Source organism: Desulfovibrio sp. Fe33, from assembly GCF_028532725.1.
In the GTDB taxonomy this organism is placed as follows: Bacteria; Desulfobacterota; Desulfovibrionia; order Desulfovibrionales; family Desulfovibrionaceae; genus Pseudodesulfovibrio.
Window position 1 is genome coordinate 1 of the sequence record NZ_JAQKGU010000014.1, and the last position, 47,751, is coordinate 47,751.

At 59.9% G+C, this 47,751-nt stretch carries 34 protein-coding genes and 1 pseudogene; 20 read left to right on the plus strand and 15 right to left on the minus strand.

Annotated features, from left to right (window positions below):
• Nucleotides 1–1,554 (minus strand): VCBS domain-containing protein (locus PSN43_RS15105; RefSeq protein WP_272701570.1); only part of this gene is annotated, 1,554 nt, incomplete at its 3' end.
• 724 nt (nt 1,555–2,278) lie between these two features.
• On the opposite strand from PSN43_RS15105, the gene PSN43_RS15110 reads away from it, so the two are divergent.
• From PSN43_RS15110 to PSN43_RS15125, 4 genes are all read left to right on the plus strand, one after another.
• A complete protein-coding gene (locus PSN43_RS15110) occupies nt 2,279–4,276 on the plus strand; it encodes a GNAT family N-acetyltransferase (RefSeq protein ID WP_272701571.1) in 1,998 nt (665 codons plus the stop codon).
• Between the two features lie 10 nt (nt 4,277–4,286).
• Nucleotides 4,287–4,898, plus strand: coding sequence for an SET domain-containing protein (locus PSN43_RS15115; protein ID WP_272701572.1), 612 nt, complete (start codon nt 4,287–4,289; stop codon nt 4,896–4,898).
• Between the two features lie 148 nt (nt 4,899–5,046).
• On the plus strand, nt 5,047–6,405 hold the full coding sequence (locus PSN43_RS15120; RefSeq protein WP_272701573.1) for a dihydrolipoyl dehydrogenase family protein: 1,359 nt from the start codon (nt 5,047–5,049) through the stop codon (nt 6,403–6,405).
• 11 nt (nt 6,406–6,416) lie between these two features.
• Nucleotides 6,417–7,304, plus strand: a complete 888-nt coding sequence (locus PSN43_RS15125; protein WP_272701574.1) for an Lcl C-terminal domain-containing protein — start codon at nt 6,417–6,419, stop codon at nt 7,302–7,304.
• A 7-nt stretch (nt 7,305–7,311) separates the two neighbouring features.
• On the opposite strand, the gene PSN43_RS15130 is transcribed toward PSN43_RS15125, so the two are convergent.
• The gene (locus PSN43_RS15130; protein ID WP_272701575.1) at nt 7,312–10,662 is read right to left on the minus strand and encodes a hybrid sensor histidine kinase/response regulator; all 3,351 of its coding nucleotides are present in this window, start codon (nt 10,660–10,662) and stop codon (nt 7,312–7,314) included.
• Between the two features lie 227 nt (nt 10,663–10,889).
• On the opposite strand from PSN43_RS15130, the gene PSN43_RS15135 reads away from it, so the two are divergent.
• A complete protein-coding gene (locus PSN43_RS15135; protein WP_272701576.1) occupies nt 10,890–11,927 on the plus strand; it encodes an HD-GYP domain-containing protein in 1,038 nt (345 codons plus the stop codon).
• Between the two features lie 12 nt (nt 11,928–11,939).
• On the opposite strand, the gene PSN43_RS15140 is transcribed toward PSN43_RS15135, so the two are convergent.
• The 4 genes from PSN43_RS15140 to PSN43_RS15155 all read right to left on the minus strand — a co-directional run bounded on the left by PSN43_RS15140 (nt 11,940) and on the right by PSN43_RS15155 (nt 16,763).
• The gene (locus PSN43_RS15140) at nt 11,940–12,728 is read right to left on the minus strand and encodes a hypothetical protein (protein ID WP_272701577.1); all 789 of its coding nucleotides are present in this window, start codon (nt 12,726–12,728) and stop codon (nt 11,940–11,942) included.
• A 3-nt stretch (nt 12,729–12,731) separates the two neighbouring features.
• Nucleotides 12,732–14,474: a DEAD/DEAH box helicase gene (locus PSN43_RS15145; protein ID WP_272701578.1), complete on the minus strand. Its 1,743-nt coding sequence runs from the start codon at nt 14,472–14,474 to the stop codon at nt 12,732–12,734.
• A 137-nt stretch (nt 14,475–14,611) separates the two neighbouring features.
• Nucleotides 14,612–15,391: an NAD kinase gene (locus tag PSN43_RS15150; protein WP_272701579.1), complete on the minus strand. Its 780-nt coding sequence runs from the start codon at nt 15,389–15,391 to the stop codon at nt 14,612–14,614.
• A gap of 64 nt (nt 15,392–15,455) precedes the next feature.
• Complete coding sequence (locus tag PSN43_RS15155; protein ID WP_272701580.1) at nt 15,456–16,763, minus strand: citrate synthase; 1,308 nt, start codon at nt 16,761–16,763, stop codon at nt 15,456–15,458.
• Nucleotides 16,764–17,168: 405 nt separating this feature from the next.
• Here PSN43_RS15155 and PSN43_RS15160 point away from each other — a divergent pair, with 405 nt between their 5' ends.
• Nucleotides 17,169–18,248 (plus strand): 4Fe-4S dicluster domain-containing protein, encoded by a 1,080-nt coding sequence (locus PSN43_RS15160; protein ID WP_272701581.1) that lies wholly within the window; start codon nt 17,169–17,171, stop codon nt 18,246–18,248.
• Nucleotides 18,238–18,699, plus strand: coding sequence for a 4Fe-4S ferredoxin (locus tag PSN43_RS15165; protein WP_272701582.1), 462 nt, complete (start codon nt 18,238–18,240; stop codon nt 18,697–18,699). The genes PSN43_RS15160 and PSN43_RS15165 overlap by 11 nt, the downstream gene beginning before the upstream one ends.
• A 166-nt stretch (nt 18,700–18,865) precedes the next feature.
• On the opposite strand, the gene PSN43_RS15170 is transcribed toward PSN43_RS15165, so the two are convergent.
• Complete coding sequence (locus PSN43_RS15170; RefSeq protein ID WP_272701583.1) at nt 18,866–19,477, minus strand: nitroreductase family protein; 612 nt, start codon at nt 19,475–19,477, stop codon at nt 18,866–18,868.
• A 436-nt stretch (nt 19,478–19,913) separates the two neighbouring features.
• Here PSN43_RS15170 and PSN43_RS16015 point away from each other — a divergent pair.
• The 4 genes and pseudogenes from PSN43_RS16015 to PSN43_RS15190 all read left to right on the plus strand — a co-directional run.
• Nucleotides 19,914–20,078, plus strand: a pseudogene (locus PSN43_RS16015) (hypothetical protein); the annotation flags it as partial.
• A gap of 120 nt (nt 20,079–20,198) precedes the next feature.
• Nucleotides 20,199–21,449, plus strand: coding sequence for a hypothetical protein (locus tag PSN43_RS15180; protein WP_272701585.1), 1,251 nt, complete (start codon nt 20,199–20,201; stop codon nt 21,447–21,449).
• 143 nt (nt 21,450–21,592) lie between these two features.
• Nucleotides 21,593–23,491 (plus strand): Dam family site-specific DNA-(adenine-N6)-methyltransferase, encoded by a 1,899-nt coding sequence (locus PSN43_RS15185; protein WP_272701586.1) that lies wholly within the window; start codon nt 21,593–21,595, stop codon nt 23,489–23,491.
• 2 nt (nt 23,492–23,493) lie between these two features.
• Nucleotides 23,494–25,212, plus strand: a complete 1,719-nt coding sequence (locus PSN43_RS15190; protein ID WP_272701587.1) for an AlwI family type II restriction endonuclease — start codon at nt 23,494–23,496, stop codon at nt 25,210–25,212.
• A gap of 121 nt (nt 25,213–25,333) precedes the next feature.
• Here the strand turns inward: PSN43_RS15190 and argC are convergent, their stop codons facing one another.
• The gene (gene argC / locus PSN43_RS15195; RefSeq protein ID WP_272701588.1) at nt 25,334–26,389 is read right to left on the minus strand and encodes an N-acetyl-gamma-glutamyl-phosphate reductase; all 1,056 of its coding nucleotides are present in this window, start codon (nt 26,387–26,389) and stop codon (nt 25,334–25,336) included.
• Between the two features lie 11 nt (nt 26,390–26,400).
• On the minus strand, nt 26,401–26,688 hold the full coding sequence (locus PSN43_RS15200; protein ID WP_272701589.1) for a DUF1844 domain-containing protein: 288 nt from the start codon (nt 26,686–26,688) through the stop codon (nt 26,401–26,403).
• A 249-nt stretch (nt 26,689–26,937) separates the two neighbouring features.
• Between PSN43_RS15200 and PSN43_RS15205 the strand changes: the two genes are divergently transcribed.
• The 4 genes from PSN43_RS15205 (at nt 26,938) to PSN43_RS15220 (ending at nt 32,588) form a co-directional block, all read left to right on the plus strand.
• The gene (locus PSN43_RS15205) at nt 26,938–28,149 is read left to right on the plus strand and encodes an efflux RND transporter periplasmic adaptor subunit (protein ID WP_272701590.1); all 1,212 of its coding nucleotides are present in this window, start codon (nt 26,938–26,940) and stop codon (nt 28,147–28,149) included.
• Nucleotides 28,150–28,151: 2 nt separating this feature from the next.
• On the plus strand, nt 28,152–31,304 hold the full coding sequence (locus PSN43_RS15210) for an efflux RND transporter permease subunit (RefSeq protein WP_272701591.1): 3,153 nt from the start codon (nt 28,152–28,154) through the stop codon (nt 31,302–31,304).
• A 125-nt stretch (nt 31,305–31,429) separates the two neighbouring features.
• Nucleotides 31,430–32,233 (plus strand): substrate-binding periplasmic protein, encoded by an 804-nt coding sequence (locus PSN43_RS15215; protein WP_272701592.1) that lies wholly within the window; start codon nt 31,430–31,432, stop codon nt 32,231–32,233.
• Nucleotides 32,234–32,381: 148 nt separating this feature from the next.
• Nucleotides 32,382–32,588: a hypothetical protein gene (locus tag PSN43_RS15220; protein WP_272701593.1), complete on the plus strand. Its 207-nt coding sequence runs from the start codon at nt 32,382–32,384 to the stop codon at nt 32,586–32,588.
• 195 nt (nt 32,589–32,783) lie between these two features.
• Here PSN43_RS15220 and polA read toward each other — a convergent pair whose 3' ends face one another.
• From polA to PSN43_RS15245, 5 genes are all read right to left on the minus strand, one after another.
• Entirely contained in the window at nt 32,784–35,462 is a 2,679-nt protein-coding gene (gene polA / locus PSN43_RS15225; RefSeq protein WP_272701594.1) for a DNA polymerase I, read from the minus strand.
• An 18-nt stretch (nt 35,463–35,480) separates the two neighbouring features.
• Nucleotides 35,481–36,476, minus strand: coding sequence for a DHH family phosphoesterase (locus PSN43_RS15230; protein WP_272701595.1), 996 nt, complete (start codon nt 36,474–36,476; stop codon nt 35,481–35,483).
• Nucleotides 36,477–36,479: 3 nt separating this feature from the next.
• A complete protein-coding gene (locus PSN43_RS15235) occupies nt 36,480–36,989 on the minus strand; it encodes a bifunctional adenosylcobinamide kinase/adenosylcobinamide-phosphate guanylyltransferase (protein WP_272701596.1) in 510 nt (169 codons plus the stop codon).
• Complete coding sequence (cbiR, locus tag PSN43_RS15240; RefSeq protein WP_272701597.1) at nt 36,986–37,834, minus strand: cobamide remodeling phosphodiesterase CbiR; 849 nt, start codon at nt 37,832–37,834, stop codon at nt 36,986–36,988. Before cbiR ends, PSN43_RS15235 begins: the two co-directional genes overlap by 4 nt.
• Before the next feature lie 190 nt (nt 37,835–38,024).
• Nucleotides 38,025–41,123 (minus strand): UvrD-helicase domain-containing protein, encoded by a 3,099-nt coding sequence (locus PSN43_RS15245; RefSeq protein WP_272701598.1) that lies wholly within the window; start codon nt 41,121–41,123, stop codon nt 38,025–38,027.
• 148 nt (nt 41,124–41,271) lie between these two features.
• Between PSN43_RS15245 and PSN43_RS15250 the strand changes: the two genes are divergently transcribed.
• The 4 genes from PSN43_RS15250 to PSN43_RS15265 are packed head-to-tail and all read left to right on the plus strand — an operon-like array spanning nt 41,272 to nt 46,447.
• Complete coding sequence (locus tag PSN43_RS15250; protein ID WP_272701599.1) at nt 41,272–41,691, plus strand: MarR family winged helix-turn-helix transcriptional regulator; 420 nt, start codon at nt 41,272–41,274, stop codon at nt 41,689–41,691.
• Nucleotides 41,685–42,200: a hypothetical protein gene (locus PSN43_RS15255; protein WP_272701600.1), complete on the plus strand. Its 516-nt coding sequence runs from the start codon at nt 41,685–41,687 to the stop codon at nt 42,198–42,200. The genes PSN43_RS15250 and PSN43_RS15255 overlap by 7 nt, the downstream gene beginning before the upstream one ends.
• On the plus strand, nt 42,197–43,267 hold the full coding sequence (locus PSN43_RS15260; RefSeq protein WP_272701601.1) for an efflux RND transporter periplasmic adaptor subunit: 1,071 nt from the start codon (nt 42,197–42,199) through the stop codon (nt 43,265–43,267). The genes PSN43_RS15255 and PSN43_RS15260 overlap by 4 nt, the downstream gene beginning before the upstream one ends.
• Before the next feature lie 9 nt (nt 43,268–43,276).
• Entirely contained in the window at nt 43,277–46,447 is a 3,171-nt protein-coding gene (locus PSN43_RS15265; protein WP_272701602.1) for an efflux RND transporter permease subunit, read from the plus strand.
• Between the two features lie 75 nt (nt 46,448–46,522).
• Here PSN43_RS15265 and PSN43_RS15270 read toward each other — a convergent pair whose 3' ends face one another.
• The gene (locus PSN43_RS15270) at nt 46,523–46,819 is read right to left on the minus strand and encodes a late competence development ComFB family protein (protein ID WP_272701603.1); all 297 of its coding nucleotides are present in this window, start codon (nt 46,817–46,819) and stop codon (nt 46,523–46,525) included.
• 158 nt (nt 46,820–46,977) lie between these two features.
• Between PSN43_RS15270 and PSN43_RS15275 the strand changes: the two genes are divergently transcribed.
• The gene (locus tag PSN43_RS15275) at nt 46,978–47,592 is read left to right on the plus strand and encodes a hypothetical protein (RefSeq protein WP_272701604.1); all 615 of its coding nucleotides are present in this window, start codon (nt 46,978–46,980) and stop codon (nt 47,590–47,592) included.
• The last annotated feature ends 159 nt before the right edge of the window (nt 47,593–47,751 follow it).

Consider the following 47,751-nt stretch of genomic DNA (forward strand, 5'->3'; position numbering starts at 1 on the left):
GGGCGGGCTTCCTTCGCCGGAGTAGACGATGGATTCCACGGACAGTTCGTCGGGCGCGTTGTCCACGTCGCTGTCGTTGTCGAGCACGTTGCCGGAGACGGCATGTGCGGTTCCGTCATCCACCGTCTCGGTGAAGGCGTTGGTGTCGGCTATGGCCACCGGGCTGTCGTTGGACCCTATCAGCGGGATATGCAGATTGGCGTATGCGTACTTTTCGCCGTCCCAGATGGAGTAGCCGAAGTATTCCACCGGCTCGTCGCCGATGTTCAGCGGATCGGCCTTGGTCTGGTCCAGGGTGTACTCGTAGGAGCCGTCGGCATTGATGTTCAGGGTGCCGTAAGCGCCTTCAATCGTGAAGTTGCCGTTGGCGTCAGGGGTGTCTTCGTACTGATGGGTCCCGTGGCTGTATATGCTGGTTACGTTCAGCTCAATGAGGCCGTCGGGATCGGTCGGGACCTGGTCGGCGTAGGAAGGGGCGAGATCCTCGTACCCCACGTTGTCCACATCCGAGTCGTTGTGCAGAACGTTGCCGGAAACCGAGGCTATGCCCGCGACTATGCCGCCCTGCTCGATGACCTCGCCAGAGGTGTCGTCAAAGGCGTCCGGGGCGTCGTTGGTCCCGGTAATGGTGATTGTCAGGGTGGCGGCGTTGCTCTGGTTGCCGTCGGGATCAACCGCGGTATAATTGAACTGCTCCTGGACGATCTGTCCCTGCCGCAGTGGATCGGCCAGAGTCTCGTCCAATACATATTCATATGAGCCGTCGCTGAAGACGGTCAATGTGCCGTACAGGCCGTGAATCTGCGTTCCGGCATCCGTTACCTCGGCCGGGCCGGGGTTGTTCCCGGTGAAGTCCTGGCCGAGGAAATCGATGGTGCTGATCGAAAGATCTGTTTGAGCGCCATTGGTCTCCGGGTAATCGATGTCGTCATCGTCGTAGTCGTTGAGGAGCAGATTGCCGGAAGCCGTTTCGGGGTGTCCCGGATCTTCGTTGTTCCTGTCTCGGTTCGAGCCGCTTTCCACTACTTCGTTGACGTCGGGGAGGGCGGCCGGGGAAGCCGGAACCGGGGACGCTTCCAGCAAATCGATGTTCGGCGGATCGATGACCGGGAAAAGGTGCGAATCATATGCGTCGCCCTGGGGGCCGAGGGCGTCCAGTCCGGCGAACAGATTGCCGGGATCGTCGTTGTATTCGCCCGCGCCCGAACCGGAAGCTGCATCGCCTGCGGCCGTTTCCATGTCGGTTTCCGTCAGGGGGCGGTCGCTCTCGAAGGCGAAAAGATACATTCCGCCTTCGAGTTGCCTGCCGTCGAACATTTCCATTATGGGCAGGGTGCCTGCCACGGCCAACGGCAGGTAATCCAGGAGGACCACCTTGCCGCCGCTTTCGACGGTTATTTCCAAATTGTCGCCGTTTCCGATGAACTCGGCCTCCGAGAGGTCAAAGTCGAACCGTACCAATGAGTTCGCCGTAAGCTGATACGACGAGGTTTGGCCGGCACCGGGGAGTGATAGTCGAATCACCTGGGTCTGAGTGATGCGGGTGTCGGTCATAATTTCTCCTTTAGAAGTATGGAATCCAGTTGGGTTGCCCCTTTTGTTCTGGGGGTACATACATCTACGGGTGCAATATTATTTCGGTTACATAATTATATATAATTATTTCAATTGATTATTTTGTGGATAAAAATGTTGTCAATCTCCCGTCCGGTTTGAACGGCGGGAAGACTGAAAAACAAAATCTAGACTAATGAAGTATGGAATTGCCCATGTTTTTAACAATATGTTGTGGAAAAGAAATTCCATCTGTGCTGGTTTTTATATGCTGGGAATCAATATGTGGTAATAATTATCATCTTGAAATGGCGTAATTTTTCTTGGGGCAAATAAAAAAACGATTTTTTTCATGTCATGGGGACGAGAGCTGAATAAAATCCGTATTTCGCTTAAAACCGCGATTTTCCGCCATCTTTCATTTTAGGGGGTCAATCGCCGTCGAATGCCGTAGGAAGCAGTGGGGCGCATCGGGGGGCGGAATGGGCCGAGAAGCCGAGGTCGGACACGTTCATGCGGCAACGGTCTTGCTGGCTTAATTGGCTGTATTTATGATGTATTTTGTTTACAGATCAACGCCTCTTTCGTACCGTGCGGCGAATGTGGAAAAAGCGTCGCGGAACCCTCGTTTTTTCTGTTTACCGGCCCCGAAACCAGGTATATTGGAGGAGCATTCTCGGGCGTGAGATCGCGGCCCGGGTGGCCTGCAACATCGGGAGGCTTCATGAGCCTTGCGTGCGAGACGCCAGCCGTCTCCTTTACCTCCTCGTCCGTTCGCCCCGCGACACTGGACGACCTTCCCTTATTTGAGGCCTGCGAGCGTACGGGGTTCAACGAGAACCGACGAAGTTCGCGGGCCAGTCTGCGCCGCAGCATCACAAGTCCATCACAACTGGCCCTGGTTATCGAGGGCAAGGCCAAGCGCAGGAAGCCGGTTCCGGCCGGATGCGCCGTGGTCTTTCAGTACAAGCGCTCCCTGCGCGTCTATTCCCTGGCCATTCTCAGGGAGTTCAGAATGCTCGGCCTGGGCGAGGCGCTCGTCCGGCATATCGTGGAGTTCGCCGCCAGCCACGGGTATGAGCGCGTTTCTCTCGAAGCGGACATGAACAATCCCAAGCTGGTCAACTGGTACCGCAAGTTCGGTTTCGAGCCGGTGCGCAGCCTGTCGGACTACTACGGGCCGGGAGAACCCGCCGTGCGCATGGTCCTTTCGCCCACGGGCAGGCAGGGATCGCCGGAGAGCGTGGTCATTGTCGTGGAGGAGCCCGGCAGGATGCGGGACTGTTGCCCTGGGGTGCAGTTCTGCTCGGCCACCGACTATCTTGTCGACACCAACTACGCCGATTCCAACAGGTTCCATGTCCTGAACCTGTGCTCCTCCTACAAGACGCATTCCATGGGCTATTACGTTTCCCTGCTGGCTTCGGCCCGCAACCATCGCGTAACCCCCTCGGTCATGACCGTGAAGGACGTGACCACGCCCCTGGTCGCCCAGAGCCTGCTCGATGAGCTCAAGGACGCCATCAATCCCAAGCAGCTCCCGGACAAAGGGGAAATCCTGGAACTGACCATTATCCTCGGGCGTACCCCTGACCCTTGCCGTGCCGAACTGGCCCGCAAGCTTTTTTCCCTGTTTGCCATCCCGTTTTTCACCATCACGATGGAGTGGAGAGAGGAAGGGTGGAAGTTCCGCAAGGTCAAGCTTCTGCATCTCCGCCAAGTGGCGAACAAGCATCCCGCGCTTCTGCGCAGCGCGCTCGACGCGTTCTGCCTGAAGAAGCGGTACAACAGGCCGAAGCTCAAGAGCTACCAGTACGACCTCGCCATTCTGGCCGACGCGGCGGAACCCACTCCTCCCTCCAACGCCATGGCCCTGGAAAAGTTCCGCAAGGCCGCCGAGCGGGTGGGATTTTTCGTGGAGTTCATCACCAAAGCCGATCATCGGCGTATTTGCGAATTCGACGCCCTGTTCATCCGCGAAACCACGGCCATGGACAACCACACCTACGCCATGTCCCGGCACGCCTATACCGAGGGACTGGTGGTAGTGGACGATCCCTGGTCCATCATGCTTTGCTCCAACAAGGTCTATCTCCAGGAGCGCCTGGCCCACGCGGGCGTCACCCAGCCGCGGGGCTGGCATTTGACCCACAAGGAATGCAAGCCTTCGTTCCTGCGCACCCTGCCGCTGCCCCTGGTCCTGAAGCTGCCCGAGAGCTCCTTTTCCCTGGGCGTGTTCCGGGTGTCCACCATGGAGGAACTGACCGAGAAGCTGGCCGAAATGTTCCGGCATACGGATCTGGTCATCGCCCAGGAGTTTTTGGTCTCGGCCTACGACTGGCGCGTGGGGCTCCTGGACAACAAGCCTCTCTTCGCCTGCAAGTACTTCATGGCCAACAACCACTGGCAGATCTACAACTGGCAGGAGCCGGAGCAGGGCGATGATTTCAGCGGCCGGTCCGAGGCCGTGCCCGTGGACCAGGTCCCGTCCCACATCCTCAAGGCGGCGGTCCAGGCTTCGTCCCTCATCGGCAACGGCCTGTATGGCGTCGATCTCAAGGACATGGGCGGGAAGGCCTGCGTCATCGAGGTCAACGACAACCCCAACGTGGACGCGGGCATTGAGGATATCATTCTGGGCGACGAGCTTTACGAGCGCATCATGCGCTCCATCTACAATCGCATCGAGGCCGAGCGGCATCAGGTGCGCTACATCTATTAAAGAGGAATACGTGATCCATCCCCATACCAGGGTCCGGTCCGGGGACCCGGCCATCGGCGTCGGCGTGTTCGCCACCCAGCCCATCCCCAGGGGAACCGTCGTGGTGGTCCGCGACAGGTTTGATATCTGTCTTGACCGAGAAGCGTTTTTCGCTATGCCCGCGTCCGTGCGCGAGGCCATGGAAACGTACATGTACCACGACAAGTGCGGCAATCTGGTCCTGAGCTGGGACCATGCCCGCTATATGAACCACAACTGCCACCCGACCACCATGATGACCGATTACGGTTTGGAGATCGCGGTGCGCGACATCGACGCGGGCGAGGAACTCACCACCGAATACGGCCTGCTCAATGTGCAGGAGCCCTACGCCATCTGCTGCGGTTGCGAGGACTGCCGCAAGCGGCTGCGCATGGACGACATCGACGTGTACTGCGGCTGTTGGGACGAGCGCATCCGCGAGAGTCTCGCCCGCATTCCATGTGTGGACCAACCCCTGCTTCCCCTGTTGTCGGGGGAGGCCCGTTCGCGGCTGGACGAGTTCCTGTCGGGCCGGGCGGCCTATTCTTCGGTGCGCAACCTCAAGTGGCGGGCCGAACCGGAGTGCGCTCAAGGCGATTAGCTCGCCGAGTTTCGTTTTTCGCTGCGGGCGGGACGCTTCCGGGTGGGAGCGTCCCGCTCTTTACTTTACCGCCGAATATGCGAGGATGAAGGAGAACGGGTTCGTCATGGACGGGCCTTTACCAAGGAAATCAACCTGGAGCAGACCAGTGACCAAGCAGACGTATGATGTGATAGTGATCGGTTCCGGCCCGGCTGGGGGCATTGTCGCCCGCAAGCTCGGCGAGGCCGGACTCGACGTGGCCGTGGTGGAGAAGAACGGTTGGGGAGGGGCGTGCCCGCTGCGCGGCTGCGAGCCCAAGAAGACCCTGGCCGACACGGCTCACGAGATTCTTCGGGTGCGGGAGAAGACCGCCCACGGCGTGATCGGGAACGTGCGTGTGGACTGGCCTTCGCTCATGCGCTTCAAGCATTCGGTCATCGATCCCATCTCCGGCATGGTTTTCGACTCCTTTCACGGGCGCGGCGTGACCACGGTCCACGGCGAGGCCCGGTTCACCGGCCCGGATTCCGTGGAGGTGGAGGGCCTGGGGCGGCTTTCGGCGCGGCACATTGTCGTGGCGACCGGAGCCGCGTCCCGCAAGCTCGGCGTTCCGGGAGAGGACCTGCTGTTGACAAGCGATCAGTTTCTGGACCTGGAGACGCTGCCCGAATCCATGCTTTTCATCGGGGGCGGGTTCATTTCCTTCGAATTTGCCTGCATCGCCGCCGCGGCCGGGGTCAAGGCGACCATTCTGCACCGCAGCGGCAGGGTGCTCAAAGGCTTCGACGAGGTGTTGAGCCGCAAACTCATCAAGGCGATGCGCGACCAGGGCGTGGCCGTGCACGTGGATCATCCCGTCAAGGCGGTTGAGCCTTTCGAGGACGGGGTGCGGGTGATCGTCGCAGGCCCGGACGACGTGGAGATGTCGTTCGTCGCGGCCTCGGCCGTGTCCGGCGCGGGCCGCGTGCCTGATCTGGACGGTCTCGACCTGGACAAGGCGGGCGTCGAGGCGGTCAGGGGCGGCATCGTGGTGGACGAGTACATGCGCAGTCCCTCCAACCCGCATGTTTACGCTGCGGGCGACTGCGTGGAGCCCGGTCATCCCCTTACTCCGGTGGCCGCATTGCAGGCCGAGACGGTTGTCGGCAACATCCTGAAGGAAGGCTCGGTCAAATCGGACCTTTCGGGAACGGCCGGGGCCGTCTTCACCCACCCGACTCTTGCCTGCGCCGGTTTGCTGGAGGAGCAGGCGCGTGAGCAGGGATTGGATTTCAAGGTATACGAGGGCGATGCGGCCAAGTGGTCCGAGCATCAACGGCTCGGCATGGCCCATGCGGGCTACCGCATCCTGGTGGAGCGGGGAACGGGCCGCATCCTTGGAGCCCATTATCTCGGCGCTCATGCCGAGGAGGTGGCCAATATTTTCGGCATGGCCATCCGCCACGGCCTGACTCGCGAAGACCTCCTGGCCCAGCCGTGGGCTTATCCCTCCTTCGGCTATGCGGTGAGGTACATGCTGGGATGAGGCGGGCCGGCATGCCGTCCGCGCGGTTCTCTTTGAAGGGTGACGTTGTCACCGATACTGCCACCGGCCTGGTTTGGCCCCTGAACGCCCAACCCGCCGAAACCGGGTTGTCCTGGGCCGAGGCGTTCGGGTTCATCGAAAGCATGAACCGCGAGAACCGTTTCGGCCACTCGGATTGGCGGCTGCCCAATCGGCGCGAACTGTATTCCCTCGTGGATCACGCCGAGCGCGAACCGGCCCTGCCGCAGGATCATCCCTTCGAACGGGTTTGGGCGGGCCGGTATTGGACCTCCACGACTTCCGCCAGGGATTATTCCTATGCCTGGTGGGTGCAGTTCAGCGGCGGGCGGATGTTCTTCGGACGCAAGGCCGACGATGCGGTCGTCTGGCCTGTGCGCGGGACGTCCGCAACCTTGTGGGCCACCGGACAAAAAGGTTGCCACGATGTGAACGGGGCCCCCATGGACTGCGCCGGAACCGGGCAGGACGGGGCCTTGCGCATGGGACTCGCCTGGCCCGAACCGAGGTTTCGTGAAATCGGAGGCGATATAGAGGACCGGTTGACCGGATTTGTCTGGCAAAGGCGGGCCGACCTGGCCGGAAGAATGGTGGATAGGGAAACGGCGGGCCGGATCGTGGCCGAGGAAGCCGAACGGACCGGACAACCCTGGCGGCTGCCCGCCATTATGGAACTCGAGTCCCTGGCCGATTGTTCGCGGGCCGACCCGGCCCTGCCTGCGGATCACCCTTTCGAGAACGTGCGCGAAGCCTACTGGTCGGCCACGGACAGCGGGTACGACCCGGAGTGGTCGTTCTGCTTCTACATGCACAAGGGGGCTGTGGGCGTGGGGTTCAAGACGCGCCCCGAGTTTCATGTCTGGGCCGTGCGCACGGCCTGATTCCGGCTTATTCCTCTCCGGGCGGTTCTTCAATCGGGTTCGCGCCGTCTCGGCAGTGCGCCATGAGATCGCGAAGCCGGTCGCCTGCCGTGGAAAAATCGAACTGGTCTATGAGTCGGGACAGTTCGCGGGCATAGGCAGGGGCGTGTCTCGTCAGCCGTTCCCGTAGGGTTCGGAATTGTTTTTGGGCTTCGATGTCGTGTCTGTCGAGCAGGACAAGCAGGTCGTCGAGTTCGGACATCATGCGCTGGATTCCGTTGGACTCGATTCTATCGAGGTCGCCGTCCGGCATTTCGGGCTCTTCCGGCGGCCGAAGCGTTTCGCGGATGCCACTCGTCACCTGACGCAGTTCACGCGTCGTTTCCTCCAGGAGGAATTCCAGGTTGTCCCCGCTGTGAGCCAGGGCCTGCTCAAGTCCCGCCAACAGATTGTGCAGCCGGTCGGCTCCGATGTTCCCCGTTACGCCCTTGAGATTGTGGGCCACCGCGCGGCATTCCTCGAATCTTTCGGTCTCGGCGTGATCCAGCAGTTGTCGGAGCAGCCCGTCGCCGTCCTGGGCGAAGTCCATGAGCAGCTTTCGGTAGAGCCTGGCGTTGCCCCGCAATCTGGATATGGCGCGGGACATGTTCAGGCCCGAAATTCGGGGCAGGTCATCCTGCGTGTAGGAGGACGGCGGCGTGTGATCGGCAGGCGGATGCTGGGCACCCTCGCGTTCCGGCAGCCATTGAGACAGGGTCCGCATCAGCTCGTCCGGGTCGATGGGTTTGGTTACATGGTCGTTCATACCCGCCTGGAGGCTCTTTTCCCGGTCTCCCACCAGGGCGTGGGCGGTCATGGCGATGATCGGCAGTGACGTCTTGCCCCCGTCACGGATGGCCTTGACGGCCTGGAAACCGTCCATGACCGGCATTTGGATATCCATGAGCACCGCGTCGTAGTCCTCGGCAAGGGCCATCTGCGCGGCCTCCTTGCCGTTGTTGGCGATGGATACCATGATGTTCGCGCTTTCGAGTATCTCCCGGGCCACCTGCTGGTTGATTTCGTTGTCCTCCACCAGCAGGACATGCGCTCCGAGGAGATTGGCGGGCACCCCGGTCTGGTCCGGGCGCGGCGGTCTCTTTGGCGTGCCTCCCTCCCGCTCGCTGAGGGCCTCCATGATGGTGTCGAACAGAATCGAGCGGTTGAATGGCTTGAGCATGAACCCGTCTATACCGGCCGTTTCGGCCCGGTGGCGGATGGACTCCTGGCCGTAGGCCGTGAGCATGATGATCTTGGGCTTGCGCGTGATGGTGGTGTTCAGGCGGATGTGCCGGGACAATTTGATGCCGTCCATGTCCGGCATATTCCAGTCCGTGATGACCAGCTTGATCGGGTCGATCTTGTCCCATTTCTCGATCGTGTTCAGGGCGTCGATCGCGCAGGACGCTTCGTTGACCTTGAAGGTGAACGATTCGAGAATCTTGCACAGGACCATGCGCGACATTTTGCTGTCGTCCACCACCAGGACACGCAGCCCCTTGATTTCCGATGGATATTCGAGGGATTCGCGCGCGTGGTCGGGTTGCAGTCTGAAGGGAATCGTAAAGGAGAATTCGCTGCCTTTGCCCGGTTCGCTGGCCACGACCATATCGCCGCCCATCATTTCCACCAGCCGCTTGCTGATGGACAGCCCGAGGCCGGTTCCGCCGAACTGTCTGGAAATGGAGCCGTCGGCCTGGCTGAATGGATGGAACAATCCCTCCATGTGTTCCTGGCTGATACCGATGCCCGTATCCCGGACGCTGAATCGGATGACGGCCTTGTGCCCGTCCTGCTCCAGTAGTTCCGCTTGCAGGATGACTTCGCCCTTCTCGGTGAACTTGATGGCGTTGTTGGTCAGGTTGAGCAGTACCTGTCCAAGCCTGAGGGCGTCTCCCCTGAGCCGGTTGGGCACTGTGCTGCGGACCATGAGCAGAAACTCGATACCCTTTTGTTCCGCCGACAGGCCGAGCATGTTGATGATGTTGTTGAGCACGTCGTCCAGGAGGAAGTCCGTGTCCTCCACAGTCAGCCTGCCCGCCTCTATCTTGGAGAAATCCAGGATGTCGTTGATGATCCCGAGCAGGGCGTTGGCCGACAGGGATATCTTGGACAGGTAGTCCGATTGCTTCGCCGTCAGGTCTGTTCGCAGGGCGAGATGGGTCAACCCGATGACGGCGTTCATGGGTGTGCGGATTTCGTGGCTCATGCGGGCGAGGAAGTCGCTTTTGGCCCGGTTGGCTTCCTCCGCGGCTTGTCTGGCGGCCTCAAGTTCCCTGGCGCTGCGTTCGCGGACCGCGATGAATCGGGCGCGGGTCAGGCCTATGAATATGGACATCAGCGAGATGACGCCGAATATGACAATGTAGTGGCGGCGAACCGGCTTGATGCTGCTGCGGATGACGTCGGCCGAGGTGAGGCAGACGACCTTCCACTCATGGGAGCGGGTCACTTTGACCTCTGCTGCATTTTGGGGGGCAACGCGGATGGTGCTCACCGTGAAGATTCCTTCCCGGGTCGAAAACTGGCCGTCATTCAAGGATTTTATCCTGTTCCATATCTCAGGGTGTTCCACACTGAAGCAGATATCCTTCCGTTCGTCGTACATGAAGGCCCAGTTCTTTTCCGGTTGCGGCGAGGCCAGCCGGTATCCGTCCTCGTTGAGGAGGACGGTCGTGCTGTCAAGGGACTCCTTGTCGTCCTCAAGACGGTCGATGATCCTCTGGCCAAGGTAGTTGAGGATGGCGACGCCGATGCGGCATCCCGTGTCGTCGTAAACAGGAGTGGATATACGGATCATGGGCTTCAACGGCAGCTCGATCTTTCCGTTTTCGACGTTCAGGTCGAACCGGGACACGTATATCTCGCCGTTTTTCAGAGGCAGCGATTCCTGGAAATAATAGCGGTGAGACTTGTTTTGAAGCGCGTTCTGAGGGACCGGCGCGGGAGATCCGTTGTTGTAGTTGACTCGGATCAGCTCCATGCCCTCGTTGTCCAGGAGCCGCAATTGATCGTAGGCCTTGCTGATGGAGCTGAAGGTCAGGAGTTCCGTTTCGAGGTTGTTGCGGGCCTCGGTGTCCCGGAATTGAAGGAAGCGCAACGTCTCCACGTGGTTGGCCACCAGGTAGAGGTCAATGAACATGGTTTTGAGGTCCAGGTTGATGCTTTGGGCCATCATTTTGTTATGGAAGGATTCGTTCAGCTTGAGGGATGCTTCTATGGAGTTCGCTTCCTGCCTGTACAGGAAATAAAGCCCTGTTCCGGACAGCAGGGTCAGGAAAAGGACGGTCCCTACAAAACTGCGAAGGGCCAGCGAGGTATCGAAGAGGTGCTTCAGCATGGGGGTCGTTTCCGCGTTGAGTCCTATTGTTCCTGTTTGGAATTGCAATATCAGAAAACCTACTCATAACGTATTATAATTAACCCTTTTTGTTTTTTCCGCAACGGAGTCGCTTTATTGGCGTTATATTCTATTCATGGCTGGATTCGGGCTGATTATAATTGCCTGAGCATGTCCTAATCGTGATGATTGCGCATAGGTGGCTGTTGGAAAATATCGGAGGATATATGCCGGACAGGGGCAAACAGACTGTGCTGGTGGTGGACGATGTACCGGCGAATCTTGATCTGCTCGTGGAGACGCTGAAAGACGAGTATCGGGTGTTGGCCGCGCTCAACGGCCGGGAGGCGCTGGACATTGTCCGATCGAGTCCCCCGGACATCATTCTTCTGGACGTCATGATGCCCCACATGGACGGCTACACCGTCTGCCGGATGTTGAAGGCGGATATTCGATCCCGCAATATCCCGGTCATCTTCGTCACGGCCCGCGACCAGGAATCGGATCAGACCATGGGGTTCGAGGTGGGCGGCGTGGATTACATCACCAAGCCGATCAGTCCTGCCGTGGTTCTGGCCCGTGTGCGCACCCATATCGCCTTGCACAACCAGAGTCTGGACCTGGAGCGCAAGGTCGCCGAGCGTTCCCGTGATCTTTATGAGACCCGATTGCAGATCATCCGCAGGCTCTGCGTGGCCGCCGAATACAAGGACAGCGAGACCGGGCTGCATATCATCCGCATGAGCGGCTACTGCCGGGTCCTGGCCCGGGCGGCCGGGCTTGACCGGGAAGCCTCGGACCTCCTGTACAACGCCGCGCCCATGCACGACGTGGGCAAAATAGGCATCCCCGACCATATTCTCACCAAGCCTGCTCCGTTGGACCCCGACGAATGGGAGATCATGAAGACCCATACGACCATCGGGGCGAAGATTCTGGGCGAACACGACAATCGGCTTTTGGTCACGGCTCAGCGGATAGCCCTGACGCATCACGAACGTTGGGACGGATCAGGCTACCCCGCCGGGCTGGCCGGGGAGGATATTCCCGTTGAAGGACGCATAGTGGCCCTGGCCGACGTGTTTGACGCGCTGACTTCAACGCGGCCCTACAAGGCCGCCTGGCCCGTGGATGAGGCGAGCCGTTATATACGGGAACAGCGCGGCAAGCATTTCGACCCGCGTCTTGCGGATCACTTCCTCGACAACCTGGACGCCATACTCGAAATCAGGGAAAGCGTGGGCGACGACGTGGCCGCCGAATAGCCGTCCGCGGGGTCAGGCGTACCGTTTCCGGATCATCTTGAAGAGCGAAGGCTTGCGGTCGTATTGGTGTATCATGTGGGCCGGTCGACCGGCCTCGTTCAACACTTCGCCCATCTCGTTCACGGGCGGTTCTCCCCTGGTCTGGGCCAGGGTGAGGATCGGTCCCGCATTGTCGAACAGGGTCAGCCTGTCGAGGGCGCCCGTGTGGATCAGGTGGTTGTGTACCCCCTGGTCGTATCCGGCCATGCATTCGCCGGTGGACGGCGGCAGCAGGAGTTCGGTCATCCGTTTCAGATAGGCGGTCATGGATGCGTGGTCCGCCACGGTGGTCCCGGAGCATGACACGGGCCTGTCGGCGATGGCGTCGAGGGCTTCCCGACCCAGGTGTTCACGTACCCATCGGGCGTTGAAGGGACAGGAGCCCACCGTGGCCGAGCGGTCTTCAAGGGTGCAGCAGATGCCGTCCGGCCAGGGATAATCGAACGGGTCGCGCTGGAAGACGACGTCGCGCACGTCGGCGATGAGGATGCGTTCGTACTGTTCGGCGCAGGACGTCAGGTAATCCAGATACAGGAAATAGCGCAGGCCGTTGCAAGGGACTGCCTCCAGACCGGGCCGCCGCTCCATGGGCCTGAGCCGGGTTCCGTGGGCGCGGATGCGTTCTAGGTCCCGGGTGGTTTCCGAGACGAAGAAAACGAGATCGCCCGAATACGCCGCCCTGTCGAGGGAGGCGAGAAACGGGCGAACATCGCCGTAATGATAGCCTGCGGCCAGGCCGAGAATCAGGTTGCCGCGGTTCACGGCCTAGTTGCCGGAAGGCTTGCGCCGTCTTCTGCGCCTGCGTCGCGGTCTGGGCTTGGACGCGCTGTCCCCGTCATCGGCCGGAGCGCTTTCACGCGCTTCGGCTGGCTTGGCGGGTTTGGCGGGCGCGGCGGGCCTTGCCGGTTCGGCCTGACGCTCGCTTTCGGGCTTCTCCGGGCGTTTGGCCTTGGCCTTGGGCGGACGGGTTTGTTCCTTGGCCGCCGGGGATTCGTCGGAACCCTCATTCCGGGCGGGTTTGGCCTGATACTGCTCCCTGGGGCCGCCTTCGGGCTTGCGCTTGCGTCCGCCGCGATTGCGGGCGGGCCGTTCGCGTTGCTCGCGCTGCTCGCGCTGCGGCTCGGGAGCGGTGTCGGGTTCGGCGGGCTTGCCGTGCAGGGTGGGCTGGTAGAGCTCATCCAGGAGCATGGCCAGCAGGGAAAGCGAATCCTCGTGCTCGGCGTACCGCTTGGCGATGGGCAGGAATCGGGATACCCGCTCCTGTTGGAGGTTCGTCAGTTTGCGGAATCTTTTTTCAAGGATGGCGGTCAGCCGTTCCCCGATGATGGCGGTCACGTCCTCGTCGGTGGGGTCCTTGATCTCCTCGAAGTGAATCTTGAAGCGGGAGGCGATGCGTTCCAGCTCGATCCGCTGGATGACGTCGACCAGGGTTATGGCCGTGCCCGTGGCTCCGGCGCGTCCGGTGCGGCCCGCGCGGTGCACGTAGGATTCGGGGTCCTCGGGCGGTTCCATCATGAACACGTGGGACAGCTCGGGAATGTCGATGCCGCGCGCGGCCACGTCCGTGGCCACCAGGAAGCGGAGCTTGCCTTCCTTGATGCGGGTCATGAGCCGTTCGCGTTTGTTCTGGGTCAGGTCCGAGGTCAGCCCTTCCGCATCGAATCCGAACTGGGCGAGCAGGGCGGCGATGAACTCGACGTTCCGCTTGGTGTTGGAGAAAATGATGGCCGAGGAGGGGTTCTCCAGTTCGATGAGCTTGATGAGCTTGCGCTCCTTGCCCATGGCCGGGACTTCAACAAACTGATGGGAGATGGCGGAGACGTTGGTTTCTTCCGAGGAGAGGCTGAGAAATTCCGGCTTGTACATGAACTCTTCGGCCAGGCGCAGCACGCTGGGCGGGAAGGTGGCCGAGAACATGAAGGCCCCGTCGATGTCGCGGGGCAGATACCGTTTCACCTCGACCATGTCCGGGTAGAAACCCACGGAGAGCATCCGGTCCGCTTCGTCGAAAATGAGCACCCGCAGGTCGTCGAGGGTCAGGTTGCGGCGCATGAGGTGGTCGAGGATGCGGCCGGGGGTTCCGACCACCAGGTTCGCGCCTTCGCGGAAGGCGTCGAGCTGCTCCTTGTAGCCCACGCCGCCGTAGACGGCCACCACTTTGAGTTCATCGCCGGCCAGCGTTCTCGCTTCCTGGGCGACCTGTTTGGCCAACTCGCGGGTGGGCACCATGACCAGCGCCTGGCAGGTGTGCCGCGACGGGTCGAGTTTTTCGATGAGCGGCAGGACGAATGCGCCGGTTTTGCCGGAGCCGGTCCGGGCCTGGACCATGACGTCCTGATTGTCGAGGAGGAAGGGGATGGCGCGTTCCTGGACAGGCATGAGCTTGTCCCATCCGGCGCGGTCGCAGGCCCGTCGGAGCGATTCGGGCAGGGTGTCGAAGGTTATCGGCGCAGGGCCGTTTTCCGGAGTATCGGTCCCGTTTTCGGGGTGCAGATTGTCGTTTTCCATTTTTACCTACTGTGTGATGTGGATTCCGGCCATGGATTATGTTTCAGAGAGGACCGGAACAAGAAATTCGTTCGTTGCGGGCAACACTATACCGTATTTGCCCGGTTGTACAATACGGGGCCCATGGGGGCCTGGGGTCAGTGGACGAACTGTTCGTTGAAGATGCGCTCCTCCAGGGAGTGATCGGGGTCGAACAGGACTGTGGCGGGACGGGAGTGGTCTTCGACCACGCGCACCCTGGCCACTTCGCGGACTTCGAAGGAGTCGGCCGCCGCTCCCACGGGCCTGCGCTCGGGATTGAGAATGTCGAATACCACTTCGGCCGAGTGTGGCAGGAGCGCGCCGTTCCACCGTCGGGGACGGAATGGGCTGACCGGGGTCAGCGCCAGGACATTGGACCCGAGCGGGATGATCGGGCCGTGAGCCGACAGGTTGTAGGCCGTGGACCCGGCCGGGGTGGCCACCATGATTCCGTCGCAAACAAGCTTGTCCAGCCGTTCGCGCCCGTTGATGCGCACCCGGATATTGGCCGACTGCTGGGAATAGCGGTGCAGGGCCACTTCGTTGAAGGCCAGGGCCGAGCAGGTCTGCCCCTCGACGGTTGTCGCGGTCATGACCAGGGGATTGAGGATGAGGCCCTGGGTTCGGTTGAGCCGTTCCAGGAGCCCGTCCGGTTTGAAACGGTTCATCAGAAAGCCGATGGTTCCCCGGTTCATGCCGTAGATGGGAATGCCCGTGTCCATGTAGTCGTGCATGGTCTGGAGCATGAAGCCGTCTCCGCCCAGCGCCACCAAGGCGTCGGCTTCGTCGGCCGGGGCCAGGTCGTAGCGTTCGGCAAGCTGCCTGAGGCCTTCTTGCGCCCTTGGCGAGTTCGAGGCCACGCAGGCGATTCTTTCGATTTTTTTCGGGGTGTACATCAACGGGAGAGACTCACGGCGGGGAAAAAAGGGACGGGGCCCCCCATGGGGCCCCGATGTTCGTTTAGATTCTGGAATCCAGGGGAATGTAGTTCCTGGGCTCGCGGCCGGTGTAGATCTGGCGCGGACGGTGGATCTTGGTGTTGCCGTCCACGTGGGCTTCGTACCAATGGGCGATCCAGCCGGGCATACGGCCGATGGCGAACATCACCGTGAACATGTTCACCGGGATGTTCAGGGCGCGCAGAATGATGCCGGAGTAGAAGTCCACATTGGGGTACAGCTTGCGCTCGACGAAGTAGTCGTCGTTCATCGCCGCTTCGGCCAGCTCCAGGGCGATGTCAAGGAGCGGGTCGTGGTGCCCTGTGGAATCGAGCATGTCGTGGGCGGCTTTGCGCAGTATCTTGGCGCGCGGGTCGAAAGACTTGTAAATGCGGTGGCCGAAGCCCATGAGCTTGCATTCCTTCTTTTTGACCTTTTCGATGTACTCGGGGATGGACGTCCCGCCCGCGTGAATCTCTTCGAGCATCTGGATGACGCCCGCGTTGGCCCCGCCGTGGAGGCGTCCCCACAGGGCGCATATTCCGGCCGAGACCGAGGCGAACAGGTTGGCTTCGGTGGATTGGACCATGCGCACGGTGGAGCAGGAGCAGTTCTGCTCGTGGTCGGCGTGGAGCAGGAAGAAGAGGGTCAGGGCGCGCACCTCGGCGTCCGTGGGCTCGAACTGGCGGTGCGGGATGGAATGCATCATGTGCAGGAAGTTCCGGCAGTAGGAGAGCTTCGGGTCCGGGTACATGAACGGCAGTCCCTGCGCCTTGCGGTAGGACCATGCCGCGATGGTCCGCACCTTGGAAATGATCTTGGCCGCAGCCCGCAGGAAGTCCTCTTTGGAGGATATCTCCAGCAGGTCGGGATGGTAGCAGCCCAGGGCGTTGATGACAGCGGACAGGATGGCCATGGGATGCCCGGCGGACGGGAACCCCTCGAAGTGGTGCCTCAAGCCTTCGTGCAGCAGCTCCTGCTCGCTCAGGATGTCGCGGAATTCCTGGCGCTGGGCCCTGGTGGGCAGCTCTCCGAAGATGAGCAGGTAGGCGGTCTCGATGAACGTTCCGTGCGCGGCCAGGTCCTCAATGGGATAGCCCCGGTAGCGCAGGATGCCTTTTTCCCCGTCCACGAAGGTCACGTTGCTTTTGCAGGAGCCGGTGTTGGCGTAGCCCGGATCAAAGGTGATGTAACCGGTTTCGTTGCGCAGGGAAGTGATGTCGATGGCGTGTTCGTTCTCGGTGCCGACGATGATGGGCAACTCGAAGGTCTGGTCGTCGATGATGAGTTTGGCGGTCTTGCCGCTGGCGCATTTGTCGTCTTTGAGCATCTCGTTACCTCTGAAAATACATCAAGCCTCCCGACCGTTGTCGGGGTATGAAATAATATTCGGTCGTCTGGCCTGGTTCCGGTCGGCCTTGGAGGTCAGGCCGTACCATGCGATGGAAGCTTCCGGTCAAGAGTGGATTTACAATCCAGACCGACTTTCTATAATAAAGCAGTTGCAGTGTCAAACGTTGAATTGGCAACTGTATCATTAATTCAATTGATTACGGTGCGTTGGCGTCGAAAATTCGTCTGCCTGACGGGCGGATTTCCGGCCGGTCGGCCCGGTTTCCCTTCGCGAGACCTTCCCGGGGTTGACTTTCCGGTTTATACCCCTATAGGGTATATGTGTCGACACCGGAAAGGATGTCCGGTCCGCAAACATATCAAGACGAGGTTGCAAACCGACATGTCAGAGAAAAAATATGGGACGGGAACCATAAGCCGCCGCGGGTTCCTCAAGACCCTGGGGGTGGGGGGAGCCGGAGCGCTTATCCCGGCCGCCCCGGTTCTGGCTGCGCAGGAGCGCGTTCCGTCGCCTTCGGACGGCGAATTGGCCACCCTGCTGGATTTGTCCAAATGTATCGGCTGCGGAGCCTGCGTAGAGGCCTGCCGCGAGTCCAACGCATCCAAATTCCCGGAGCCGGTCAAGCCGTTCCCGGAGATGTTGCCGTCCCGTCGGGCCAAGCCCGAGGATTGGTCCGACATGCGGGACGTGGATGATCGGCTGACCCCCTACAACTGGCTGTTTCTGCAGAACGCCGTGGTCGAGTACGAGGGCGAGTCCTACGATATCAACATACCCCGGCGGTGTATGCATTGCCAGAATCCGCCCTGCGCCAACATGTGTCCCTTCGGCGCGGCCAACAAGCAGGTCAACGGACTGACCCGCATCAGCGCGGATTTGTGCATGGGCGGAGCGAAGTGCCGCGCCGTGTGTCCGTGGAACATCCCCCAACGCCAGTCCGGCGTGGGATTGTACCGCCATATTATGCCGCGTCTGGCGGGCAACGGCGTCATGTACAAATGCGACCGCTGCTACCAGCTCCTGGACAAGGGCGCGCTGCCCGCCTGCATCGAGGCCTGTCCGGAGGACGTGCAGATCATCGGCCCGCGCGCCGAGATCGTGGCCAAGGCCGAGGCGCTGGCAAGGGAGAATGGGTGGTTCCTTTATGGACTGGAGGAAAACGGCGGGACCAATACAATATATGTCTCCCCCGTGCCCTTCGACCTCATCGATCAGGCCATCGACAAGGATTCCGGCCGGGGAACCGGCAAGGGGCCGAAGGCTCAGGGGCCGGGCAAGGGCGGTAAGAACGCGCTCGGACCCGGCAAGCCGCACATGGGGCCCGTGGAGGACGTCATGGCCGACGAGACCAAGCTGGCCGCGGCCGCGCTCATCGCCCCGGTTGCGGGCATCGCCGCCGGAGTGCTCGGCCTCGGGTCCAGGCTCCTGAACAACGACGGGGAGGACGGCCATGAAGACTAGACCCTATCCCGGCTGGATCACCCGGCTGTTTATCCTTACCGTGGCCGCCCTGACCTTTACCGGGTTCATGCAGATGCCGCTGGCCAAGCGGTACGCCCTGACCACCATTCCGGGTATGGCCTGGACCGGCGACTTTTTTATGGTTCACAAGATGCACTACGTTCTCGGGGCCGCGCTCCTATTCCTCGCGGCCCTGGTAGCGGTCAATTGGTTCAGAAGCTGGAAGAACAAGCTCACGCTGACCGGCCTCGGCCTCGCCCGCGTCGCGGTGGTCGGCGGGCTGCTCGTTTCGGGCGCGTTGCGCGTTTACCGAAACCTTCCCGGCGTAACGCTGGACCCCGTCTACATCGTGACCATCGAGTGGGTGCACCTCTCCCTGGTCATGGTCCTGGGCGTCCTTGCTCTTGTCGCCCTGGTGCGCAGGGCATCGGCTTACGCCGTGCGCAAATAGTTCCCGACACACTCCATTCCCATAGCGGAAAAGGGGGCCTTCGGGTCCCCTTTTCTCATGCCGCCGCCGATACTATCCGGTGATGCGCAATGGAAAGGCCCCGGCGCGTTCTCGTGCCGGGGCCTTTTGTCGTCGAAGAGTGAATCCGTCGCTGTCGCAATCCGCTTTACTTCAGAATCATCTCGTCCACGGATTGGCGCCAGGCCTTGGGATGGACCTGAAGGTCCGGGATGCGGTGCCCCACGGCGATGAGCATGGGAATCCAGTAGTTGTCCGGGATGCCGAATTCCTTGCGCACGGCCTCGCGGTCGAAGCCGTCCATGGGGTGGGTGTCCAGGCCGTGGGCGCAGGCCGCGAACATGAAGGACATGGCGAACAGCCCCGCGTTTTTGGCGGCAAAGGCCAGGGAGGCGTCCGGCGTGTCGCCGTACAGGGCCTTGGTGGTGTTGATGAACCAGTCGCGCTGTTCCGGCTTGAGGTTGTGCTCGAAGTGGCCTTCCAGGGTGGAGTTGCCTTCCTGCCAGCCCGCGCGGTCGCCCAGGACAATGAGCACCACCGGGGCCTCGGTCACTTTTGGCTGATCGAAGGCCAAGGCCCGAAGAGCCGCCTTGCGCGCCGGATCGCGAACGATTTTGACCTTCCACGGCTGGAGGTTGAAGCTGGAAGGGGCCTGTCCGGCCTCGGCAAGGACGGTCCGCAGCAGGTCCTCAGGCACGTCCCGGGCGGGATCGAAAAAGTTGATGGCTCTACGTCGTTCAAGGATTTCGTTGAATTCCATATGGATATCCTCCGGGTTCGGTGTCGTGGAGCGGTTGCCTTTTTCCAGTATAATCACTGACGGGCAAAAGAAAAGATAACCATTGTCAAGAAAAGGAAAAGACCGCCTGAAAGGCAAGGCGTTTTCCATAAATGTTGACAAAAACGCCAAAAATAGGTTATAACCCCTTGTAAGCTTTAGCGAACAGGGGGTTATTCTTATGGGTAAAATATTTCCCCAGGTTGCCAAGCCACGCATCCCCGACCCTAGCGACGGAATCCAGGTCAACTACTGCAAGAACCCGAAATGTAAGAACTACGGTCGCCCGGCAAAGCCCAAGGTGTCCCGTGGAAAAGTAGCCGCGGGCAAGAAGAGACTGACGGATGTGTACACCGTAAACGCCAGCGGTTGGGATATGCCCGTATTGCATTGCAAAGAATGCGGCGAATCCCCACCCATGAAAAGCAATGTCGGCATCGCCCAAGAGCTTGACCGCTTCAAATCCCTTCTCGCAGAAACTGACAATGGCTGTCAAAACCCCGAATGCGAGAACTTCGGCGTGTCGTTGCGGGCAAAGAAGCGATACCAGAAGTTTGGAACCACAGCTTCGGGTGATCCGAGATACAGGTGCAAGGCCTGTGGCAAGACCTTTTCCGTCGGTCCGGCTTCCAGAAGGCACAGGAGATCAGAGAAGAACAAGCTGATCTTCATGTTGGCCGTCAACAAGACACCTATCAGGCGCATGTGCGAAATAGCGGAACTGCAAGCCAAGTACGTCTACAAAAAGCTGGACTTCCTTCACACCCAATGCGTCCGCTTCCTGGCCGCCCGTGAGCGCAGGCTATTGACCAGCGTCCACCCCAAGCAGTTGCATTTGAGCGTCGACCGCCAAGACCATTTCGGCAACTGGCTGGATCGCAATATCAAGAAGAACATAGTTTTCCAGGCTATCGGGACCGCCGACAACATCACCGGATACGTCTTCGCCAGTCACCTGAACTATGACCCGACATTGACCCATGAGGTTGTCGAGAAGGAAGCCCGGGATTGCGGTGACTTGTATCTGCCCGTGGCTTTCCGGCAACATGCCAGGCTTTGGCTTGGACAGGACTACCTGAAGGCGATGTACCGGACCGCCAAGCGGAACAACAAGGACATTGTGGGCGACACCCTGCTGGCGAAGGTCATGGAAACGTACAAGAGGGCTGGCAACCGACCCGATGTGGAAGATCTGGAGGCCGTGACCGCTTCCATGCAACTGCCGAAGAACGGGGTTCAGGTCAGGGCCGATTACACCATGTACGGCCATTTTTTCTATCTGGCCCACCTATTCCGCAAGGTGGGCAGGATACGGTTTTACCTGGACCAGGAGTCCGGTATCCGGGCGGCATGCCTCTCGGCCTTCATGAAGCGGGTCAAAAACAGGACGTGCGACGCCTTTTACGTTTCGATCAACAAGGACATGACCAACGACGAGCGGGAGCAATGCGTCAAGGTCAGCCGCAAGCGGTTCAAGAAGTTCAAGGAACGTTATCCGGGCCTTCCCGACAACGAAGTGATCAAGCTGATGGTCAAACGGAACATGAAGTCCATGAAGCAGATCGGCCAGTACAAGGACTTGTGGCTGGAACACCCGTATCCCAACAAAAGCGAACCGGAAAAGATGGTAAGCTACCAAACCGATCTCGGGGACTATGACGAGGACTTGGTTGCCGACATGTATATGCGGGCATCCCTGGCCGGCATCGACCGGTTTTTCATGCAATCAAGACGCAGGAGTTCCTATCTGGAAAGGGGCATCCACACTTCCAGCCGGAGCGGTGGCGTGTGGCACGGTTACGCCCCGTATGACCCGAGGATGATCGGGAAAAGCCTGGACATGCTTCGCTTCTTTTACAACTACGTCCAAGTCGGAAAAAACAAGGAAACCCCGGCCATGCGGTTGGGGTTGGCGGATGGGCCGGTCAAGGTGGAAGACCTTCTGTATGAATGATTTTTTTCCTACGGAGAGCATTTGACTTCTCAACGCTTGGTCATGTATTTTTATGAGTGATTTAGAGACGTTGAACATTCGATTGACATCTTGTCCATGACGTGAGCATACGTTTGACGAGAGAAAAAAAGGTGGGACCATACATGGCCAATGAAGTTGCTGTCGATAGGGACGCATTCCAACCGGCAAAGCCCATATTGAAATGGGCTGGTGGAAAATCGCAAATGCTGGACATTCTTGTCCCGCTAATCCCCCCGGTATACGGGAAATACATTGAACCGTTTATCGGTGGAGGAGCCCTGTTTTTTGCAACGTCCCCGGCCAATGCGGTAATCGCCGACTCCAACCCCGAGTTGGTCAACCTGTATAGCGTTGTGTCCAACCAGGTGGACGAGTTGATTTTGGCCTTGCGTCCGTTCAAGAACGATAAGGATTTGTTCTATGAAATCCGTGCGCAGGACTGGCAATCGCTTACCCCCGTGCAAGCGGCCGCACGGACGATTTTCTTGAACCGCACATGTTTCAACGGGCTTTACCGGGTCAACAAGAAGGGCGGTTTCAATGTTCCCTTTGGTTCCTACGCAAACCCGACTATCTGCGATGAAACCAACCTTCGCCAAGCATCTATGGCCCTGCAAGGAAAGCCGATTATATGCGGGGACTACAAAGATGTGTTGCGGGACCATGCGAAAAAGGGTGATTTTGTTTTTCTGGATCCGCCTTATCTCCCTGTTTCCGAATACAGCGATTTCAAGCGGTATACCAAGGAGCAGTTCTACGAAGAGGACCATCAGGATCTGGCCGATGAGGTCAAGCGTTTGTGCGATTTGGGTTGCCATGTCGTCTTGACCAACTCGAACCATCCGTTGGTGCATGAACTGTATGGGCAGTTCCAAGTCGATGTGTACCAGACCAAGCGAAACATCAGTAGCAAGGGCAAGAAACGCACCGGTGAGGACGTGGTGGTGACGGTGAAGCCCCGCAAAAGCTTTGCCCTGCGTTCCATCCCCAAACCTGTTTCCGGTCAAGTCAAGAAGTACCCATCCACGCGCTACATGGGGTCCAAGGCCAAACTTTTGCCCCACATCCGGGACATTGTTCGCCAGTTTGATTGCAAGACGGTTCTGGACCTTTTTTCGGGGTCCGGCATTGTCAGCTACATGCTGAAGACAGAAGGCAAGCAGGTGGTCAGTAACGACTACATGGCATTGTGTTCGACCTACACCAAGGCATTGGTCGAGAACAACACGGTGACGCTACCCATGGACATGGCAAAGTCGCTTCTGGTCCCGGCAGACGGCGGCGACAACTTCGTCCAGGAAACATTCCGGGGGTTGTACTTCACCGATGATGAGAATGTCCTTATCGACAATCTCCGGACGAACATAAAAGCCCTGCGAAATCCCTATCAGCGGGCCATTGCGACCGCATCCCTGTGTCGGGCGTGCTTCAAGAAACGCCCCCGTGGCATTTTCACCTACGTTGGTTACCGGCATGACGATGGAAGGAAAGATCTTCGGATGAGTTTCGAAGAGCAGTTTCTGGAAGCTGTCCGGGTCAACAATGAAGCCGTTTTCGACAACGGACAGCAAAACATAGTCCGCCGGGGTGATGCCATGTCGATTAGGAGCAAGCCTGATCTGGTCTACATGGATCCGCCGTATTTCAGCCAGCATTCAGACAACGAGTATGTGAGGCGATACCACTTTGCGGAAGGCATCGCATGCGACTGGCAGGACGTGGAAATGCAATGGCATACCAAAACGAAGAAGTTCAAAAACTATCCCACCCCGTTTTCGACTAAGAATGGGGCATATGACGCCTTTGACCGGCTTTTCAGGAAGTTCAGGGAAAGCGTCCAGGTTGTGTCTTATTCGTCGAACTCGTTGCCCACCTTGGACGAGATGGTCGAGCTTATGTCCAAATACAAGCAACACGTCGAAGTCATAGCGGTGGACTACAAATATTCATTTGGCACGCAGAACCACAAGGTTGGAGACAACAACAACACCGTAAAAGAATACATCTTCGTAGGGTACTAGGCATGACACGTTGGAAGATCGGCGACACAGGGGTTAGAAATCCAATGAGATTGCGGGACGGGCTTATCGTCCTGGCAAACGACCTCACCCATAAAGGTGAGTTTTATGGCAACCTTCATGGCCCAGAGCAAAATGCCATTTTTCGAAATGCGTTGGCCGAACAGGGTGTCGTTTCCCTGGTAGGCGATAAAACTAACAGTGTCGCCCGAAAGTGGATCAATTCACTGTCTTCACTTGGCTTCATCTACCCCCATTCCAGAAATGAAAAAGTGATGGAGGTCTATCAAAAGGAACTTGGGAAGCCGGATACGATTACGGAGAACGGTTGGCGTCTAATCAAGACTGAAAGCGTTGCCGGGTGGCAGGAATGCTTCTTGAGATCCCTGGCGGCTTTTTATGAGCCGACCGAGCAAGGATATTTTTCACCGTTAAGGCACACCTTGGCTGTCATGCTTGAGTTGAAGAAGTTGACCGGAAGTAGTGCTATTAGCGGGTTTGAAATGGAAGTCATAGTCCAGTTGTCATCCTCGTTCGATGGTTCAGATGTTGTTGCAAAAGAGGTTGTTGATTTTAGGGAACAACGCAACGTCGCCGAACGGAAGAAGGTATTTGATAGGGACTTCAAGGGAAAAGTTGCATCTACTGTCGGCTTGAAGCCCAAAAGCCTATACGACTACAGGGACATGAACCTTCGGCATCTGAAAGCAACCGGGTTGGTGCAAAGCAAGGGCCGGGGGATAGCCTTGGTTCCTTCCAAATACGTGTTGATTGAAAAAATCATACACGAGGAAAGTGTTCCCCAAAATGAAATAGAATGCCTGCGGCAACTATGCGATGGTGCAATCCTGCCAACGGACCACAAGCAGGAAGCATTGTCTGTCTTGCAGGATTTGGCCGAACAACTTGAAAAAAGAGGCTGTCCTTATGATCTGAAAGGTAGGCCCCTTGAAACGCCACAAGACATTGAAGTTGCCCGGCACGACTTGGAAGACAGCCTGTTCCATCTTGACGAGCTTGAATACGCGAAACAACAGGCCAGCATGTCGGAAGAGATCTCGGCCTTCTTGCAGTTGTTGATCGAAAGCAAAAAGAAGGCATCGAAAACACTGTCAAATGGGAAAAAGGTCAGGATCCCTGATGGGGAGGCCCCCGCCTATTTTGAATGGATTATCTGGAGGGCCTTTCTTGCCATAGATTCTTTGACCATAGATCCTTGGGATGCACGCCGCTTCAAAATCGACCGTGACTTTCTTCCGGTCGGGACAGCGCCAGGCAATGGGCCTGATATTGTTTTCGAGTTTGAAGATATGGTCTTGGTTGTCGAAGTCACATTGACTTCTTCTTCCAGACAGGAGGCCGCAGAGGGCGAACCTGTCAGGCGGCATGTTGCGAAATATGCGGAAGACAATGCCAATAATGGCAAGAAAGTCTTTGGATTATTCCTTGCGATCAACGTGGACACCAATACGGCCAACTCGTTCCGTCTTGGCGAATGGTACATGAAGGGCGATAGAAGAATAGCTTTGAATATCGTCCCCATGTCTTTGCTGGATTTTAAAGCCATATGGGACGCATCCCTTGACGATGTGTCCAAGGTTTTGCCGAAGTTGAAATATCTGATGATGGAATGCCGGAGCCATATCAACGAGCATGCGCCGGAATGGAAGAAAAAAGTGTCAGAACTAGCCCAACAGACGGCCGCATCCTTAAAATCCCAGTAGCCCCTAGATGACACCAGCAAAATAGCCCCGGACAAAAATCCGGGGCTATATTTTTCAACATTTATGGAAAACGCCTTGCCTGAAAGGCGGTCTTTGAATTTCGCGGAGGCGGAGGGTACGGCTAGGGCATCATCGGGGCCATGGGCAACCCCTCGTCGATGTCCAGTCCGCAGATCAGGTTGGCGTTCATCAACGCCTGACCGGATGCGCCGCGGCAGAGGTTGTCGATGGCCGAAAGGATGATGAGCCTGCCGGTGCGGGGATCGACCACCAGGCCGATGTCGCAGAAGACCGTGCCGCGCACGAACCGGGTCTCGGGCAACTGGCCCTCGGGCAGCACGCGGACCAGCGGCTTGTCCGAGTAGAAGTCCGTGTAGACTTGGCGAACCTCTTTCAGGGAGGTTTCTCCCTTGAGCCGGGTGTAGATCGTGGACAGGATGCCCCGGTCGATGGGTAGCAGATGGGTGTTGAAGGAAACCGTGATTTCGGTTCCGGCCAGCTTGGAAATTTCCTGCTCGATCTCGGGCGTGTGCCGGTGGGTGGGCAGGCCATAGGCCTTGAATGAGTCGGCGACCTCGCAGAAGAGGTTGGGCACTTTGGCCCCGCGTCCCGCGCCCGAAGCGCCGGACTTGGCGTCGATGACGATGTCTCCGGTCTCGATGAGCCCGGCGGACAGGGCCGGGGCCAGGCCGAGGATGGAGGAGGTCGGGTAGCAGCCGGGGTTGGCGATGAGCCGCGCTCCCATGATCTTGTCGAGGTACAGTTCGGGCAGGCCGTAGACCGCTTCCGCAAGCAGGTCGGCGCGGGTGTGCTCAACCTTGTACCACGCCTCGTAGGTGGCCTTGTCGTTGATGCGGAAGTCCGCGGAGAGGTCGACGACCTTCACGCCCGCCTCGATCAGTTCGGCGGCGATTTCCATGGCGGTCTTGTGCGGCACGGCCAGGAAGACCACGTCGCATTCTTCGGCCAGGTCGGCCGCATCGGGCTGGGTGATGACCAGTTCGCCCAGCGGCAGCCGGTTCAGGAAGGGGTAGATGTCGGCGAGCGTTTTGCCCGCTTCGGACCGGGAGGTGGCCCTGACCAGCTCCATGGAGGAGTGGTGAATCATGAGCCGGGCCAATTCCATGCCGGTGTAGCCGGTGACGCCCACCAGCCCGGCCTTGATGATCTGGGACATTCTCGTTTCCGTTATTTTGTCTTGTTAACGTACGCCATCCGCAGATTGTACACGATGTCGCACATGAGCTTCTTTTCTCCGTCATCCAGGCCGTTGTCGAATTTGTCCTTGAGCATTCCAAGCACGTCGATGGTGTGCTTGGCCAACTCCTTGTTGAACTCGACCTTGCCCGAGCCCGGATCGGCCGCTTCGCCCAGGGCGACCATGGCCGAGGACGACAGGGAATACAGGAAAGTTGTGAAATTGATACCCACGGGGATGCCCTTCATGGGATTTTCTCTACAGGTGTTCTCGGCCATGTTCCTCTCCATGCTGATTGGATGCGGTTGTCACTGACCGATAAGTACGGTCTGGACAGCCCGTAGTCAATACGCGGGGCGGTGGATTGCCGTGCCGGTTAATGCGCAACTATATGCATTAAGAGGAATAAGTTATGTACATGGCATGGAAATGCAGATATGATATAGGACGTGAATTAGATGGTAGTGGTGCTTTCCTTTACAATATAATTCAAGGTTTTTGCGATGGTTAACTCCGTGTTGCGCTCCATGACGGTCGGCTGTGTCCTCTTTTCCCTTTCCCTTCTTTTCGCCGGGTGCACCGGCGAGGACAAAAAAACTCCGGCTCCGGCGGCTCAGGGGCCGACGCCTATGAAGGTTGTCAAGGCCGAGATTCGCGATGTCCCCAATTGGGGCGAGTGGGTCGGCCAGATCGGCGCCCATGAGACCGTGGATGTTCGGGCCCGCGTGGCCGGGTTCCTTGTCGAGCGGAAGTTCGATGAGGGCCGGGCGGTGAAGAAGGGCGACCTGCTCTTCGTCATTGATCCCAAGCCGTTCGAAGAGGATTTGAAACAGGCTCAGTCCGGTTTGGAATACAACCAGGCGCTGTACGCCAAGGCCTCCAAGGACCTTGAGCGTTTCAAGAAGCTTTTCAACGAGGGCGTGGTCAGCCGCGACGAGTTCGAGAGCTACCAGACGCAGGCGGCTACCTATAAAGCCCAGTTGGCCGACAACAAGGCCAAGGTGGAGAACGCCAGGATTCAGCTCGGCTACACCAAGATTTACTCCCCCATAGACGGTCTTATCGGCCGCGTTCAGGTGGATGTGGGCAACCTCGTCGGGCAGGGCGAAAACACTTTGCTGGCGACAATCTCCACCATGGACCCCGTCTATGTCAGCTTCAACGTCAGTGAGACCGACTACATCCGGGCCATGCGCGACAAGAAGGCGCGTGGCGAGGGCGGCGATACGCCCATTCGCCTGATCCTGGCGGACGGCGACGAATACAGCCAGCCGGGCAGATTCGATATGGTTGATCCGACCATCGACCCGAAAACCGGCACCCTCGGCATCCGTGTTTTGTTCCCCAATCCCGACAACATGCTCAAGCCGGGGCAGTACGCCAAGGTCCGCGTGCGGGTTTCCAATCACAGCGACGCCGTGGTCGTTCCGATCCGGGCGATCATGGACGTCCAGGGCATGAAGTCCGTGTTCCTGGTGGACCCGGATGGAACCATCAGGAATCAGCCGGTCAAGCTCGGTTCCGAGTCCATGAGCCTGGCTGTGGTCGCGGAGGGCGTCGAGGCCGGGGACATGCTTCTTTCCGAGGGCATCAACCGGGTCAAGCCGGGCATGAAGATCAAGCCGGTCGTCGTGCCCATGGAGCGTGACGGCATGGAGGCAGCTCCCTCCGATGACGTCGGGGGCGAGGAAGCTCCGGTTCCCGCCGACGGCGGCAAGACGGCCGCCGGGGCGGAGTAGCCATGTTTGTCCGCTTTTTCATAGACAGACCCATTTTCGCCTCGGTGGTGGCCATCATCATCCTGCTGGTGGGTGTTCTCTCCCTGTTCGCCCTGCCCATCGCCCAGTATCCGCAGATTTCGCCTCCGTCCGTGTCCGTGCGCGCCACCTACACCGGGGCCGACGCCGAAACCGTGGAGCAATCGGTAGCCTCGCCCATCGAAGAGCAGGTCAACGGCGCGCAGGACATGATGTACATGAAGTCCATCTCGGCCAACGACGGGTCCATGAGCCTGACCGTGACCTTCGAGCTCGGCCGCGACCTGGAACTGGCCACCGTGGACGTGCAGAACCGCGTCAACCTGGCCACTCCCCAATTGCCGCAGGAAGTCCGCAATACCGGTATCTCCGTGCGCAAGCAGTCGCCGGAGTTCGTGCTTATCGTGTCCCTGACCTCGGACAAGCCGGAATACGACACGCTTTTCCTGAACAACTACGGCAAGATCAATATTTACGACGCGCTCCGCCGCATTGAGGGCGTCGGCGACGTCAACATGTTCGGCGACCTCGACTACGGTATGCGTCTGTGGCTCGACCCGGACAAGTTGACCTCCTACGGCCTGACGGTCAGCGACGTCATCAACGCCGTGGAAGAGCAGAACACCCAGGCTCCGGCGGGCCAGATAGGTATGCCGCCCACGCCCAAGGACCAGCAGTTCCAGATGACCCTGCGGGTCAAGGGCCGCCTGGCCGCTCCCGAGGAGTTCGGCAATATCATCCTCAAGGCCAAGGCCGACGGGTCCGCGGTGCGCATCAAGGATGTGGCTCGTGTGGAGCTGGGCGCTAAAAATTATTTCACGTTCTCGCGGCTCAACAATCAGCCCAACGCCTCCATGCTCATCTACCAGTTGCCCGGTTCAAACGCGCTGGAGGTGGCCAGGCAGGTCCGGGCGACCATGGAGGAACTGTCCCACTTCTTCCCGGACGGCATCCATTATTCCATTCCCTACGACACCACCCGCTTTGTGAACTCTTCCATCGACGAGGTCATGGACACCTTGTACGAGGCGCTCATCCTGGTCTTCCTGGTGGTTTTCATTTTCCTGCAAAACTGGCGCACGACCATTATTCCCATGGTCTGCGTGCCTGTTTCCCTGATAGGCACCTTCGCCCTGTTCCCCATGCTCGGGTTCTCCATCAACACCCTGACCCTGTTCGGCCTGGTGCTGGCCATCGGCATCGTGGTCGACGACGCCATCGTCGTGGTGGAAGCCACCCAGCGCAACATCGACGAGGAGGGCATGTCCCCGAAGGAAGCCACGAAAAAGGCCATGAGCGAAGTCACCGGGCCGGTCATCGCCAGTACCCTGGTGCTTATCGCGGTGTTCGTTCCGGTGGCTTTCATGGGAGGCATCACCGGCCAGTTGTACAAGCAATTCGCCCTGACGCTTTCCGTGTCCGTGGCCATCTCGTCGGTCAACGCCCTGACCTTGTCGCCCGCCCTGTCGGCCCTTATCCTGCGGCCCTACAAGCCCATTCGCGGCCCGCTCGGCTGGTTCTTCGACAAGTTTAACGCGGTCTTCGACTGGTGCACCCGCAAATACAACGCCGCCGTGGCCGCCATGGTCCGGCGCGCCTTCATGGGCGTGCTCGTTGTGGCCGTGCTTATCGGTGCGTGCGGCGGGCTGTTCTCCATCCTGCCGTCGAGTTTCGTGCCGGACGAGGACCAGGGGTACTTCATCATCAACGCCTCCCTGCCCGAGGGCGCGTCCTTGGAGCGGTCCGAAGCGGTCATGCGCAAGGTCGAGGCGTACCTCAAGGACGCTCCCGGGGTGCACGATTATGTCGTGCTCGGCGGATTCAACCTGCTGACCGGTGCGTACTCGTCGTATACCTCGGCGGTCTTCGTGGTCCTGGACGACTGGTCCGAACGAGAGACCCCGGAGCTGTCGCTTGCGTCCATCATGGGCAAGGCGCAAAAGGAGTTCTGGTCCATTCAGGAGGCTGTCATCATGGCCTTTGCGCCGCCGCCCATTCCCGGTCTTTCCTCCACGGGCGGCTTGCAGTTCGAGCTTCAGGACCGTTCCGGCAACTCGGTGGCCGAGCTCGCGGCCGTGACCAAGCAGTATATCGCCGAGGCGTCCAAGCGGCCCGAGATCGCCAACCTGTTCACCACGTTCAGCGACGGCGTGCCGCAGTATTTCGTCGAGATCGACCGCGACAAGGCCAAGAAGCTGGGGGTGCCCATCTCCGACGTATTCAAGACGTTGCAGACCTATCTCGGCGGCTATTACATCAACGACTTCAACAAGTACGGACGCACCTACCGCGTCATGGCCCAGGCCGAGTCGCAGTTCCGCACCCGGCTTGAGGATCTCAACCGGTTCTACATGCGGTCCGGCGACGGCGAGATGGTCCCGCTGTCCACCCTGAGCCACGCCAAGCGCATCGCCGGTCCCGAGTACGTGCAGCGCTACAACGTGTTCCGCACGGTGGAAATCAACGCGGCCACACCGGCCGGGTACAGCTCGGGCCAATCCATGGCCGCCATGGAGGAGGTGGCCCGGCAGACCCTGCCCGACGGGTATGGGTTCGACTGGACCGCCATCGCCTATCAAGAGAAAAATGCCGGGGGACAGACGGGGATGATCTTTGCCCTGGCCATCGTTATGGTCTTTCTGGTGCTCGCCGCCCAGTACGAGAGCTGGACCACCCCGTTCGCGGTCATTCTCTGCGTCCCGCTCGGCATCTTCGGGGCCATGTCGGCCCAGTGGCTGCGCGGGCTGGACAATAACGTCTACGCCCAGGTCGGGCTGGTCATGCTCATAGGTTTGGCCGCCAAGAACGCGATCATGATCGTGGAATACGCCAAGGAAAAGCACGACGGGGGCATGTCCCTCATGGAAGCTGCCAAGGCTGCGGCTGCCCTGCGTTTCAGGCCCATCCTCATGACTTCGTTCGCTTTCATCCTCGGCGTCATACCGCTTGTCCGGGCTTCGGGAGCGGGGTCTTCCAGTCGGCACGCTCTGGGCACTTCGGTCTTCGGCGGCATGATCGCGGCCACGCTGCTCGGCGTGCTGGTCGTTCCCTCCCTCTATACCGCCATCCAAGGCGCGGGTTCCCGTCTTGGCGGACTCCTGCGGCGCAGGGGGATCGCCAACAAGAAGGAAGAGTAGATACCGGCCGCCAACGAGTATGGACATCAGGCCGCCTTTGGGCGGCCTTTTATTTTTTCCGTCCCGGCGCATATAAAATAATCCCGCAGAGTTGACGGAAACGAATAATCTGTTACGGTTCCACTATGGGAAAATGCGTCGTGCGTTCAAGGATCGGCAAGGTCGGAATACGGCTGGCGGGTTTCATGCTGGCCGTCGTGCTCCTGACCGGCCTTTCGCCTGCTTTGGCCGCAGCTCCCCTGCGTTTGGCCTATCCGGATTTCTGGCCTTTTTTTACCATGACGGCCGAAGGATACATGACCGGCTTTTTCTATGAGATCGTCGACGAGGCGCTCGGCAGAATGGGCATTGAGGTCGAATGGAAGGAATATCCGTGGAGCCGCTGCCAGGTCCTGGTCCATTCGGGCGAGGCGGACGCCATGATAACCGTGCCCACTGCCGAACGGCAGTTCTACACGGTAACGCATTCCGACCCGTTCTACGTCAAGGAGCTCAAGATTTTCACTACGGTGGACAATCCCAAGCTGGCGGAGATCCGCAGAATCGACTCCATCGACGACATCTTCCGCCTGGGGCTGGTGGTCGTCACCTACAACGGCAACGGCTGGAACGATGAGTACATTCGGTCGCGGGGCATCAAAATTTATGAATCTCCGCAGCTCAAGAACGTGTGGCTCATGCTCGCCAATAACCGTGGAGACATCGTCATAGAGTGGCCCATAGCCGCATGGCCCCAGATCAAGGCGGGCAGGGTGACGAACCGTATCGTGGAAACTTCCGTTTCCCTGGAAGGAATGCCTTTCCACCTGCTGGTTAATCGCAACAGTCCTTATGCCGAACGTCTTCCTGAATTCAACGATGTCATCAGCCAAATGCGCTGCGAGGGCCGCCTCGACGAGATTATAGGAAAATACGTGGTCGCGCCGTAGCCCGGGAAGCCTTTGAGAGCAATGAAAAAGGCCCGCATTGCGGGTCTTTTTTTGGAAGTTTTTGGCCAATCGCTTTATATAGTATATTGCATATAAAATAGTTTTACGATATGAGCATGGAAACCAAAACATTGAAGGAGGCTGGAGAATGACCAGATACTACGTCAACAAGAATGCGCAGCCCACGGGTGAACATGAGGTGCACACGGCATCTTGCGCATACAAGCCGTTGCGGGAGAATTGTCAGTATCTTGGAGAATTCGTGAGTTGTTATGGCGCGCTCATGGAAGCCCGCAAGTACTATGACAAGGTTGATGGGTGCTATTATTGTTGCAACGAATGCCATACCAAATAGCATGGCGCGTAAATGAGAAAGCCCCGCAATGCGGGGCTTTCTTTTGGGGTGTACCATTTGACTCACTGAAGAGGCGAATCAGGTGTTGAAAGCCGCTTCGCGGCAATCGTCGGGTGATTTCGCCTCCGGCGGGCAAGGGCTCGCACCCTTGCATCCCCTGTGAGGCCTTCGGCGCTGGCCCGGCCGGAAAGCCGGTTAATGCGCTTCCGCCCAGTTTTTTCCAACGCCCAAATCGACCTTGAGCGGCACGTCCAGTTTTGTCACGTTTTGCATGATTTCCTTCAATCTCGCTCCGGCGGGCTCGATGTTGGCGGCCGGGACTTCGATGATGAGTTCATCATGCACCTGAAGGATGAGTTGGGCCTCAAGCTCTTTGAGGCGCTTGTCCTTGTGGGCCTGGACCATGGCCATTTTGATGATGTCGGCGGCCGATCCCTGAATGACGGTGTTGACGGCCTGGCGGCGGGCCTGGGCGGCAAGCTGGTTGTTGCGGGAGTGCAGCTCGGGCAGAAGCCTGCGGCGTCCGGCAAGGGTGGTCACGAAGCCGTGCGTCTCGGCGTCCTTGACGATGGTGTCGTAATACGCCTTGAGGGTCGCCATCTTTTCGAAGTATTTTTCGGTGAATTCCTGCGCCTCGGTCTGTTTGATCTGAAGTTCCCGGGCGAGTTTCTGCACGCCCATGCCGTAGATCAGGCCGAAGTTGATGGTCTTGGCTCCGCGCCGTTCATCGGGCGTGACGTCCTCGATGTCCTTATCATGGATGAGCGCGGCCGTGCGCGCATGGATGTCCTCGTCATGGCGGAAGGCGTCGATGAGGGCGGGGTCCTTGGAGAAATGAGCCAGGACGCGCAGTTCGACCTGGGAGTAGTCCGCCGCGGCCAGCAGATTGCCGTCGGCCGCGTTGAAGCAGGCGCGCATCCGCGGGCCGTGAATTCCCCGAATGGGGATGTTTTGCAGGTTCGGCTGGGAGCTCGACAGCCTGCCGGTGGCCGTGGAAAGCTGATTGAAATGGGTATGCAGCCGACCGTCCGCGCCGACCATCTTGGGCAGCGGCTCCAGGTAGGTGGAACGCAGCTTTTCGAGCATACGGAATTGAAGCACCGCGTCCACGATGGGATGCTGGTCGCGAATTTTTTCAAGCACCTGGTTGGCTGTGGAGCGCAGGCCGGTAGATGTCTTGGACCCGGCCTTGATGCCGAGCCGGTCGAACAAGACCACGGCGAGCTGCTGGCTTGAGCGGATATTGAATTCCTCGCCCGCGAGCTTGATGATGGTCCGGGTCAATTCGTCGAGTTGGGCGTTCACATCGTCCAGAAAGGATTGGAACTCGCTGGGGTCAATGGAAATTCCTGCCCGTTCCATGGAGTCGAGCACAGGGATGAGCGGCAGTTCCAGTTCACGCATGAGCGTGTTCAGATGCGCGCCCTCCACCTGGCCACGGATACCCTCCATATAGGCCAATGCGGCCAGCCCCTGGGATTGCGGATGCAGCCCGCGTGCCGCTTCAGCGAACTCCGGGCGGCCGTCCTGGAACATGGACTGCCGTAGACGCGCCCAAGTGTAGTTGCGCGCCTCGGGGTCGAGAAGGTAGGCGGCCAGGCTCAGGTCGAACCATTGGCTGGACAGGATGTACCCCCAGGCCGTGTCCGCGCGCAGCAGGTCCTGCACGCTCGGCGTGGCGATGACCGAGGCGTGCTCGATCTTGCGCACGAGCTCCGCGGCCGGGCCGGTATAGCGGTATTCCTGGCCGTTCAAGCCCACGAAAAAGGCGTCGTCCTCAAAGGTCAACCCCACGTCTTCGCCGCCGAACTCCGGCAGGTCGTCCACGGTTCCGGCCACGTTCACGTCCAGCGGCTCGGCGGGCGTCTCGTTGACGGGCGCGCTGCCGAACAGGAGGGCTTGCTCGATTCTTCCGGCGGGCGCGGCTTTGGATGCGGGTTTGGCTGCGGGCTTGGGCGCGGCGGCGAGCGGGGCCTGGGCGGGGCGGCTGCCCGTGTCCTTGGGCAGGAGCCGCTGCAATCCGCGCAGTTCGTACTCCTCGAAATAGTCGCTCAGGGCGCTCATGTCCGGCGGCTGCAAGAGAAATTCGTCCAGGTCCTGCTCGCAGCAGTTGGTTCTCATGCGGGTCAGGTCCCGATAGACAAAGACATTGTCCAGCTCGGGCTCAACCTTGGCTCGCAGCTTGTCCGGCAGCTTGTCCAGATTGTCGCGCAGCTCTTCGAGGGTGGGGCCGGTGGCGGCGAATATCTTGCGGGCGGTCACCGGGCCGATTTTGGGAATGCCGGGAATGTTGTCCGCGGAGTCGCCGATCACGGCCTGGAAGTCCGGCCAGGTGGCCGGTTCCATGCCCTCGGCCTCGCGGAAGGAATCCAGGGTGTGGATGGTTTCATTGCGGCCCATCTGGCTGACCATGACAACCCGGTCGTCGAGGCACTGCTTGATGTCCTTGTCCGAGGCAAGAATAATGATCGGCCTATCCGCCTTGTAGCGGGTGGCCAGGGAGCAGATGCAGTCGTCCGCCTCCACGCCGTTGGTGACCAGCAGCTTGATGCCGAGCAGCTCCACGCCCCGCCGCACCGGTTCCACCTGTTCGACCAGGGGCTCGGGCATGGCCGGTCGGTTGGCCTTGTATTCGGGATACGCCTCGTTGCGGAAGGTCGGGCCCTTGCCGTCCATGAGAAATGCCACGTGCCGGGGATTTTCGTCCCTGAGCAGGTTCATGAGCACGCGCATGACCGTGTTGATGGCGTTGGTCGGGAATCCGTCCGAACGGGACAGGTCGGCCCGGGCGTAGAAGGCCCGGTAGAGCAGGGCGGTTCCGTCGATGAGGTATACCGGGTCCTTATCGAAATTGAGGCGTTCTTTTAACGACATAGATGTATGGGGTAGGAGTTAGATTCGGCGGATGGCGGATTTTCGCCCGTGTCCGAGCCGTTTGAGCATGAAGATTTCAGGGTCCACGCCTTCCAGTTCGGTCAAGTCGACCTCGGCCCTGGCGGCCTGCTGGTGTCCACCGGCGGAGCCAAGGCCGTTCATGAGCTTCTGGGCCATGGTGCCCATGTCGCGCCGCAGGCCGTCGCCCCGGAAGATGCAGACGAGTTTGCCGTCGGCGGTGCCTGAAACCACAACCCAGGGCACATTGTGCACGCGGGTGAAGAAGTCGGCGACGATGACCAGGATGTCCGGGTTGTCCACGTTGCCGCAGTGGGCGTACAGCCCGTGGCCGATGCGCCGCAGGTTGTAGAAGGCGCGGGAGAAATAGCGCATCCAGTCCAGGTGGAATTCGCTGCGGCTGATTCGGTTCATCAGCTTGGAGTCCGCGAATTTGTTCAGGTACTTGAAGGCGGCCATGTCCGCGTCGATGAACTCGCGTTCGAAGGTCTTGGTGTCGCAGCGGATGCCGTACATGAGGGCCGTGGCCAGCAGCTTGGGCGGGCGGATCTTCATGTTGTAGAGGTACTCGGTCATCATGGTGCAGACCGCGCCGTATTTGGGACGGATGTCCACGAAGTCGGCCTGGACCAGGTTGTCCTGCTGGATGGGGTGGTGGTCGATGACCACCGAAAAGTCGAACTGTTTGAACTCCGGGTTGTGATGGGGCTGGGAGTCCACCAGGGCGAACTTGTCGAACTGGGCCGCCAGATTGGGAATGAGCTTCTGCGTGGGAATGCGGCAGTACCGGATCATGGACAGGTTGTCGGGCCGCTTGATCTCGTTGATCTGAGCGATGGCCGCGGCGTTCACCCGACGGGTCATGATCCGTTTCAGGGCCAGCGCCGAGCCCAGCGCGTCCGGGTCGGCATTAATGAGAATCAGCCAGTTGTCTTCCTTGTTGAACAGGCTGAGGAGTTGGTCGACCTGTTCTTCAAGTTGTCGAAAAAGTGCCACGTATTATCCCTGTTTCAGGGTTAACGGCAGCCCGGCCGCAACCAGAAACGCCTGGTCGGCCCGCACGGCGACAGCTTGGTTGAGCGCGCCGAGGCTCCGCACGAAGGCCCGGACCATGCTGCCCGCAGGCAACGGTCCAAGCCCTGTCTCACAGGAGACGAGTATCAAATCCGTGGAGCCCCAGTTGTTGAGAACCTCTTTGAATTCTTCAACTTTTTCCGGCTCACATCCGGCTTCACGACAGGAGAACAGCCAATAGTCGAGGCTGTCCACCAATACGGCCGGAAATGTCATTTTAGCCTTTTGGAGCGTATGAGGCAAGCCCTCGGCCACTTCCGCCACTTCGATATAAGGAGTCCGGCTTTTACGGTGTTTGCGAATCTGTTCGCGAAACTCCATGTCCCGAGCTTTTCCGGTGGCCACGAACAGGGCCGGGCCGGGTGCGCGTGCGAGCAGATCGAGGGCGAAATCGGATTTTCCGGATTTGTTGCCGCCGAGTACCAGGGTAATCATTTATTGTCGCTCCATTGCGAAAACCATTGGGCGAAGAGGTCCAGGGAGTCGAACAGCTCCTCTTTGCGGAAGACTTCCAATGTCAGGGTGATGTCCGATGTCCGTTCGATCAGGTGTCGCAACAGGACTTGTCCCACCGGGTCCAGTTCGCGAAGGGGCCAGTGGCGCATGTCCCGTTCGGCCCCGTACACGTGGAGCATACGAACGCGCTCCCACAGGCCGGGCAGTCGGAGGATGTCGCGTTGGCCGTACGCCTGGATATGGCCGATGTCCAGGCAGGCGGAGAAGCCGCCTTCGACGACTTCGTCCCAAACCGGGGTCAGGCTGCACTGGCCCACGTTCTCGATGAGGAAGCGGGAAGGCGGCACGCCCTTGTCGCGCAGCCGGTCAGCCAGGGCCGGGAGCATGTCGGGCGCGTTCGGCGGGTGAAGCACGTAGGCGTGGGGCGAGACCACTGCGAGCTTGTCGATCAGCCCGCTGATTTTTTGCCAGGCCGTGTCGATGCCCGCTTTCCACGGCAGGTCCAGCGGCATGTGCACATGCCAGGAGCAGGGCAGGTCGGCCAGCCAGGGCGGGAGGTCCTCGTCGGTGTAGGCCAGGCAGGACTCGGTTTCGAAGAACAGCAGTGCGATCTCGGGAAAGAAGTCGGCCAGGAACAGACTGTTTTCGGCCACACCGGCTGGCAGCACGGCCGAGGGTGCCGCCAATTTGAAGGGGAAGCGGACATTCCACTTTTCCTCGACATCGCGAACGGAGGGCAGATCGGGACGCGTCGGGTGTTCTCCGGCGTGCCCGTGCTCGATCGGTTTTCCGTCCTGTTTCGGGAATTTAGGCTTTCGGTGCATGGCTGTTGCGGCCCGCTGTCCGGCTGGCGGACAACGGGTCGGGGTTTGGGCGATGGCCGCGTTTAGAGAATTGTTCCAACATCGGTTTCACACCCTGGATGTTATTAGCCGGTCGCCCGGCTTGGCGGCTCCCGCGCCGCGCTCGGCATGGTCTGCCGGGCGCGGTTGCGCGGAGGTGTCGCTTCTTTCTCTAGTCGAGCAGGCCGAGCTGCTTTTCCTTGGTCACTTTGCGTGCGGCCAGGGCTGATTTGGTCAGGAGAGCTTCAGGGATTTCCCGCAGGTAGCGCGACCTCGGCAGGGACAGGGTCTTGCCGAAGAGCTGCCTGTTCTGGGCGTAGCTGAGATAGAGATTGCGCCGCGCGCGCGTCATGCCCACGTACATGAGGCGGCGCTCCTCGTGGAAACGCTGGCCCCGGCCGGGGGTAAGGGTGATTTTGGCGGTGAGCAGGTCCATGCCCGCGAACGGCAGGATGCCTTCTTCGCAGGCGGGCATGAACACGGCTTCGAATTCCAACCCCTTGGAGGCGTGCAGGGTCATGATCTGGACCTTCTCCGCTGTCTTGCGGACAAGCTCCAGCTCGGACTGCAACGACACCCAGTTGACCAGCCCCTGCCAGCCGCCTCGCCGGTCGAACTCGGCCTTCAGTTCCTTGAACTGACGGCTGTCCCAGAAGAACTGGTCGAAGGGCGGGGTCTCGTTCAGGTAGGCGGCCAAGCCGACGGGTCCCTTGGCCAGGATGTGGTCCGGAATGTCGATGGTGTCTTCAACGCCGGACAGGGTCATGCCCAGGAACTGCTGGGCGGCCTTGAGAATGGCTGCCACGCGCGGCTCCTGCCAGAACCCTTCCAGTTCGGGGGTGGCCACGGGCACACCCGCTCGTTTGAGCGCTTTTTCGAGGATCGGGATAAGCTGCTTGAATCGTACCAGCACCGCGATGTCGCCCGGGGCCATGTCGCCTCCGCCTTCGCTGTCCACGATGGAATGGCTGGTTGCCCCGATGAGCCCCTTGATCTTGTCGCTGATCCAGGTGGCCTCATGCGCGGCGTCAGGCGCTTCGAACATGTGCAGGGTGGCGGCGATGTCCTTGCGGGCCGTGAGACGCGGCGAGTCCGGGAAGAGGTTGCCCGCCCCGTCGAGGATGGCCTGGCCCGAACGGTAGTTGTCGGTCAGGGTGACGGATTCGATGTTCGGCCACATCCTCTTGAGGTGTTCCTCCACATCGCTTACGGCGCCCCGGAATCCGTAGATGGATTGCTTCGGGTCGCCAATGAAGAACAACCCTTCACCCGCGGTTCCCGCGATGCCCTTGATGACGGCCAGTTGCAGGGGGGTGAGGTCCTGGACCTCGTCCACCAGGACGTGGCTGTAGGGCATGTGGAAGGTGGGCGCGCCGGTTTGTTCGAGCATGAACTCCAGCAGGTCGGTGTAGTCCACCAGGTCCCAGTGGTTCTTCTGGTTACCGTAGTTGATGTGCGCTTCGGCCAGATTCTCGGGCAGCTCGGTCAGTTGTTCCCGGGCCAGGAGATACCTGTTCCAATAATGGTTGAGGTTCTTGCCCGAAAAGTCCGGGTTGACCTCGACGAAAAGCTTTTTGGCCGCGTCCTCGGGCACCACGATGGGCGTCTCGGAATAGGCGTGCTTCCAGTAGTCGAAGCACAGGGAATGCAGGGTGCCTGCCTGCGGCATCTCGGCATTCTCCCCGCGGAGGGCGTGCAGCCGGTCGCGCATCTCCTGGGCGGCCCGCTTGGTGAAGGTCAGGGCCAGGATGCGTTTGGGATTGACGCCTTCGTCCATGAGCCGTTCCACCCGTCCCATGAGGGTCTGGGTCTTGCCCGTGCCGGGACCGGCCAGGACAAGCACCGGGCCAGGGCCCGCGTCGATGGCCTGTTGCTGGGCCTGGTTGTAGGACAGGGGCACGGTCTCGACCTTGGGCCGGGAGACGGCCGGGCAGGGCGCGGTCAGGCCCGGATCGGGCCGGGTTTCGGGCCGGGGAATGTGAATCAGTTCGCCGCCGTTTTTGATCTGGGCCCGTTCCTTTTCGGAGAAAACAGAGATGACGCCGAATTCGCCGTCATACCCGGCCTTGCGGATGACCTGTCCGTCGCGCATCCGAGTGATGCCTTCGGCCAGGTGGCAGGAAAAGCGGTTGAGATCCTCGGCGGGCACCCGCTGGAGGATGTCGAGCTCGTTGCCGAACTCCTGGATGAGCTTCATGTAAAGGTGATTGACCTTCTTGGAGCCCGGGCCGACGCCGAGCACTTCGGATAGGATCTCCTTGAGCGGAATGAGCGAGACGAAGCCGGGCGCGCCCGCAGGCTGGACCGGTTCCTCGCGGTCCGCCAGTTCAAGCACGCGGTTGTAAACGCCCACGGTCACGGGCTTGCCGCAGACCGGGCAGATGCCGTCGCGGGCGATGGTCTCGTGGGGATCCATGGATACGCCGCATTTGCGGTGACCGTCCATGTGGTACTTGCCCTCCTCGGGGAAGAATTCAACAGTGCCGAGGAACTTGTTCCCCAGCCCTTCGCCGCGCAGGGCGCGGTAGATGCCTTCATAGGAAATTTCGCCCCGGAAAAGGTTGGCCTCCCGGCCGAGCTTTTCGCCGGAGTGGGCGTCGGAGTTGGAGATGAGCCGGATGCGGTCCAGTTCGGACCATGTCCAGTTCATTTCGGGGTCCGAAGAGAGTCCGGTCTCCATGGCGAAAATTTCCTCGGCGTAGTCGCCGAAGCATTCGCGGATGGAGTTGAAGCCGGATTTGGAGCCGAACAGGGAGAACCACGGCGTCCAGATATGGGCCGGGACCAGAAACGCCTGGGAATGGGTGTCCAGAACCAGGTCCAGGAGATCGCGAGAGTCCAGCCCGAGGATGGGACGGCCGTCCGAAGCCAGGTTGCCCACTTCGCCGAGGCGTTCGTTGAACCTGTACACCGCGTCCAGGTTGGGCATGAAGACCAGGTTGTGCACTTTGCGGACCTTGCCGCCGCGCTTGTAGATCGAGCTGATCTCCGTCTGGAGCATGAAACGGGTGCGGCCGGGAATCTCGCCGTCGAAGGCGGGAATCTCCTTCTCCAGTCCGTCGGGTTCCCTGAGGACGAAAAGACCCTTGCCGTTGTCCTCCAGCTGCTCTTCGATTTCGGCCAGCCATTCGGGGTGGGTGAAATCGCCTGAACCAAGGACGGAAAGTCCCTTGAGACGGCCCCAGGCAGCCAGATTCCGGATGGTCAGGTTCTTGCTGGTGGCACGCGAAAAACGGGAATGAATGTGCAGGTCGGCGGTGAATCTTTCCATGGACTGAACAGTATAGGTATCCTCCTATTATTGCAACCCGTCGTCGGGTCAAAATGGGTTGACGATATTGTTTGTTGCAGATACAACTTTCGCCATGAATTCTGACCGACTGAACCCAAAGGAATCCGTTGGTTTCCTTTCTTGGAAGGTGTCCCGTGTTTTCGCCAACGACCTGGCCGCCCGCTTCGCCGAAGCCGGGGTGAAAATCACGGTGGAGCAGTGGCGCGCCCTGTTGCCCGCGTACAAGACCGAAGGGCTGACCCAGGGCCGGCTTTGTGATATGCTCTCTCAGGAAAAAACCGGGGTCAGCCGACTTGTGGCGGCCCTGGAAAAGCATGGTCTCCTGCGTCGTGAGGCGGACAAGGACGACCGCAGGGTGAAGTGTATATACATCACCGGCAAAGGACGTGAATTGGTGGATTTCACCATGGACATAGTCCTGGAGAGCCGGGAGGCGCTGGTCAGGCACGTGGACCCTGAGAACCTCGCCGTGTGCAAACGGGTCCTGTGGGAAATCCTCGAACCTCATCTGGACGAGGCCTGTTGCATGAGGAACAAATCATGTTGAAGTTGGGGGCCGGGGGACAGAAGTGGCTGAAGGGGTTGCATTTGTGCACGGCCGCTTGCTGGATCGGGGGCGGTGTCGCCCTGATCCTTCTCTATTTCCTCAAACCGGGAGCGACGGACGGACGCGAGCTCTACGGCATGAACCGGGCCATCCATCATGTGGACATGGCCGTGGTGGTCGTGCCGGGCGCTTTCGGCTGCCTGCTTACCGGCCTGGTTTATTCCCTGTTCACCGGATTCGGCTTCTTCAGGCACGGATGGTTGATCTTCAAATGGGTCGTCACCGTCTCGGCCATTGTTTTCGGCACTGTCTGCCTCGGCCCGTGGGAGACGGCCATGATGCACATTTCCGGCGAACTGGGCATGGACGCCCTGCGTGACGGGGCGTACCTGTACAATCAAAAAATGAATTTCATCTGGGGATTGGTCCAGGTTGCGGTCCTGGTCGCCACGGTTTTCGTGTCCGTGTTCAAGCCCTGGAAAAACTTGCGGAAGAAGAGTGAGCGATGAAGAAATTCCTGAAGAGTGCGGCGGTCCTTTGTCTTGCGGTCCTGATGGCCGTCCCGGCCTTGGCCCAGGAGGGGGGCGCAGCTCCCGCGTCCCCGGTGGTCACGGCCAAGGTTACTTCCGGCGACATGGCCCCCCAGACCGAATTTATAGGTACGGTTTATTTTTCGGAAATATCCAACGTGGCGGCGGAGGTTGAAGGCAAGGTCGTCTCCTTGGGCGTCGAGGACGGACAGCGTGTCGGCCGGGGCGCTCCCCTGGTCTCCCTGGCCTCGGATATTCTTGACCGCAGCATCGCCAATGCCCGCGCCCTCATGGACCAGGCCAAGGCCGATTTTGAGCTGGCCAAGCGCGAGAACGAGCGGACGACCAAGTTGTTCGAGAGCCGCACCGTGGCCGAGGGCGAATACGACTCCAAGCGGTTGGCCGCCCTGTCCTCCGAGAAGAAGATGATCGCGGCCCAGGCCATCCTCAACCGGTTGCTCATGGAGCGGGAGAAGAAGACCATCCGCGCTCCCTATGACGGCGTGGTCCTGGAGCGCAAGGTGTTCCGCGGCGATTGGGTCTCCGTGGGGTCGGTCGTCACCGTCATGGCCCGCGACGAGGATTTCGACGTGGTGGTCAACGCCCCGCGAGAGGCTTTCGGCGTGGTCAAGCCCGGCCTCAAGGTGACCGTCAAGGTTGCGGGCAAGGATGTCCCCGGCGAAGTCTTCGCGGCCATCCCCAAAGGAGATGTGGCCACCCGCACGTTTCCGGTCAAGATCCGCGTGCACAACGACGGGTCCCTGGCCGAGGGCATGGAGGCCCGCGTGGTCCTGCCCAAGGGGGTGGGCGGCATGACCCTGATCGTGCCCCGCGACGCGGTCATTTCGGCTCGCGGCCAGATGGTCGTCTGGGCCGTGGTGGACGGCAAGGCCGTTCCCATGCCCGTCTTCGTGGTCGGCTATCGGGGCATGGACGCCGGGGTCAAGTCCAAGACCCTTCAGGAGGGCATGGACGTTGTGGTCAAGGGCAATGAACGGCTTCAGCCGCAGCAGCCCGTGGCCGCGCAACCCTCGCAGCGGCAGTAGGGGGTTCCCGTGGATATCGTCGGAACCGCCATACGAAAACCCGTTGCCGTCCTGGTGGGCGTCATTCTCGTCGTCATGTTCGGCGTGGTGGCCCTGGTCGGGCTGCCGTATCAACTTTCGCCCAACGTGACCGAGCCGGTCATCACCGTGACCACCACCTGGACCGGGGCCACGCCCTACGAGATGGAGCGCGACGTCATCGAGGAACAGGAGAAGGTGCTCAAGGGCATCCCCGGCCTGATCCAGATGGAAAGCTCCAACTACAATGCCCGGTCGGAACTTACCCTGAAATTCGAGATCGGCACCGAGATCGACAAGGCGCTCCTGCGCGTGTCGAACAAGCTCGACGAGGTGCCGAGTTACCCCGACGACGTGGACCGGCCGATCATTTCCGCCACGGGCGCATCCACCTCGCCGGTCATCTGGCTGACCCTGGAAACCCTGCCCGGCAACGACAAGGACGTGACCACCTACCAGACGTTCTTCGAGAACGACATACGCCAGTACATCGAGCGAGTGGAAGGCGTGGCCGACCTGTTCGTGGGCGGCGGACGCGAGGACGAGATGGACATCATCATCGATCCCGTGAAGCTGGCCTCCTACAACCTGACCGCCACCGAACTCATCCGCGTGCTCCAGAGCGAGAACGTGTCCGTTTCCTCGGGCACCCTGGGCGTGGGGCGGCGCGACTTCCGCATCCGCACCCCAGCCGAGTTTAAGACTCCCGAAGACATAGAGTCCGTAGTCATTTCCTCGTCCGGCCAGTTCCGCGTAACCCTCGGCGACGTGGCCACTGTGGCGCGCGGCAACGAGAAACACACGGTGGCCATGCGCCATAACGGCAGGACCGGCATGGTCGTGGGCATCCGGCCCGAACCGGGCGTCAACGTCCTGACCATGACCGACAACGTTCACAAGGTCATCGAGGAGCTCAACGACGGCCCCATGGCCGATCAGGGCGTGCGCTTTAACTGGGTCTACGATCAGCGGCCGTACATCAACGGCGCCATCGACCTGGTTAAACAGAACATCCTTATTGGTTCCGTGCTGGCCATCGTGGTCCTGTTCGTGTTCCTGCAATCCTTCAGCTCGACCATTATCGTGGCCGTTTCCATCCCGGTGTCCATCATCGGCGCTTTCATCATGTTCGCTGCGGCCGGTCGTTCGTTGAACATCGTTTCCATGGCGGGCATTTCGTTCGCCGTGGGTATGCTCGTGGACAACGCCATCGTCGTCCTGGAGAACGTGGACCGGCACCGGCGCATGGGCAAGCCTCCATTCAAGGCCGCCTATGACGGAGCCAGCGAGGTCTGGGGCGCGGTGCTGGCCTCCACCCTGACCACCGTGGCCGTGTTTCTGCCCGTGGTCTTCATGGAGCAGGAGGCCGGGCAGTTGTTCAAGGACATCGCCATTGCCGTGACCTGCGCCATCGCCCTGTCCATGCTCGTGTCCGTTCTGGTCATTCCCATGCTGGCCAACCAGTTTTACCGCATCGCGGACAAAAAGAAGCTGCGGCGTGAAGCCGCCGAAGGGCCGAGGACCCCGGCCGGGCTGTCCATCGCGAAGCGCGTGCTCAAGCCCCTGACCGCTCTCGGCGGCAAGCTGGCCGATGCGATCGTGGGACTGCTCTCCCTGGCCATCGACAACTGGAAGTCGCGCCTGGTCACCGTTATCGGCCTGACCGCCGTGTCCGTGCTCATGGTCGTGACCATGTTCCCCAAAATGGAATACCTGCCCCAAGGCAACCGCAACCTCATCCTGAACATTCTCATCCCGCCGCCGGGCCTTTCCTACGAGGAGCGCGACGACATCGGGAAGTATATCTTCGACGAGGTGGAGCCGTATTTCCGCAAGGAGACGGACGGCAAGCCCGGCGTGCAAGACCTCTTCTACGTGTCCGCGCCGACCATCAACCTCTTCGGCGCCATCTCCACCCAGGAGCAGAACGCCAAGCCGCTCATTCCCTTGTTCTCGCGGATTATCCATTCCATCCCGGGCATGTTCGGCGTGTCGTTGCAGGCGTCCATCTTCGAGCAGGGGCTGGGCGAGGGCCGCGTCATCAACGTGGACTTCTCGGGCAATGATTTGAACCAGTTGGTCGCCGTTGCCGGGACCATGTTCGGCATGACCATGCAGACGATCCACGGCGCGCAGATCCGTCCCATTCCGTCGCTTGAGCTCCTCTATCCCGAGGTCCGCTTCCATCCGTACCGCGACAGGGTCAAAGCCGTTGGCCTGACCTCCGAGGAGCTGGGCACTGCGCTCGACGTCATCCTGGACGGCCGGAAGGTGGGCGACTTCAAGGAAGAAGGAAAGAAGAAGATCGATTTGGTGCTCAAGGCGTCCGCCAAGGATGTAGGCACGCCCGAGGAGCTGTACTCCCAATTGGTGGCGACGCCTAACGGGTGGGCCGTGCCGCTTTCCTCCCTGGCCTCCATGGAGAATACCTACGGCGTAACAGAAATCCGCCACCTCGAACGCAGGCGGACCATTACGTTGCAGGTCACTCCGCCCGTGGACATGCCCTTGCAGTCCGCCATGGAGATCATCGAGCAGCAGCTCATTCCCCAGGTGGAACAGACCGGGCTCATGCATGGCGTGGCCGTCCGATTGTCCGGCGCGGCCGACAAACTCAGCGTGACCCGCGACGCCTTGCAGTGGAACTTCATCCTGGCGTTGATCATCACGTACCTGCTTATGTCCGCGTTGTTCGAGAACTTCATCTATCCGCTCATAATCATGTTCACCGTGCCTCTGGCCGGTGCGGGCGGGTTCCTGGGCCTGCGGCTCGAAAACCTGTTCATCGCGCCGCAGCCGCTCGATATCCTGACCATGCTCGGGTTCGTCATTCTCATCGGCGTGGTCGTGAACAACGCCATCCTCATCGTTCACCAGTCGCTTGGCAACGTGCGCGAGCAGGGTATGGACTACAAGGAAGCCGTGCTCGAAGCCACCCGGACCAGGTTGCGGCCCATCTACATGTCCGCCACCACTTCGGTCTTCGGAATGCTTCCCCTGGCCGTGGCTCCCGGTCCCGGCTCGGAACTCTACCGGGGCCTGGGCGCGGTCGTTCTGGGCGGCCTGGCCCTGTCCACGGTTTTCACCGTGTTCGTCATCCCGGCTCTGCTCATGTTCGTCATCCCCATGGAAAAGCGGGGCGGCGCAAAAGAAGAAGCCTAACCGGCCCCTCAACCGAAAAAAACGGCCCGCCATGTTCGTCATGGCGGGCCGTTTCTCTTTTGCTGCGGTCGCGGGTTAATCGTTCGCCCGCGTGGGGTTGTCCAGTACCCGTTCCACCGCCTTCCGTATCTTGGCCCGGATTTCGTAGTCAGAAATGCGGTCCGAGAGGACGATGGACCCGGCCTGGGCATAGGCGGCCGGGAGCAGGTTCAGGGACAGGGCGTAGATGTCCTGGATGTCCAGATCCTCGAAAATATAGTCTTCGTAATACTCCTCGATGATCTCCGGGATCAGCGAGGCCACCCTGCTTTCGTTGCGGTTGGTGATTTTGGAGACGTCCACTCCGCGTATCTTCAACTGTTTTTTGAGCATGGTCGGTTCTCCCTTCGGGTGTCGTCGGTTTTTCTCAGGAGTTGCGCCATACTAACCCGTATGGCGGACGTTTGGCAATCGAATGGTATATTTCATGCTACGAATATAGCGAAGACGTCTTCGTCTTTTCGGTTGGAACCTTGGCGCGGAGAAGCCCCATGCCGACGCAACCTATTGAACAGGCTGTACAAGGGTACACGTACAAGCGTTCGAGAAAAACCGTTTCGGACAGCGAATTTCCCCTTGGGCCGGAGCAGTCAAAAAATCGGCGGGACGAAGCCCCGGCTTCCGGGGCGGTCATGCGCGGCTATATCCGCGATCTGCTCGCCACAGCGGCTCCCGACAACGGTCGTGAACTGACCTTTGCGGACGTCGAAGCCCGGTATGACGAGATGCTCAGGACATGGAACGATGAAGTCGAGGCCGATCTCGAAAATCTGGGCGTGGACACTTCCGCCGCGTTTCGTCTTGTCTACGATCCAGCCGGTTCCGCCGCCGTGGTGGGGGAGCATCCGGACCGGGAGATGATAAACGCCTATTTCTCCGCCAATCCCGACAAGGTTGAGCAACTCGGCCGGACCCTGCAATTCGGCAAATTCGCCTCCGTGGCCCGTAATAGTCTCTCCGAACAGGACATGAACCGGAGGCTCTCCACCGACGCCATGGCCTGGTGGTATTCCACCAACATGAACACCCAGGATCTCTTCGCTCCCGGCGGTATCGTCGTCGGAGCCGGGGTAGCCCCTTACAAGGGGTTGGACATCAGGGTGTAGTAAGAGAGATTGCCTCCGGCGGCCGGGGGAAGGGGAGGAAAAACCCTTTGAAAAGGGTTCTTGTGCAACCAGGAACATGGGTAACACTTCTGCCCGGGAACATAGGTAACACTTTTACCGTTTCTGTTTCGGCTCCGGGGGCCTGATCAGGCCCCCGGA

Coding starts and splice junctions, on each gene's coding strand:
- PSN43_RS15110 (WP_272701571.1), top strand. CDS start 2,279: ATGAGCCTTGCGTGCGAGACGCCAGCCGTCTCCTTTACCTCCTCGTCC.
- PSN43_RS15125 (WP_272701574.1), top strand. CDS start 6,417: ATGCCGTCCGCGCGGTTCTCTTTGAAGGGTGACGTTGTCACCGATACT.
- PSN43_RS15130 (WP_272701575.1), bottom strand. CDS start 10,662: ATGCTGAAGCACCTCTTCGATACCTCGCTGGCCCTTCGCAGTTTTGTA.
- PSN43_RS15135 (WP_272701576.1), top strand. CDS start 10,890: ATGCCGGACAGGGGCAAACAGACTGTGCTGGTGGTGGACGATGTACCG.
- PSN43_RS15145 (WP_272701578.1), bottom strand. CDS start 14,474: ATGGAAAACGACAATCTGCACCCCGAAAACGGGACCGATACTCCGGAA.
- PSN43_RS15150 (WP_272701579.1), bottom strand. CDS start 15,391: ATGTACACCCCGAAAAAAATCGAAAGAATCGCCTGCGTGGCCTCGAAC.
- PSN43_RS15155 (WP_272701580.1), bottom strand. CDS start 16,763: ATGCTCAAAGACGACAAATGCGCCAGCGGCAAGACCGCCAAACTCATC.
- PSN43_RS15160 (WP_272701581.1), top strand. CDS start 17,169: ATGTCAGAGAAAAAATATGGGACGGGAACCATAAGCCGCCGCGGGTTC.
- PSN43_RS15165 (WP_272701582.1), top strand. CDS start 18,238: ATGAAGACTAGACCCTATCCCGGCTGGATCACCCGGCTGTTTATCCTT.
- PSN43_RS15170 (WP_272701583.1), bottom strand. CDS start 19,477: ATGGAATTCAACGAAATCCTTGAACGACGTAGAGCCATCAACTTTTTC.
- PSN43_RS15180 (WP_272701585.1), top strand. CDS start 20,199: ATGTGCGAAATAGCGGAACTGCAAGCCAAGTACGTCTACAAAAAGCTG.
- PSN43_RS15185 (WP_272701586.1), top strand. CDS start 21,593: ATGGCCAATGAAGTTGCTGTCGATAGGGACGCATTCCAACCGGCAAAG.
- PSN43_RS15190 (WP_272701587.1), top strand. CDS start 23,494: ATGACACGTTGGAAGATCGGCGACACAGGGGTTAGAAATCCAATGAGA.
- argC (WP_272701588.1), bottom strand. CDS start 26,389: ATGTCCCAGATCATCAAGGCCGGGCTGGTGGGCGTCACCGGCTACACC.
- PSN43_RS15200 (WP_272701589.1), bottom strand. CDS start 26,688: ATGGCCGAGAACACCTGTAGAGAAAATCCCATGAAGGGCATCCCCGTG.
- PSN43_RS15205 (WP_272701590.1), top strand. CDS start 26,938: ATGACGGTCGGCTGTGTCCTCTTTTCCCTTTCCCTTCTTTTCGCCGGG.
- PSN43_RS15210 (WP_272701591.1), top strand. CDS start 28,152: ATGTTTGTCCGCTTTTTCATAGACAGACCCATTTTCGCCTCGGTGGTG.
- PSN43_RS15215 (WP_272701592.1), top strand. CDS start 31,430: ATGGGAAAATGCGTCGTGCGTTCAAGGATCGGCAAGGTCGGAATACGG.
- PSN43_RS15220 (WP_272701593.1), top strand. CDS start 32,382: ATGACCAGATACTACGTCAACAAGAATGCGCAGCCCACGGGTGAACAT.
- polA (WP_272701594.1), bottom strand. CDS start 35,462: ATGTCGTTAAAAGAACGCCTCAATTTCGATAAGGACCCGGTATACCTC.
- PSN43_RS15235 (WP_272701596.1), bottom strand. CDS start 36,989: ATGATTACCCTGGTACTCGGCGGCAACAAATCCGGAAAATCCGATTTC.
- cbiR (WP_272701597.1), bottom strand. CDS start 37,834: ATGCACCGAAAGCCTAAATTCCCGAAACAGGACGGAAAACCGATCGAG.
- PSN43_RS15245 (WP_272701598.1), bottom strand. CDS start 41,123: ATGGAAAGATTCACCGCCGACCTGCACATTCATTCCCGTTTTTCGCGT.
- PSN43_RS15255 (WP_272701600.1), top strand. CDS start 41,685: ATGTTGAAGTTGGGGGCCGGGGGACAGAAGTGGCTGAAGGGGTTGCAT.
- PSN43_RS15260 (WP_272701601.1), top strand. CDS start 42,197: ATGAAGAAATTCCTGAAGAGTGCGGCGGTCCTTTGTCTTGCGGTCCTG.
- PSN43_RS15270 (WP_272701603.1), bottom strand. CDS start 46,819: ATGCTCAAAAAACAGTTGAAGATACGCGGAGTGGACGTCTCCAAAATC.
- PSN43_RS15275 (WP_272701604.1), top strand. CDS start 46,978: ATGCCGACGCAACCTATTGAACAGGCTGTACAAGGGTACACGTACAAG.